Origin of the sequence: Sphingobium nicotianae (genome assembly GCF_018603885.1) — a bacterium.
In the GTDB taxonomy this organism is placed as follows: domain Bacteria; phylum Pseudomonadota; class Alphaproteobacteria; order Sphingomonadales; family Sphingomonadaceae; genus Sphingobium; species Sphingobium nicotianae.
Window position 1 is genome coordinate 1 of the sequence record NZ_JAHGAW010000017.1, and the last position, 57,380, is coordinate 57,380.

51 protein-coding genes (1 of these 51 running past the window's edge) are annotated in these 57,380 nt (G+C 66.1%); 30 read left to right on the top strand and 21 right to left on the bottom strand.

Features of this window, described 5'->3' with window-relative positions:
• From KK488_RS20365 to trxA, 8 genes are all read left to right on the top strand, one after another.
• On the top strand, positions 1-140 hold a 140-nt coding region (locus KK488_RS20365), incomplete at its 5' end, for an adenosylhomocysteinase (RefSeq protein ID WP_214624511.1).
• Between the two features lie 102 nt (positions 141-242).
• The gene (locus KK488_RS20370) at positions 243-2,594 is read left to right on the top strand and encodes a sensor histidine kinase (RefSeq protein ID WP_214625562.1); all 2,352 of its coding nucleotides are present in this window, start codon (positions 243-245) and stop codon (positions 2,592-2,594) included.
• 3 nt (positions 2,595-2,597) lie between these two features.
• Entirely contained in the window at positions 2,598-3,056 is a 459-nt protein-coding gene (tsaE, locus tag KK488_RS20375; protein WP_349356945.1) for a tRNA (adenosine(37)-N6)-threonylcarbamoyltransferase complex ATPase subunit type 1 TsaE, read from the top strand.
• Entirely contained in the window at positions 3,053-4,042 is a 990-nt protein-coding gene (locus KK488_RS20380) for an aminoglycoside phosphotransferase family protein (protein ID WP_214625627.1), read from the top strand. The genes tsaE and KK488_RS20380 overlap by 4 nt, the downstream gene beginning before the upstream one ends.
• A complete protein-coding gene (locus KK488_RS20385; protein ID WP_214625563.1) occupies positions 4,039-4,764 on the top strand; it encodes a nucleotidyltransferase family protein in 726 nt (241 codons plus the stop codon). The genes KK488_RS20380 and KK488_RS20385 overlap by 4 nt, the downstream gene beginning before the upstream one ends.
• A gap of 8 nt (positions 4,765-4,772) precedes the next feature.
• On the top strand, positions 4,773-7,769 hold the full coding sequence (addB, locus tag KK488_RS20390) for a double-strand break repair protein AddB (RefSeq protein ID WP_214625564.1): 2,997 nt from the start codon (positions 4,773-4,775) through the stop codon (positions 7,767-7,769).
• Complete coding sequence (addA, locus tag KK488_RS20395; RefSeq protein WP_214625565.1) at positions 7,753-11,250, top strand: double-strand break repair helicase AddA; 3,498 nt, start codon at positions 7,753-7,755, stop codon at positions 11,248-11,250. The genes addB and addA overlap by 17 nt, the downstream gene beginning before the upstream one ends.
• 30 nt (positions 11,251-11,280) lie before the next feature.
• The gene (gene trxA / locus KK488_RS20400; protein WP_214625566.1) at positions 11,281-11,601 is read left to right on the top strand and encodes a thioredoxin TrxA; all 321 of its coding nucleotides are present in this window, start codon (positions 11,281-11,283) and stop codon (positions 11,599-11,601) included.
• A 330-nt stretch (positions 11,602-11,931) separates the two neighbouring features.
• Here trxA and KK488_RS20405 read toward each other — a convergent pair whose 3' ends face one another.
• Both KK488_RS20405 and argJ read right to left on the bottom strand, forming a co-directional pair.
• Positions 11,932-12,726 carry an inositol monophosphatase family protein gene (locus tag KK488_RS20405; protein ID WP_214625567.1) on the bottom strand — a complete coding sequence of 265 codons (795 nt, stop codon included), beginning with the start codon at positions 12,724-12,726 and terminating at the stop codon, positions 11,932-11,934.
• Position 12,727: 1 nt separating this feature from the next.
• On the bottom strand, positions 12,728-13,951 hold the full coding sequence (gene argJ, locus KK488_RS20410; RefSeq protein ID WP_214625568.1) for a bifunctional glutamate N-acetyltransferase/amino-acid acetyltransferase ArgJ: 1,224 nt from the start codon (positions 13,949-13,951) through the stop codon (positions 12,728-12,730).
• A 201-nt stretch (positions 13,952-14,152) separates the two neighbouring features.
• Between argJ and KK488_RS20415 the strand changes: the two genes are divergently transcribed.
• The 3 genes from KK488_RS20415 (at position 14,153) to secA (ending at position 17,758) form a co-directional block, all read left to right on the top strand.
• Complete coding sequence (locus KK488_RS20415; protein ID WP_214625569.1) at positions 14,153-14,530, top strand: energy transducer TonB; 378 nt, start codon at positions 14,153-14,155, stop codon at positions 14,528-14,530.
• Positions 14,531-14,642: 112 nt separating this feature from the next.
• The gene (locus tag KK488_RS20420; RefSeq protein ID WP_214625570.1) at positions 14,643-14,906 is read left to right on the top strand and encodes a hypothetical protein; all 264 of its coding nucleotides are present in this window, start codon (positions 14,643-14,645) and stop codon (positions 14,904-14,906) included.
• Positions 14,907-15,019: 113 nt separating this feature from the next.
• A complete protein-coding gene (gene secA / locus KK488_RS20425) occupies positions 15,020-17,758 on the top strand; it encodes a preprotein translocase subunit SecA (RefSeq protein WP_214625571.1) in 2,739 nt (912 codons plus the stop codon).
• 135 nt (positions 17,759-17,893) lie between these two features.
• Here the strand turns inward: secA and KK488_RS20430 are convergent, their stop codons facing one another.
• From KK488_RS20430 to KK488_RS20465, 8 genes are all read right to left on the bottom strand, one after another.
• Positions 17,894-19,174 carry an MFS transporter gene (locus KK488_RS20430; RefSeq protein ID WP_250890842.1) on the bottom strand — a complete coding sequence of 427 codons (1,281 nt, stop codon included), beginning with the start codon at positions 19,172-19,174 and terminating at the stop codon, positions 17,894-17,896.
• A gap of 455 nt (positions 19,175-19,629) precedes the next feature.
• Positions 19,630-20,436 (bottom strand): TrmH family RNA methyltransferase, encoded by an 807-nt coding sequence (locus KK488_RS20435; RefSeq protein ID WP_214625572.1) that lies wholly within the window; start codon positions 20,434-20,436, stop codon positions 19,630-19,632.
• Between the two features lie 166 nt (positions 20,437-20,602).
• Positions 20,603-20,887, bottom strand: coding sequence for an HPr family phosphocarrier protein (locus KK488_RS20440; protein WP_214625573.1), 285 nt, complete (start codon positions 20,885-20,887; stop codon positions 20,603-20,605).
• Positions 20,884-21,288, bottom strand: a complete 405-nt coding sequence (locus tag KK488_RS20445) for a PTS sugar transporter subunit IIA (RefSeq protein ID WP_214625574.1) — start codon at positions 21,286-21,288, stop codon at positions 20,884-20,886. Before KK488_RS20445 ends, KK488_RS20440 begins: the two co-directional genes overlap by 4 nt.
• Before the next feature lie 5 nt (positions 21,289-21,293).
• The gene (gene rapZ / locus KK488_RS20450) at positions 21,294-22,241 is read right to left on the bottom strand and encodes an RNase adapter RapZ (RefSeq protein WP_214625575.1); all 948 of its coding nucleotides are present in this window, start codon (positions 22,239-22,241) and stop codon (positions 21,294-21,296) included.
• Positions 22,238-22,663: an HPr kinase/phosphorylase gene (locus tag KK488_RS20455; protein ID WP_214625576.1), complete on the bottom strand. Its 426-nt coding sequence runs from the start codon at positions 22,661-22,663 to the stop codon at positions 22,238-22,240. Before KK488_RS20455 ends, rapZ begins: the two co-directional genes overlap by 4 nt.
• Before the next feature lie 4 nt (positions 22,664-22,667).
• Positions 22,668-24,266, bottom strand: coding sequence for an ATP-binding protein (locus KK488_RS20460; protein ID WP_214625577.1), 1,599 nt, complete (start codon positions 24,264-24,266; stop codon positions 22,668-22,670).
• A complete protein-coding gene (locus KK488_RS20465) occupies positions 24,235-24,939 on the bottom strand; it encodes a response regulator transcription factor (RefSeq protein ID WP_214625578.1) in 705 nt (234 codons plus the stop codon). The genes KK488_RS20460 and KK488_RS20465 overlap by 32 nt, the downstream gene beginning before the upstream one ends.
• A 258-nt stretch (positions 24,940-25,197) precedes the next feature.
• On the opposite strand from KK488_RS20465, the gene KK488_RS20470 reads away from it, so the two are divergent.
• From KK488_RS20470 to KK488_RS20485, 4 genes are all read left to right on the top strand, one after another.
• Positions 25,198-26,802 carry a phosphoenolpyruvate carboxykinase gene (locus tag KK488_RS20470; RefSeq protein WP_214625579.1) on the top strand — a complete coding sequence of 535 codons (1,605 nt, stop codon included), beginning with the start codon at positions 25,198-25,200 and terminating at the stop codon, positions 26,800-26,802.
• Positions 26,803-27,033: 231 nt separating this feature from the next.
• The gene (locus KK488_RS20475) at positions 27,034-27,639 is read left to right on the top strand and encodes a PEPxxWA-CTERM sorting domain-containing protein (protein ID WP_250890846.1); all 606 of its coding nucleotides are present in this window, start codon (positions 27,034-27,036) and stop codon (positions 27,637-27,639) included.
• Positions 27,640-27,746: 107 nt separating this feature from the next.
• On the top strand, positions 27,747-28,064 hold the full coding sequence (locus tag KK488_RS20480) for a hypothetical protein (RefSeq protein ID WP_250890848.1): 318 nt from the start codon (positions 27,747-27,749) through the stop codon (positions 28,062-28,064).
• Between the two features lie 237 nt (positions 28,065-28,301).
• Complete coding sequence (locus KK488_RS20485) at positions 28,302-28,754, top strand: hypothetical protein (RefSeq protein WP_214625580.1); 453 nt, start codon at positions 28,302-28,304, stop codon at positions 28,752-28,754.
• On the opposite strand, the gene KK488_RS20490 is transcribed toward KK488_RS20485, so the two are convergent.
• Complete coding sequence (locus tag KK488_RS20490) at positions 28,740-30,050, bottom strand: UDP-N-acetylglucosamine 1-carboxyvinyltransferase (RefSeq protein WP_214625581.1); 1,311 nt, start codon at positions 30,048-30,050, stop codon at positions 28,740-28,742. The genes KK488_RS20485 and KK488_RS20490 overlap by 15 nt on opposite strands.
• 145 nt (positions 30,051-30,195) lie before the next feature.
• Between KK488_RS20490 and KK488_RS20495 the strand changes: the two genes are divergently transcribed.
• The gene (locus KK488_RS20495; protein WP_214625582.1) at positions 30,196-31,299 is read left to right on the top strand and encodes a mechanosensitive ion channel family protein; all 1,104 of its coding nucleotides are present in this window, start codon (positions 30,196-30,198) and stop codon (positions 31,297-31,299) included.
• On the opposite strand, the gene KK488_RS20500 is transcribed toward KK488_RS20495, so the two are convergent.
• Positions 31,271-31,729 (bottom strand): NfeD family protein, encoded by a 459-nt coding sequence (locus tag KK488_RS20500; RefSeq protein WP_214625631.1) that lies wholly within the window; start codon positions 31,727-31,729, stop codon positions 31,271-31,273. The genes KK488_RS20495 and KK488_RS20500 overlap by 29 nt on opposite strands.
• 2 nt (positions 31,730-31,731) lie before the next feature.
• On the bottom strand, positions 31,732-32,700 hold the full coding sequence (locus KK488_RS20505) for an SPFH domain-containing protein (RefSeq protein WP_214625583.1): 969 nt from the start codon (positions 32,698-32,700) through the stop codon (positions 31,732-31,734).
• Between the two features lie 93 nt (positions 32,701-32,793).
• Here KK488_RS20505 and KK488_RS20510 point away from each other — a divergent pair, with 93 nt between their 5' ends.
• Positions 32,794-33,672, top strand: coding sequence for an HpcH/HpaI aldolase/citrate lyase family protein (locus KK488_RS20510; RefSeq protein WP_250890849.1), 879 nt, complete (start codon positions 32,794-32,796; stop codon positions 33,670-33,672).
• An 18-nt stretch (positions 33,673-33,690) separates the two neighbouring features.
• Here the strand turns inward: KK488_RS20510 and KK488_RS20515 are convergent, their stop codons facing one another.
• Both KK488_RS20515 and KK488_RS20520 read right to left on the bottom strand, forming a co-directional pair.
• On the bottom strand, positions 33,691-34,110 hold the full coding sequence (locus tag KK488_RS20515; RefSeq protein WP_214625584.1) for a response regulator: 420 nt from the start codon (positions 34,108-34,110) through the stop codon (positions 33,691-33,693).
• Positions 34,056-35,279 carry a sensor histidine kinase gene (locus KK488_RS20520; RefSeq protein ID WP_214625585.1) on the bottom strand — a complete coding sequence of 408 codons (1,224 nt, stop codon included), beginning with the start codon at positions 35,277-35,279 and terminating at the stop codon, positions 34,056-34,058. Before KK488_RS20520 ends, KK488_RS20515 begins: the two co-directional genes overlap by 55 nt.
• 194 nt (positions 35,280-35,473) lie before the next feature.
• On the opposite strand from KK488_RS20520, the gene KK488_RS21630 reads away from it, so the two are divergent.
• From KK488_RS21630 to KK488_RS20540, 4 genes are all read left to right on the top strand, one after another.
• Positions 35,474-36,523 (top strand): cache domain-containing protein, encoded by a 1,050-nt coding sequence (locus KK488_RS21630; protein WP_349356947.1) that lies wholly within the window; start codon positions 35,474-35,476, stop codon positions 36,521-36,523.
• 123 nt (positions 36,524-36,646) lie between these two features.
• Entirely contained in the window at positions 36,647-38,104 is a 1,458-nt protein-coding gene (gene guaB, locus KK488_RS20530) for an IMP dehydrogenase (protein WP_214625586.1), read from the top strand.
• A gap of 144 nt (positions 38,105-38,248) precedes the next feature.
• Complete coding sequence (locus tag KK488_RS20535; RefSeq protein WP_214625587.1) at positions 38,249-39,433, top strand: RsmB/NOP family class I SAM-dependent RNA methyltransferase; 1,185 nt, start codon at positions 38,249-38,251, stop codon at positions 39,431-39,433.
• Between the two features lie 74 nt (positions 39,434-39,507).
• Positions 39,508-39,993: a tetratricopeptide repeat protein gene (locus tag KK488_RS20540; protein ID WP_214625588.1), complete on the top strand. Its 486-nt coding sequence runs from the start codon at positions 39,508-39,510 to the stop codon at positions 39,991-39,993.
• A 7-nt stretch (positions 39,994-40,000) separates the two neighbouring features.
• On the opposite strand, the gene rsmA is transcribed toward KK488_RS20540, so the two are convergent.
• The 4 genes from rsmA to KK488_RS20560 form a co-directional block, all read right to left on the bottom strand.
• The gene (gene rsmA, locus KK488_RS20545) at positions 40,001-40,831 is read right to left on the bottom strand and encodes a 16S rRNA (adenine(1518)-N(6)/adenine(1519)-N(6))-dimethyltransferase RsmA (protein ID WP_214625633.1); all 831 of its coding nucleotides are present in this window, start codon (positions 40,829-40,831) and stop codon (positions 40,001-40,003) included.
• A gap of 22 nt (positions 40,832-40,853) precedes the next feature.
• Positions 40,854-41,855: a 4-hydroxythreonine-4-phosphate dehydrogenase PdxA gene (gene pdxA / locus KK488_RS20550; RefSeq protein ID WP_214625635.1), complete on the bottom strand. Its 1,002-nt coding sequence runs from the start codon at positions 41,853-41,855 to the stop codon at positions 40,854-40,856.
• 13 nt (positions 41,856-41,868) lie between these two features.
• Positions 41,869-43,191, bottom strand: a complete 1,323-nt coding sequence (locus KK488_RS20555) for a peptidylprolyl isomerase (RefSeq protein ID WP_250890867.1) — start codon at positions 43,189-43,191, stop codon at positions 41,869-41,871.
• A gap of 180 nt (positions 43,192-43,371) precedes the next feature.
• Positions 43,372-45,696, bottom strand: a complete 2,325-nt coding sequence (locus tag KK488_RS20560) for an LPS-assembly protein LptD (RefSeq protein ID WP_250890851.1) — start codon at positions 45,694-45,696, stop codon at positions 43,372-43,374.
• Between the two features lie 216 nt (positions 45,697-45,912).
• On the opposite strand from KK488_RS20560, the gene KK488_RS20565 reads away from it, so the two are divergent.
• Positions 45,913-47,367 carry a leucyl aminopeptidase gene (locus KK488_RS20565; RefSeq protein WP_214625589.1) on the top strand — a complete coding sequence of 485 codons (1,455 nt, stop codon included), beginning with the start codon at positions 45,913-45,915 and terminating at the stop codon, positions 47,365-47,367.
• A gap of 124 nt (positions 47,368-47,491) precedes the next feature.
• Positions 47,492-47,929 carry a DNA polymerase III subunit chi gene (locus KK488_RS20570; RefSeq protein WP_214625637.1) on the top strand — a complete coding sequence of 146 codons (438 nt, stop codon included), beginning with the start codon at positions 47,492-47,494 and terminating at the stop codon, positions 47,927-47,929.
• Between the two features lie 63 nt (positions 47,930-47,992).
• On the opposite strand, the gene KK488_RS20575 is transcribed toward KK488_RS20570, so the two are convergent.
• Positions 47,993-48,907: an alpha/beta fold hydrolase gene (locus KK488_RS20575; RefSeq protein WP_214625590.1), complete on the bottom strand. Its 915-nt coding sequence runs from the start codon at positions 48,905-48,907 to the stop codon at positions 47,993-47,995.
• Between the two features lie 175 nt (positions 48,908-49,082).
• Between KK488_RS20575 and ndk the strand changes: the two genes are divergently transcribed.
• The 3 genes from ndk (at position 49,083) to KK488_RS20590 (ending at position 51,701) form a co-directional block, all read left to right on the top strand.
• The gene (gene ndk / locus KK488_RS20580) at positions 49,083-49,505 is read left to right on the top strand and encodes a nucleoside-diphosphate kinase (RefSeq protein WP_214625591.1); all 423 of its coding nucleotides are present in this window, start codon (positions 49,083-49,085) and stop codon (positions 49,503-49,505) included.
• 88 nt (positions 49,506-49,593) lie between these two features.
• Positions 49,594-51,117, top strand: coding sequence for a right-handed parallel beta-helix repeat-containing protein (locus tag KK488_RS20585; RefSeq protein WP_250890853.1), 1,524 nt, complete (start codon positions 49,594-49,596; stop codon positions 51,115-51,117).
• A gap of 77 nt (positions 51,118-51,194) precedes the next feature.
• Positions 51,195-51,701, top strand: a complete 507-nt coding sequence (locus tag KK488_RS20590; protein ID WP_214625592.1) for a nuclear transport factor 2 family protein — start codon at positions 51,195-51,197, stop codon at positions 51,699-51,701.
• Positions 51,702-51,774: 73 nt separating this feature from the next.
• Here the strand turns inward: KK488_RS20590 and KK488_RS20595 are convergent, their stop codons facing one another.
• The gene (locus KK488_RS20595) at positions 51,775-52,056 is read right to left on the bottom strand and encodes a chorismate mutase (RefSeq protein WP_214625593.1); all 282 of its coding nucleotides are present in this window, start codon (positions 52,054-52,056) and stop codon (positions 51,775-51,777) included.
• Between the two features lie 108 nt (positions 52,057-52,164).
• On the opposite strand from KK488_RS20595, the gene KK488_RS20600 reads away from it, so the two are divergent.
• The 4 genes from KK488_RS20600 to hrpB form a co-directional block, all read left to right on the top strand.
• Positions 52,165-53,178, top strand: coding sequence for a polyprenyl synthetase family protein (locus KK488_RS20600; RefSeq protein WP_214625594.1), 1,014 nt, complete (start codon positions 52,165-52,167; stop codon positions 53,176-53,178).
• A gap of 169 nt (positions 53,179-53,347) precedes the next feature.
• Positions 53,348-54,058, top strand: coding sequence for a glutathione S-transferase family protein (locus tag KK488_RS20605; protein ID WP_214625595.1), 711 nt, complete (start codon positions 53,348-53,350; stop codon positions 54,056-54,058).
• The gene (locus tag KK488_RS20610) at positions 54,055-54,861 is read left to right on the top strand and encodes an isocitrate lyase/PEP mutase family protein (protein WP_214625596.1); all 807 of its coding nucleotides are present in this window, start codon (positions 54,055-54,057) and stop codon (positions 54,859-54,861) included. Before KK488_RS20605 ends, KK488_RS20610 begins: the two co-directional genes overlap by 4 nt.
• A 212-nt stretch (positions 54,862-55,073) precedes the next feature.
• Positions 55,074-57,380 carry the 5' portion of an ATP-dependent helicase HrpB gene (gene hrpB / locus KK488_RS20615; RefSeq protein ID WP_214625597.1) on the top strand. It continues 162 nt past the right edge of the window, so the window shows 2,307 of its 2,469 coding nt (coding positions 1-2,307); it begins with the start codon at positions 55,074-55,076; its stop codon lies off the right edge, out of view.

Genomic DNA, 57,380 nt, shown 5'->3' on the forward strand with positions numbered 1-57,380 from the left:
CCAAGCATCTCGACGAGAAGGTCGCCGCCCTCCACCTCGACAAGCTCGGGGTCAAGCTCTCCACCCTCACCGAGAAGCAGGCCGCCTATATCGGCGTCTCCACCAAGGGCCCCTTCAAGCCCGATCACTATCGGTATTGAGGTCGAAAACAGACCGATAGGCTGCATGAGGGCAGCGGTGCGTCGCACCGCTGCCCTTTTCGCTGCCTTGTGTCCCGCCGCATTGCCTCGTAATCCAGCGCGGTGACATCGCTTCCGCCGTTTTCCTTCGCCTTGATCGGAGGCTTGCTCGCCATATGGCTGGCGCTGTCGGCTTGGGCGCTCGTTTCGGGCCTCGCCCTGCGCCGCAGCTCGCAGCAGGCGCGCGGGCAGGCGGGGCGCCTCGCTGATCTGCTCCAGTCCGCGCCGGCCATTCCCATGCTCGTACGCGCCGATGGCCGGGTCGAAGCACCCGATCGACTGGCAAGCTGGCTTGGCCGTACCACCGTTCCGGCCTTTCTTTCCGAGCTGGTTTCCGAGGAAGGCGGCTTGGAGCCTGACCATGCGCGCGCGCTCGCGGCAGAGATCAAGGCAGCCCAGCGCGGCAGCCGCTCCTTCGCCTTGCCGGTCAGCGCCCAGGGATCGAGCCGCACATTGCTGGTGCGCGGCGGCCCGGCAGGGCCCGACCTGGCCAGTCCCGGCACGATCGTGCTGTGGATCTTCGATGCGACCGAGAGCCAGTCCCAGATCGAGGATCTGCGCGAACAGGTGACGCGCTATCGCGATGCCCTGGAAGCGCTCTCGGGCGTCATCGAGGCGGCGCCGATGCCCGTCTGGCACCGCACGCCGGACCAACGCCTCAGCCTCGTCAACACCGCTTATGTCCAGGCGGTCGACGCCCAGTCAGCCAGCCAGGTGATCGAGCAGGGCATCGAGCTGATCGAGGCGATCGACGGCCTTTCGCCCGGCGCATCGGCCGCCCGCGCGGCCGATGCCCAGACGCCGACCGCGCGCATGCTTCCGGTCACGATCGATGGGGCGCGGCGGCTGATGCGCATCGTCGACGTGCCGCTCGGGCCAGTCGGCGTCGCGGGCTATGCGATCGACATGCAGGAGCTGGAGGAGGTGCGCGCCGAGCTGCGTCACCTCGTTCAGGCGAATCGCGACATGCTCGACCGGCTCTCGGCCGGCGTGGTCCAGTTCGGCTCCAACCAGCTGCTCGAATTCTGCAACCAGCCGTTCCTCAGCATTTTCGGTCTGACGCCGGAGACGGCTTCGGCCGAGACCCATTTCGACCGTGTGCTGGACGCGATGCGCGATGCCGGTCTCGTCCCCGAGACGGCAGATTTCCCGGCCTGGCGTGCAGAGCGGCGGCAATGGTTCCAGTCGCCCAACGCACAGGAGGAGCATTGGCGGCTGCGCGATGGGGTCCATATGCGCGTCTATGCACAGCCGCTCCCCGATGGCGGCCTGCTGCTGATCTTCGAGGATCGCACCGAGCATGTGCAGCTCTCCAGTGCGCGCGACACGCTGCTGCGCGTTCGCACCGCGACGCTCGACAATCTGTTCGAGGCGATCGCGGTGTTCTCCTCCGACGGTCGCCTGCATCTGTGGAACAGCCGGTTCCGACAGATCTGGGCTGTGCAGGAGGTGATGCTCGCCACGCATCCGCGCGTCGACGAGTTGATGGCGGCGCTGGCCGACCGGCTTGCCCGGCCGCAGCAATCCAGCCTGGTCCACCAGCTCATTCGTGCCGCGACGGTCGAGCGCCGCCAGCGGGGCGGTCGTATCGCCTTCGCGGATGGGCGCTATTTCGAGTTTGCGGCGATTCCGCTGCCGGACGGCAATGCCCTGTTCGTCATGCTCGATATCAGCGACAGCCGCCGCATCGAGCAGGCGCTGCGCGACCGCAACGAGGCGCTGGAGGATGCCGATCGGGTCAAGACCGCGTTCGTTTCCAACATGAGCTATGAGTTGCGCACGCCGCTGACCTCGATCGTCGGCTTCGCCGAGATGATGCAGTCCGGGTATGCCGGCGAGCTTAGCGACCAGGCGCGCGAATATGTCGATGCGATCATCAGCAGCACGACGCGGCTCGCGCGGCTGATCGACAATGTGCTGGACCTGACGCAGGGCGCGGCGGGCGGCCTGCCGATCGAGCGCAAGCCGGTCGCGATCGAGCCGCTCATCCGCGCGGTCGCGGAGAAGTTCGAGCCGCGGGTGGCGGAGAGGAAGATTACTCTAGCGCTCTCGCTGCGACCCAATATCGGCGAGGTGAAGGGCGATGGGCGGCGCATCGAGCAGGCGATCGAGCATGTCGTCGACAATGCGGTGCGTTTCGTCAACGCCGGTGGCCGGGTGCTCATCCATGCCGAAGGCAGCCAGAAGGGAGTGCGCATCGTCGTCTCGGATGACGGTCCGGGCATCGAAAGCAAGGTGCAGGCGCGCCTGTTCGACAGCTTTGCGCGCTTCGGCCACAATGAGGAGGGTCAGGCCTCGGGCCTGGGCCTGCCGCTCGTGCGCCAGTTCGTCGAGGCGCATGAGGGCAGTGTGAGTCTCGTCTCGCAGCCGGGCGAAGGGACGATCGTGACCATCGATCTGCCGCGGGGCGATTGAGCGGTGGACACCGCGACGATCGGCCTCGCCAGTGCTGAGGCGACGGAAGCCGTCGGGCGCCGGGTCGCGGAGGTTCTGCGCGCTGGGGACGTGCTGACGCTCGAAGGTGGGCTGGGTGCCGGCAAGACCACGCTGGCGCGGGGATTGCTGCGCGGTCTGGGATTCGCGGATGATGCGCCGAGCCCGACCTTTGCGATCCTGCAGGGCTATGAGCCGCCGGAGGTCCGTCTGCCGCTTGCTCATGTCGATCTCTACCGGATCGAGGAACCCGGCGAGATCGAGGAACTGGGGCTTGATGAGTGGCTGGAAGGCGGCGCGCTGGTCATCGAATGGCCTGATCGGCTCGACGGACGCTATGGGCAGATTGCCCTCGGAATAAGGCTCGATGTGATGGCGGATGGAACCCGTCACTTGACAGCGCGCCTGCCCAAGTCTTGGGAAGCGCGATGGCCCTTCACATGATCCCGCCCGATGGCGCTCCCGCATTTCTCGAGGCCGCTGGCTGGGGGAAGGCGCAGATCCTGCCGCTCGCTGGCGATGCCTCGTTCCGGCGCTATTTCCGCGTGGTCGACGGGGACCGGCGGGCGGTCCTCATGGATGCGCCGCCGCCCGAGGAGGATCCGCGTCCGTTCATCGCGGTCGGCGAGTGGCTCTGCGCGCATGGCTTCGCCGCGCCCGCGATCCTGGCGCGCGATCTGGCGCAGGGGCTGGTGCTGCTGGAGGATTTCGGCGATGAGCGGCTGCGCGAGCATGTCGATGCCGCGCCCGAAGAGGAAATGACGCTCTACCGGCGCGGTGTCGATCTGCTGGTGGATCTCCACGAGCTTCCGGCGCTGGACAGCCTGCCGCCCTATGATCGCGCCGTCTATGATCGCGAGACCGGCCTTCTGACCGAATGGTTCGCGCCGGCGGCCGGGCTTGATGTCGATGTCGCCGGCTATGCCGCAGCCTGGGAGAAGGTGTTGCCGATCGCCGAGCAGGATGCCGCGCCGATCGTCTCGGTGCTGCGCGACTATCATGCCGAGAACATCATGCTGCTGCCCGACAACACCCGCTCGCATGGCCTGGGGCTGCTTGATTTCCAGGACGCGCTGGCGGGCCATCCCGCCTATGATCTTGTCTCGTTCCTGCAGGACGCGCGGCGCGACGTGAGCCCATCCGTCGAGCAGGCGATGCTGGCTCACTACCAATCGCGCGCGCGCGTCTCGTCGGACTTCGAAGCCGCTTATGCCGTGCTCGGTGCTCAGCGAAACGCCAAGATCATCGGTATCTTCACCCGCCTGTGGAAGCGGGATGGCAAGCCGCGCTATCTCGATTTTCTACCGCGCATGTGGGGCCTGCTGGAGCGCGACCTCGCGCATCCGGCGCTCGCGCCCGTCGCGGACTGGTTCGCCGCCAATGTGCCGGACGAGGCGCGCGGACCGTTGCGAGTAGAAGGCGTCCAATGACTCTCCGGCTCGACATCGCGATGCTGATGGCTGCGGGGCTCGGCAAGCGTATGCGCCCGCTGACGGTGACGCGCCCCAAGCCGCTGGTCAGGGTGGCGGGGCAGGCGTTGATCGACCATGCGCTCGACAAGGTCGAGGCGGCCGGCATCCGGCGTTCGATCATCAACGTCCATTATCTCGCTGACTCGATCGAGGCTCATCTGCAGGCCCGCGCGCGCCAGACCGGGGCTGACTATGTGATCTCCGACGAGCGCGGCAAACTGCTCGAGACTGGCGGCGGCCTCGTGAAGGCCCTGCCGCTGATCGGCGACAAGCCCTTTCTCTGCGTCAATGCCGATGTGCTTTGGGTGGATGGGCCGACTGATGCGATCAGCGCGCTCTGCGCGCGCTGGAATCCGGCCATCATGGATGCGCTGTTGCTGCTGATCCCCTTCGCCCGGGCCAATGGCTATCCCGGTCGCGGCGACTTCCACATGGACCCGCAAGGACGCATAAGCCGCCGAAAGTCGGGGCGGGTGGCGCCATTCGTCTATTGCAGCGTGCAGATCCTGTCGCCCAGGCTCATCGTCGATCCGCCGTCGGACATCTTCTCGACGGGAGTTTTCTGGGATCGCGCCATCGCCGCCGGCCGCGCCTATGGGTTGGCGCACACCGGCATGTGGTTCGACGTCGGGACGCCGCAGGCCATCCCGCTCGTCGAGGCCGCCATTGCCAGTGAGTGACGGGGCCAGTGGCTGAGCGCGCCGCACCCAAGCTCTATACGATCCCCGCGCACCGGGCCTTTTCGGATGCGCTCGCAGCCGGGCTGCTGGCGCAGCATGGCCGCGCCGAGGGCGGTCTGGCGCTTGCGCGTGGCATCGTGCTGTTGCCCAATAATCGCGCGATCCGCGCCGTGCGCGATGCCTTCGTGCGCGCATCGGGGACGGGCCTGCTGCTGCCCCGCCTGGTGCCTGTCGGTGATGTGGATCTCGACGAGACGCTCGGCAGCGCGCTTTCCCCGCTCGGTGCCGATGCAGCCATTCCGCCGGCGATCGCGCCGGCCGAGCGGCTGATGATCCTGACCCGCATGGTGCGCGACCGGCGGGCGCTCGCGGGGGACCGTCTCGAAATTGGCGAGGCGTGGCGGCTGGCGAACGCTTTCGCCAAGACGCTCGACCAGCTCACGGTCGAGCGCAAGGGACCGCACGACCTCAAGGCGCTGCAGCCGGAGGATCTCTCGGGCCACTGGCAGTCCGCGTTCGGTGAGTTCGAGGCGCTGGTCGAGCAATGGCAGCGTGAGCTGGCGGTGCGCGGCGTCATCGACATGGCCGAGCGGCGCAATCGGCTGCTCGATCATGTCGCCCGGCTGTGGCGGGAGACCCCGCCCGATCGCTTCGTGGTCGCGGCGGGCATCGTCACCAATGCGCCGGCAGTGGCGGGCCTTCTCAAGACGGTCGCCGGCCTGCCGCAGGGCATGGTGGTGCTGCCCGACCTCGATCTAAACCTGACCGACGAGCAATGGGACGCGATCGGCCCGGTGACGCCCCCCGAACCGGGGCGCGATCTGCCGCCGCCCGCGCAGGAATCGCACCCGCAGTTCGCGCTCAAGCTGCTGTTGGAGCGAATGGATGCGCATCGCGACGAGGTCGCGCTGTGGCGCTGGGGAAGCGAGCATGATGCACGGGCTGTGCGGGGGAAGGCGATCAGCAATGCGCTTCTTCCGCCGCTGCTGACCGACATCTGGCCGGACGTGCCGACCGCGCAGCGCAGTCTGAAGGATGTGCGCGCGATCGAGGCCGCCAATCCCGCAGAGGAAGCGCAGGCCATCGCCATCGCGCTGCGCGAGGCGATCGAGACGCCGGGGCGCACCGCCGCTTTGGTGACGCCTGATCGCGACCTCGCCACCCGCGTCTCCGCGCACTTGCGGCGCTGGGGCATCGATGCGGACGATTCCGCTGGCCGGCCACTCGCGCAGCTTCCGCCTGGCACCCTGCTGATCGCGCTTGCACAGGCGGCGGCGGAGCAGTTCGCCCCCGTGGCGCTGCTCGCGCTGCTCAAGCATCCGCTGGTAATGGCAGGCGACGCTCGGCTGCCCTGGTTGGAGCAGGTCCGCGCTCTCGACCTGTTGCTGCGCGGCCCCCGCCCGGCCGCTGGTTTGGCCGGGATCGCCGGCCTGCTCCGCGAGGAGGGAGAGCGGAGCGAGGCTCTGCGCTCGATGGTGCGGTCCTGGTGGCCCAGTGTCGCCGCCATGTTGGCGCCGATCGAAGCCGCTTTCGCAGGCGAGCGCCCGCTGGCCGACCTTTTTGCGGCGTTGCGCCAGGCGGCCTCGACACTGACCAACGAGCGCGTCTGGTCCGGGCATCAGGGGCACGACGCCGCGCGAACTTTCGCCGATGCGGAGGCTGCCGCTGTCCATGGCCCGGTGACGGCCGAGCCATCAGGATTCGTCGGTATGCTCGGCCAAATACTGGGCGCGGTCGCCATCCGTCCGCCGCAGGGCGGTCATCCGCGCCTGCAGATCCTTGGTCTGCTCGAAGCGCGGTTGCAGCAGGCCGATCTCATGATCCTTGCCGGTCTGAACGAGGGAGTTTGGCCGGGCCTGCCGTCGCCCGATCCATGGCTGGCGCCGCGCATCCGCCGCGCGCTCGGGTTGCCGGGGCTGGACTATCGCATCGGCCTGTCCGCCCATGATTTCGCCAATGGGCTCGGCGCGCCACAGGTCATTCTGTCGCGCGCCCGGCGGGATCGCAGCGCGCCGACTGTCGCTTCGCGCTTCTGGCTGCGCCTCAAGGCCATGACTGGTGAGCGCTGGGTCGCCGATCGCCGCCTGATCACCCTGGCCGGTGCGATCGACCGACCGGCCCACTCTGCACCCGCCTATCAGCCGCCTGCGCCATCGCCGCCGCGAGGCCTGCGCCCGGTCGAGATTGCTGTCACCGATGTCGACCGGTTGCGCGCCGATCCTTACGCTTTCTATGCCGCCAAGATCCTGCGCCTGTCCGCGCTGGAGCCGGTCGATGCCGATCCCGGCCCGGCCTGGCGGGGCACACGCGCGCACGACGTTCTGCAACGCTGGATGGAGGAAGGAAGCAGCGATCCCGCGTCTCTCGCGGCACTGGCGAGTGAGATGATCGGGCAGGCCGCAGGGCATCCCTTGCTCAAGGCATTGTGGCAGCCGCGCCTGTTGGCCGCGCTCGACTGGGTGGCGGAGGAGGTCAGTACGCAAGCGAAGACGGGACGCAGCGTTGCGTTTGGCGAGCAATGGGGCAAGATCGTGCGCGGCGGCGTCACCTTGCGAGGCAAGCCGGATCGGGTCGACCGGCTGCTCGATGGGTCTGTCGCGATCATCGACTACAAGAGCGGCTCCACCGCGACCGTCAATCAGGTGCGGGCCGGCTACTCGCTCCAGCTCGGCCTGCTCGGCCTGATCGCGCGGGAGGGCGGCTTCGAGGCAGTGGCGCGGGGCACGGCGGTCAGCGCTTTCGAATATTGGAAACTCAACAAGGACAGCAAGGGACAGTTCGGCCACAAGCGTGTGCTGACCGATCCAAAAGGCAGCTACAAGCGGATCGTGACGGAGGAGTTTCTGCCGCTCGTCGAGCGGTTCTTCGATGAGGCGGCCGCCGCATGGCTCACCGGGACCGAACCCTTCGCCGCGCGCCCGCACAGCGACGCGCCGGTCTTCACCGATTATGATCAGCTGATGCGGCTCGACGAATGGTTCGGACGAGGTGGAAGCCGTGGCTGACGGTCCGCTCAAGCCACTGACGCAAGATCAGGAGCATGCCTCCCGGCCTGATACGCATGTGTGGCTGAGCGCGTCGGCGGGGACGGGCAAGACGGCGGTGCTGTCCTCGCGCGTGCTGCGGCTGCTCCTGAACGGCGTGCCGCCGGAGCGCATCCTCTGCCTTACCTTCACCAAGGCGGGCGCTGCCGAGATGGCCGAGCGGGTCCACAGCCGCCTCGCGCACTGGGTGCAGATCAACCCGGCGGATCTGCGCAAGGAACTGTTCGCGCTCGGCGAGGACAATAGCGATGCCGCGATTGGCCGCGCGCGCCTGCTCTTTGCGCAGGTGCTGGACGCGACCGGCGGCGGCCTGCGCATCCAGACGATCCACAGCTTCTGCCAGTCGTTGCTTGCCGCCTTCCCGCTGGAGGCGGGGCTGGTGCCGGGCTTCGAGCCGCTCGACGAGCGCGGTCAGTCCGAGCTGTCACGCCGCGCCCTGATCGCGATGATCGAGACGGCGGAACGAGAGAGCGACGAGGCGGTGATAGCAGCGATCGAAATGCTGGCGCTGCGACTCGGCGAGGCGGGGACGCAGGATTATCTGGCGAAATGCGTGCCGGCCGGATCGCTGCTGGAGATCATCGAGGATATTCCGGCCTTCCTGCTGAGCTTCCTCAAATTGCCCGAGGGCGACGTCGAGGACGCGATTGCGGACTGGTGCGCCGATGAGATCTTCCCCATCGGTTCGCTGCGCGCCGTCGCGGCGGCCAACCGCGCATGGGGCGCGGCCTCCGGCATCGATTGTGCCGCGCGCATCGCCGGCTGGCTGGAAAGATCCGGTGCGGGCCGCGCCGGAGCGCTCGACGATCTGCTCGGTGTCCTCATGACCAAGGATGGTGAGGTCAAGAACCGCTCGCGGGACAAACTGCTCGCCGCCGAGCCGGACTATGTCGCGCTGGCGAGCGAATGCGGCGAGGCGATCAAGGCGCTGCTCGATCTGCGCCGGCAGGTCGCGTTCGCAAACGTCGCGGCGCAGGCACTCGTCGCCGGCCGCGCTTATGCCAGCGCCTATGCCAAGGCCAAGCGGCAGGCGGGCGCCGTCGATTTCGACGATCTGATCCGCCGCGCGAGCGAACTCCTGACCCGTCCCGGGATGGCCGACTGGATTCGCTACAAGCTCGATCAGCAGGTCGACCATATCCTCGTCGACGAGGCGCAGGACACCAACAAGTCGCAATGGGACATCGTCTGGTCGATCGTTGCCGAGTTCCTGCAAGTCGAGGATGACGGGTGGAACAAGTTGCGAACCTTGTTCGTGGTCGGTGACACCAAGCAGGCTATCTTCGGTTTTCAGGGCACCAGCCCAACGGCTTTCCTGGATGCCTTGCGAGATTTCCGGGGGGCGGTAGACGAGGCGGGCCATCCATTTGCCGAACTGCCCTTGTCCCTCAGCTTCCGTTCCATGCCGGCCGTCTTGGAGGTGGTCGATGCGGTGCTGGACGAGGTCGGTCATGCGCAGTTTGGCCTTGCTGAGCGTTCTGCGAGACACGAGAGCGCCCGGCGCCATCCCGGCAGCGTGACGATCCTGCCGCCAACCTCGCTCATCGCCGCGGAGAGCGACGAGGAAGGCGAGGGGGGCGAGGCGCCCGAGGAAAGCCCGACCGAGGGCGAGGAGGACTGGCTCGCCGATCATCAGCGCCGTCATGCAGAGAAGATCGCCCAGCTGGTCAAGGAGCTGATCGGCAAGCCGCTCGCCACCAAGGGACGAGATGCCACGCCCGGTGACGTCCTCATCCTGCTGCGCAGCCGTGGCGCACTCTCGCGGCTGATCGTGGCGCGGCTTTATGAGGCGGGGGTGCCGGTGGCGGGCGTCGACCGGTTGCGGCTGCAGGCGCCGCTTGCAGTGCGCGATCTGCTGGCGGCGCTGCGCTTCGCGGTGCAGCCGGAGGATGACCTCAACCTTGCCAATCTGCTGGTTTCGCCCCTGATCGGCTGGAGCCAGGACGATCTCATGAACCGGGCGATCCCGCGCAAGGGTTCGCTCTGGGGCCATCTGCGCGAGACGCTGCCCGTTCCGGATCAGGCCCCCTTGCGCGCCTTGCTGGCCTCGGCCGATTTCACCACGCCCTATCGCTATCTGGAAGCGATCCTCTCCGGCCCGATGGATGGCCGTCGCAAGCTGATCGCGCGGCTTGGTGCGGAAGCGCGCGACGCGATCGACGAGCTGGTCAATGCCGCTCTGGCTTTCGAGGCGGACGATCACCCTTCGTTGCAGCGCTTCATCGACTGGTTCGACCGGGGCGATGCCGACATCAAGCGCGAGCTGGGCGAGGGCGGGGACATGGTGCGCGTGATGACCGTCCATGGTGCCAAGGGACTGGAAGCGCCGATCGTCATCCTTGCTGATGCCGCCGCCGACCCGGCGATGAAGCCGCGCGCCCAGGCGATCGACCTGCCGGTCAGTGGCGCCAGCCTGCCGCTGATGCGCCCTGGCAAGGGCGAGGCCGGTGCGCAGATCGAGGCGGCAATGGAAGCCGCGAAGACTGCCGAGATGGAGGAGCATTGGCGGCTTCTCTACGTGGCGCTGACCCGGGCCGAGGAGCAACTTATCGTCACCGGCGCGCTCGGCAGCCGCGCCAAGGGCGTGCCGCCCGAGCTCAGCTGGTATCAGGCGGTGGACCGGGCGATGCGCCGGATGGGCGCGGAGCCTGTGGCGGTGCCGAGTTGGGGCGATGCCGAGGGGCGTCGTTGGCTGGGGCCGCAGGGTCTGGCGTCGGTGAAGCAGACGGCGGTTCAGGCGATTGAGTCCGGACCGTCGGCGGAAGAGCTGCCCGCCTGGCTCCGCGCCCCTGCTCCGGCCGAAGCGCGCCCGCCACGTCCGCTCGCGCCCTCGGCATCGGTCGAGGATGATGTGCCCAATCCGCCGCCCGACGCCGCCATGCGGGCCGCCGCCGAGCGTGGGCGGCTGCTCCATATCCTCTTTGAACGCCTGCCCGACCTTGCGCCCGCCGCACGGGCCGAGGCAGCCGAGCATTGGCTCGCCGGCCCGGGTGGTGTCGGGGATCCCGCCTTGCGCCGCGACCTTATTGGACATGTGAGTGCGGTATTGGATGATCCCGCCAACGCCGCCCTGTTCGGCCCGGACGCTCTTGCCGAAGCGCCGATCGCGGCGGTGGTCGAAGGGCAGGTGATCGCCGGCACGGTTGACCGGCTGCTCGTCACCGAGGCGGCAATCCATGTCGTCGACTTCAAGACCGGCCGCGCGATCCCGACCGATGCCGATGGCCTGCCGCTCTCCCATGTCCGGCAGATGGCCGCCTATGCCGCCGCGCTGGGCGAGATCTTTCCGGGGCACCCGATCCGGGCGAGTCTGCTCTACACTGCAGGGCCGAGACTTATCGACGTGCCGACCACCCTGCTTGCGCTGCACAAGCCCCGCTTGGGGCAAGGTGAGCAGTTCTTGTCACCCGGCGGCCTTGAGACCGGCGCGCTCGTCCCCTAGATTGCGTTTCACGAACAAGGAGTTTGTACCATGAGCACCAAGGCGATTTCCGACGCGAGCTTTCACGAGGACGTGATTTCGTCCGATCAGCCGGTGCTGGTCGATTTCTGGGCAGAATGGTGCGGTCCCTGCAAGATGATTGGCCCGGCGCTGGAGGAAATCAGCGAGGAACTGGCGGGCAAGGTGACGATCGCGAAGCTCAACATTGACGATCATCCCGATGCCCCGGCCCGTTACGGCGTGCGTGGCATCCCCACGATGATCCTCTTCAAGAATGGCGAGCCGGCCGCGACCAAGGTCGGCGCCGCTCCCAAGAGCGCCCTCAAGGGCTGGCTGGAAAGCTCGCTCTGACGCGGATTTGACCGGCCGGGTTGCCGGGATGGCATGTGCAGTGAAGATACGGCCTCTCCGCGACCTGCGGGAGAGGCCGTTTTCCTTTGGTTTTGCCGCGAAACTTCTCGAACTTCACACATAGGACGCATAGCGATTCAGGCAAAAGTCAGGACGAGGGCCGAAACGGTCCTTCGAGATTTCCATAGATTTTGACGGGGAGACAGAGCCGCGCGCAACTGCGGCATGCGCCGGGCTGTGTAGGACAGAGCTGGAGTCTGTTGATATCGATCGGCGGGAAAGTGCTCCCGCGAAAGCAGGAGCACTTATTCCATCTGACCCGAACCAGTTCTAGCCGTAGAGGATCGCCGCGCCTACGTCCCACATGGCGGGGGAGGAGGCCGCGAGCATGCCCTTGCGGTCCTGATCGGGCCGATAGGCGCTCCCGTCCGGGCGGGCGACGCGGCCGCCCGCCTCGTTGACGAACAACACGCCTGGCGCATGATCCCAGGCCAGAGTGCGCTCGAACAAGGCAATGTCATGCTGGCCGAGGACGATGCGCGGATATTGCTCGGCGGCGCAGCGCGGGATCGGCGCCATCGTCAGCTTGCCTTCGGCGCGGTCGATCATGCCCTGCCGCCGGTCGGGATCGACGAACAGCAGCGAGAGTCCCGCAATCGGCAGCGGTGCTCCGCTCTCACGGGCATGCACGCGGTCACCGTCGATCGTCGCGCCCTTGCCGAGCGCGGCATGGCAGAGGCGCCCCGTGATCGGATCGAGCATCCAGCTCGCCTGCGTCTCGCCGCCGTCGACCAGCGCGATCATGATACCGAAAGGGGGATTTCCAGAGGCGAAATTGCTTGTTCCATCAATGGGATCGATCAGCCAGTTGAGGCCGCTGCTGAGCTTGTTGATCAGCCCCGGATCGGCCGCACAGGCTTCCTCGCCGATCAGACCAGCTTCGGGCAGCAGCCGCGCCAATCCCTCATTGAGCCGCGCCTCGCTCTCCTTGTCGGCGATGGTCACCTGCTCGCCGGCGCTCTTTTCCTCGACCTCGTGCGCGGCGAGGTTGCGGAAGCGCGGCATGATCACCTCGGCGGCGACCTGCCGCATGAGATCGGCGACGGATCGGGTGAGCGCGTCCATCTCAGCTGCGATAATCGGCGTTGATCGAGATGTAGCCATGCGTCAGGTCGCAGGTCCACACCGTGGCACGGCCCTCGCCAAGGCCGAGATCGACGCCGATGCGGATGTCCTGCCCCTTGAGGTGCGCTGTGATCGGCGCCTCGTCATAGCTGTCGACGGCAAGGCCTGCCTGCGCCACCCATTTGTCGGCGAAGCGGATGGCGAGCTTGTCGCGGTCGGCTGGCTCCCCGGCCTTGCCGACCGCCATGACGACGCGGCCCCAATTGGCATCCTCGCCGGCGATAGCGGTCTTGACGAGCGGCGAATTGGCGACCGAGAGGCCGATCTTGCGCGCGCTCGCGTCGCTGACCGCGCCTGTCACCTCGATCTCGATGAACTTCTGTGCGCCCTCGCCATCGCGCACGACGAGATGGGCGAGTTGCAGGCAGATGTCGTCAAGCGCGGCCTGGAAGGCGTCCGCGCCGGGGTCGTCCATGCTGACAAGAGGCACGTTGCCAGCCTTGCCGGTGGCGAAGACGAGAACGGTGTCGCTGGTCGATGTGTCGCTGTCGACGGTGATGCAGGAGAAGCTGCGCTTGTTGGCCGCGCTCAGCATTTGCTGGAGCAGGGCGGGGGCGATCGCCGCGTCGGTGAAGATATAGCCGAGCATGGTCGCCATGTCCGGCGCGATCATGCCGGAACCCTTGATGATGCCGGCGAGCTGGACTTTGGTGCCGCCGATCATCGCGCTGCTCGTCGCGCCCTTCGCAAAGGTGTCGGTCGTGCCGATCGTCTCCGCAGCCGTCTCCCAACTGCACGGCTCGGCGGCGAGCGCGGCGGCGACGCCCTCGCGCGCCTTGTCCTTGGGCAGCGGGACACCGATGACGCCCGTCGAGCTGACGAACACGTCGGACGGTGTGCAGCCCAGATGCGCGGCGACCTGATCACAGATCTGCTCGACCGCCTCGCGACCCCGGAAGCCGGTGAAGGCATTGCTGTTGCCGGCATTGACGACGAGCGCGCGCGCCTTACCCAGCGCCGCGCTCTCGCGGCCCATCTCGACCTCGGTCGAGCAGCAGACGTTGCGCGTGAAGACGCCCGCGACGGTCGTGCCTTCGCTCAGCTCCACATAGGTCAGATCGCAGCGGTCCCACGTCTTGTAATGCGCGCGCGCCACGCGCGGCGTCACGCCGGATATGGCCGGCAGGGCAGGGAAGGGGCGGGCGAGGGGCGAGACATCGGTCATGAGCGCGCGCTTAGCGCATCGCGCGCGGCGATCAAACAGGTTACGGCTTCCAGCGGTGGCAGGGCGGCCCAATTTGCGCGCCCGGGGGGAAGGGAAATGTCTCAAAAAGATGGCGATACCCTGCTTGCGCCGCTGGGGCTCATTTTCATCGGTATCGGTATCGCATTCGTCTTGGAGCGCGCCTGGGCCGGATTTCGCGACATGGAATCTTCGGCAAGATGGACCGAGCGCCAGCAGGAATCGGCCATCACGCCCGGAAAGCCACCCGTCTTGCCGACGCCGCCGGGCGGAACGCCGGCGAGCCCGGCCGACGCCGCGCTCTGGATCAGCAACGATGACTATCCCGAAGAGGCTCTTGAGAACGACTGGCAGGGCCGGGTGTCGATCGGCTGGGTCATCGGGCCCCATGGCAAGGTCGAGGATTGTTACGTCGTCGAGAGCAGTGGCCATTCGGTGCTGGACGAGGCCGCCTGCCGCGCCATCAAGCGGAAGGGCCATTATGAGCCGGCGCACGATGTCAATGGATTGGCGATCCGAGCCACGGATAGACGGCGTGTGATCTGGCGACTTCCGGACTGATCGGCGTCGCGCCCATTCCCGTCCCGTTAATAGTGAATGGCATAGACGAACCGCGCGGCGCATCTTATGGGATGCGCGTCTCATCGGCGAAGGTTCTCCGCGCTTGCAATTGATGATCCTCCTTTCCGCGCTTCTGGCGTCTCTGACCGGGCTGGTGTCCGGCGAGCGGCCGGCCGAGCGCGCGCAGGTGGAGCTCAGCGCCGTTGCCGCAGTCGTCGAGACGGGTCAGGCGGCGGCGATCGCGCGGGTTCGTCGCCCCGCATTGCCCGCGCCGGCGTTCGGCGCGGTGCTGCTGCTTGGCGTTTTGGCGCTCATCGTGGCGCCTGCCCGCAGCGGCCGCGCCCTGCTTTGCCTGAAGCAGAGCTGGCGCCACTGAGCCGCTGACCGGGCCGCGCTCGCGCGGTTCGATGCCCTTTCCAGCGCGCGGTTTCGTGTGCCCGCTTCCGGCCGCGATGCCGGCTCCAAGCCCCAGATTACAGGAACAGTCTCATGTTCAACGCTCTCGCCAAGACCATTTTCGGATCGTCGAACGATCGCTACGTCAAATCCCTCAAGAAGACCGTCGATCAGATCGCGGCGTTCGAGCCGACCATTTCGGCGATGAGTGACGAGGAGCTGGCCAACCAGACCGTCAAGTTCCGTGCGCGCCTCGCCGATGGCGCCAATCTCGACGATCTGCTGCCCGAGGCCTTTGCCACCGTGCGCGAGGCGGCCAAGCGCACGCTCGGCCAGCGCCACTATGACGTGCAGATGATCGGCGGTATCGTGCTCCATCGCGGCGAGATTGCCGAGATGCGCACCGGCGAGGGCAAGACGCTGGTCGCCACGCTCGCGACCTATCTGAACGCGCTGGAGGGCAAGGGTGTTCACGTCGTCACCGTGAACGACTATCTCGCCGCGCGCGACTGCGAGTGGATGGGGCGAGTCTATCGCTTCCTCGGCATGACGACCGGCACCATCGTGCCCAATCTCTCCGAGGAGGAGCGCCGCGCGGCCTATAATGCCGACATCACCTACGCGACCAACAACGAGCTCGGCTTCGACTATCTGCGCGACAACATGAAATATGAGCGCGAGCAGATGGTGCAGCGCCCCTTCAACTACGCGATCGTCGATGAGGTGGACTCGATCCTGATCGACGAGGCGCGCACGCCGCTGATCATTTCCGGCCCGACTGACGACAAGTCGGAGATGTACATGGCCGTCGACGTGCTGGTGAAGCAACTCGTCGAAGAGGATTACGAGAAGGACGAGAAGCAGCGCTCGATCGTGCTGACCGAGGACGGCACCGAACGCGTGGAGCGGATGCTGGAAGATGCGGGGCTGCTGCAGGGCAGCAATCTCTACGACTTCGAGAATACGCAGGTCGTGCACCACGTGAATCAGGCGCTGCGCGCCGTGTTCATGTTCCGTCGCGACATCGACTATATCGTCAAGGACGAGAAGGTCATCATCATCGACGAGTTCACCGGCCGCATGATGGATGGCCGCCGCTGGTCGGACGGCCTGCATCAGGCGGTCGAGGCCAAGGAAGGCGTCAACATCGAGCCGGAGAACCAGACGCTCGCCTCGATCACCTTCCAGAATTATTTCCGCATGTATCCCAAGATCTCGGGCATGACCGGCACGGCCTCGACCGAGGCGGCGGAATTCTACGACATCTACAAGATGAACGTGGTGACGATCCCGACCAACCTCCCGATCCAGCGGCAGGACGACGAGGATCTCTTCTACAAGAGCCTCGAGGATAAGTTCAAAGGCATTGCGAAGACGATCGCCGAGCATGCCGCCAAGGGCCAGCCGGTGCTGGTCGGTACGGTGTCGATCGAGAAGTCCGAGATGCTGTCCGAGTTCCTCAAGCAGGAGAAGGTGCCGCACAGCGTCCTCAACGCGCGCTTCCACGAGCAGGAAGCGCATATCGTGGCGCAGGCCGGGCGGCTCGGCCGCGTGACGATCGCGACCAACATGGCCGGCCGCGGCACCGACATTCAGCTGGGCGGCAATCTCGACTTCCGCATCAATGACGAGCTGTCGGGCATGGCGGAAGGGCCGGAGAAGGATGCGGCGATCGAGCGCATCCGCGCCGAGATCGCGGCCGAGCGGCAGGCGGTGCTGGACGCCGGCGGCCTGTTCGTGCTCGGCACCGAACGGCACGAGAGCCGCCGCATCGACAATCAGTTGCGCGGCCGTTCGGGTCGTCAGGGCGATCCCGGCCTCAGCCGCTTCTATCTCAGCCTCGACGACGACCTGCTGCGCATCTTCGGGCCGGACACGCTGTTTGCCCGCATGATGCGCTCCAGCCTGGAGGATGGCGAGGCGCTGCCTCCGTCCAAGTGGATGAGCAAGGCGATCGAGACCGCGCAGAAGAAGGTCGAGCAGCGCAACTACGACATCCGCAAGCAGGTCGTCGAATATGACGACGTGATGAACGATCAGCGCAAGGTCATCTACGAGCAGCGCAGCGAGATCATGGATTCGGAGACGGTCAACGATGTCGTCACCGACATGCGCCACGAGACGATCAACGCCATCGTCGGCGAGCATTGCCCGCCGGGCACCTATCCCGAGCAATGGAATGTCGCCGCGCTCAAGGAGGAGCTGGAGCGCGTCACCGGCCTGAAGCCGATGATCGATGCCTGGCTGCACGAGGATCATGTCGATCCGGAGATTTTCGTCGAGCGCATCGTCGCCCAGTCGGACGAGGCGCTGGCCGAGAAGATCGGCGATCTGAAGCCCGAGACCTGGACGCAGATCGAGAAGAGCATTCTCCTGCAGAATCTCGATCATCACTGGAAGGAGCATCTCTCGACGCTCGATGCGCTGCGCCAGGTCGTGCACCTGCGCGCCTATGCGCAGAAGACGCCGATCAACGAGTATAAGCAGGAGGCGTTCGCGTTGTTCCAGCGCATGCTGGACAGCGTCCGTGAGGACGTCACCAACACGATCAGCCATGTCCAGTTCCAGATGGATGCGGCCCCGCCGCCGCTGCCCGATCTGCCGAGCTTCCTCACCAGCCATGTCGATCCGTTCACCGGCGAGGACGACACCAACGATCGCGACTTCGGATCGGACGGCCTGATCAGCACGACCATCCCGCGTCTGGCGACGGCCCGGCCGGCGGCGGATGGCGCGGCCAATCCCTATGCGGACGAAACGATCAGCCGTAATGCGCCGTGCCCGTGCGGATCGGGCGAGAAGTACAAGCATTGCCACGGGGCTTTGGCCTGACGGAAGCCGTCATCCCAGCGCAAGCTGGGAGCTCGTCCGGCCGTTATGCTCGCTTCCGCACGAGACCCCAGCGTTGACCTTCGGTCGCCCTTCGGGTCGCTGGGGTGACGGAGAGGCATGGGATAACGGTCCTGCTCAGTCCCGCGCGATCCAGACCAGCCCGATCAGGCTGATCGCGCCGGCGGCCGAGAGGTAGAGCCCGACCGCGCCGATGCCGTAGCCCGTCACCAGGAACTGCGCGACGATCGGCGCCAGTGCGCCGCCGATAATGCCGCCGATGTTGAAGGCGAAGGAGGCCCCCGAATAGCGCACGCGCGGCGGGAACAGGGCGGTCAGCCACTCGCCGAGCGGGCCGTAGGTGAAGCCCATGATGAACAAAGAGACGGCGAGGACCATGAACAGCATGCCCGGCTCGGCGGGATCGAAGCCGGCGCCGAAGAGGAACCCGAGCGGGATGGTCGCAGCGCAGCCGGCAATCAGCATCTTGCGCGCCGATTGCCTGTCCGACGCCCATCCCGAGAGGATGATGCCGAGCGCCATCATCAAGATCGCGGCGAGCTGGATCTCCAGCACAAGGGTGCGCGGCATCTTGAGCGAGGCGGTCGCATAGCCGAGCGCAAAGGCGGTGCAGATGTAGAAGAGCGCGAAGCAGGTGACGGCGCCCAGCGTGCCGGCAATGGTGCCCCGCAGATGGCGGGACAGCAGCTCGGCGAGCGGCACGGCCGGCGGTGCCTCCGCTTCCAGCGCGGCGCGAAACTCCGGCGTTTCTCCTAGCTTCAGGCGCACCCAGAGACCCACGATGACCAGCAGCGCACTCGCCACGAACGGCAGGCGCCAGCCCCAGGCGACGAAATCCGCGTCCGACAGAAACAGGCCGAGCAGTAGGAACAGACCGTTGGCGGCGACGAAGCCCAGCGGTGCGCCGAGCTGCGGCATCATGCCGAACCGCGCGCGCCAGCCGGGCGGCGCATTCTCGACCGCCAGCAGCGCCGCGCCGCCCCACTCGCCGCCGAGGCCGAAGCCTTGGCCGAAGCGCAGGATGCAGAGCAGCAGCGGCGCCACCCAGCCGATCATCGCATAGGTGGGCAGGAAGGCGATGAGGAAGGTCGATCCGCCCATCAGCATCAGCGAGGCGACGAGGGTCGATTTGCGGCCGATGCGGTCGCCATAATGGCCGAACACTGCGGCGCCGAGCGGCCGCGCGACGAAGGCGAGGGCGATGGTCGCGAAGGAGGCGAGGAGCTGCGCGGTCGGGGAACTGCTCGGGAAGAACAGCGGCCCGAAGATCAAGCTCGCCGCCGTGGCGTAGATGTAGAAATCGTAGAACTCGATGGTGGTGCCCGCGAGGCTCGCGACGAGCACGCGGCGATGCTTCACCATTGTCGCAATGCCCCCCGGCATCGCGTTGTCACCCATGTTTGCACGCATCTTAACCCCGATCCTCCCCGCCCGCCCTTTGACACGTCAATAGGCTGGCGGGAAGTCCGGTTTGCGGCATCGATCAAAAAGAGCAGCTGATCGAATCCGTCGATCAGGGGTGTCAAAGGTCACCAAAGTCACACTATCGGCACAATGTTTCACTCGCGAAACCGCCATTCCCTGTATGGTCTGACCGAGTGGGTTGATTGATCACCGGTCCACTGCTCAGCCCGACGAGCCTGCATCAGAAGCGGTCGTGTAGGACAGGCTTTTCTGCCAGGCGCGCGGCATTTGACTGGGGGGTGGGGGGGGGGCGATATCGCCCCGGAGGTGAGGTTAAGCCCCGTAGAAGGAGAAGGGCGTCGGTCTTTAACGAGGGGAGAGGGGGAAGAGGGAGCATTCTCGGCCCCCACCAGATTGACTATCCGAGCGGCCAAACTTGTCCCGCCGCGCTAGCCGCCCCGCCGCATCTGGTTGAGCACCTCATAGGCCATGACCGCGCCGGCGACCGAGGCGTTGAGGCTGTCGGCCCGGCCCATCATCGGCATCTTGACGAGCAGGTCGCAGGCCGCCTCATAGTCTCCCGGCAATCCCCGCGCCTCGTTGCCGATCAACAGGAAGGTCGGCGCCGTGTAGCTCGGCGCCTGATAATCGAACTCGGTGTTGAGGCTGGTGCCGACGAGCTGGCCCGGCCCTGCGCGCAGCCAGGCGAGGAAATCCGGCCACTCCGCCTGCACGACATGCTGGGTGAACAGGGCGCCCATCGAGGCGCGCACCGTCTCCACCGAGAAGGGATCGACGCAATCGTCGACCAGGATCACGCCGCCCGCGCCGACTGCGTCGCCGATGCGCATGAGGGTGCCGAGATTGCCGGGATCGCGCATCGCCTGCGCCACGAACCAGATCGGCGCGGCGCTGCGGTCGAGATCGGCGAGGGGCGTGAGGCGGTCGCGATAGACGCCGACCACCGCCTGGGCATTGTCCTTGCCCGAGATCTTGCCGAGAATGTCCGGGCTGGTGAAGATCACGTCGCCGCCGGCCGCCTCGACCGCGTCGATCAGCACCTGCGCGAGGGGGTGGGGCGGGGTGCCGGTCGCCAGGAACAGCATTTCGGGCAGGATACCGCTGTCGCGCGCTTCGGTCAGGATGCGCAGGCCCTCGGCGAGGAACAGCCCCTCGCGCTTGCGCAGCTTCTTCTCGCGCAGGCCGCGCACGCGCTTGATGAGCGGATTGGAAAAGCCGGTGATCTCGCGTGGCATGGATCAGGAACCTATCGTCGGAAATAATCCCGTTCGTTTCGAGCTGAGGTTCGAGCTTGTCGAGAACCGGAGTCGAGAAAGCCGTTCTCGACAGCCGTCTCGACTTCGCTCGACAGCCGCTCGAACCGAACGGTTGTCGGAATTCCCGCAGAGGAGCACTTGAGCCCTATTCCTCGCCGAAGCGGTCTTCGACCAGCTCCGTCATGGCGTTCAGGGCGCTTTCGGCGCCATCGCCCGTGGCCGAGATGGTGATGTCGTCGCCCATCGCGGCGCCGAGCATCATCAGGCCCATGATCGAGGTGCCGACGACCTCCGTATCCTGGCCGTCCTTGCGCACGGTGATCGTGGCGGTGAGGCCGCTCGCCATCGTTACGAACTTGGCGCTGGCGCGGGCGTGGAGGCCGCGCTTGTTGGTGATGCGTACGGTCTTGCTGTGGATGGCCTCGCTCAAGGCGCATCTCCCAGCAGCTCGGAGGCGACGCTGATATATTTCTTGCCGGCCTCCCGCGCGGCGGCGACGGCCTGGGTCACGCTCATCGTGCGGCGCGCGCTCTCGAGGCGGATCAGCATCGGCAGGTTGATGCCGGCGATGACCTCGATGCGGCCGGCATCGAGCAGGGAAATAGCGAGATTCGAGGGCGTGCCGCCGAACAGATCGGTCAGCAGGATGACGCCGGAACCGTCATTCACGCGTTCGACCGCCGCGGCGATGTCCGCCCGGCGTGCTTCCATGTCGTCATCGGGACCGATGCAAACGGTCTCGATCGCTTCCTGCGGCCCGACGACATGTTCCATGGCGATTCGAAATTCGGTCGCCAGCCCGCCGTGAGTCACGAGCACCAGTCCAATCATGATGCCTAAACGCCCCGCCCTTCATTACCATTTCGATCGCTCTGGCGCCGGTTCTCATAGGCGTCTAGCTGCGTTGATTCCAGATTGCGGTGCGCGATGGTGGGCGAAAAGCCAGCCGCACGCAAGCGCATAGCAATCTCCTCCGTGACACAGACCGACCGATGCCGCCCGCCGGTGCATCCGAAGGCGATGGTCACATAGGCTTTGCCATCCTCGCTGTAGCGCGGCAGGATCGTGATCAGCAGTGCCTCGATCTGGCCGACCGCCTTGTCGAACAAGGGATCGGCCATGACATGGGCACGTACCTCGGGGTCAAGGCCGGTGAGGTCACGCAGCGATTCGTCCCAATAGGGATTCTGCAGGAAGCGCATGTCGAACATGAGATCGGCATCGCGCGGTACGCCGCGCGAAAAGCCGAAGCTCAGCAAGGTCAACGTCGATTCGAAGCTCTGGGCGAAGCGCTGGCGGATCGCCTGTTGCAGCGCATTGCTGGTAAGGTCGCTGCTGTCGATGACATGTTCGGCAGCGCGACGCAGCGGCTCCATCAGCTCGCGCTCGCGAGCGATGCCGTCCGCTGCGGGGCGGTCGAGCGCCAGCGGATGGCGGCGGCGCGTCTCGGCATAGCGTCGCTCGAGCACCGAGCCCGAGCAATCGAGAAACAGGATCTCGACGCGATATTCCTTGCGCTGGCGCAGCGTGGCGATCACCGCCAGGATCGCTTCGGCGTCGAACCCGCGCGTGCGGCTGTCGACGCCAAACGCGAGCGGGCGCTCCTCGCGGGCGTCGTGCCCTTCGGGCGCGGGCGCGGCCAGCAGGCGATCGAGCAGCATCAGCGGGAGATTGTCGACCGTCTCCCAGCCGGCATCCTCCAGGGTCTTGAGGCTGGTCGACTTGCCCGCGCCGGAAAGGCCGGTGACGATCAGGATCGACTTGGGCGAGCGCGCATTGCTCATCGATTGAGAACCTCGCGCAAGGCGCATTCCGCCTTGATCGGGGCGGATGCCTCGCGGCCGGCCAGCGCCACGAGCGGCACGGCAATGCCGGCGAGCATGATCGTGAGATGCGGGTCGGGCATGCGGGGCGGATCATCTTCCAGTCTGATCGCCAGCTTCGCCGGCACATCATCGACATGCGGCATGGCGACAATGCCTAGGTGACGGATTTCCATAGTCTGCGCAATATTCACAGGCGCGCTTAACAGGAGCTGGCCGTCCCGCTGCGTGACAATCGTATAGTCGTCGCTGATCAGGCGCGCGCCGCGATCGATCAGGCGCAGGGCGAGGTCGGACTTGCCCGATCCGCTCGGCCCCATGATCAGCACGCCGTGACCCTCGATCGCGACGCTGGTGGCGTGAACGGTTTCTCTGCCGGACATCGCGTCAGGTTCCGGGCGCATTGTCAGGACGCGGCATCGCGAGGGGCAGGGTGAAGACGAAGCGGCCGCCAGGTTTGCCATCCGGCCGGTCTTCCACCCACACGGTGCCGTGATGGCCGGCGAGAATGTCGCGCGCGATGGCGAGGCCGAGACCGCTATGCTTGCCGAACCCGTCCCGCTCTGGCCGGACGCTGTGGAAGCGACGGAAGATCGATTCGCGCTCGGCTTCAGGCACACCAGGCCCGTCATCCTCGATCGCCACCAGCGCCCGGTCGCTGCCCGCCTCGACCGTCAGGCGCACGCGCCCGCCTTCCGGCGAGAAGGAGCGGGCATTGTCGACCAGATTCTCCACGACCCGGGCGAGCTTCTGCGGATCGCCCATCACATGGACGGCGCCGCGCCCCGGGCCGGCATAAGAGAATTTGATGGTTGGCGCGCCTTCGCGCGGAGCCTGGCTGCGCGCGATCCGGCCGATCATGCGGCCAAGATCGATCGGCTCGAAAGGCGTGCGCGACAGCTGGGCATCGATGCGCGAGGCTTCGGCAATGTCGGTGACCAGCCGGTCGAGCCGGCGCACATCGTCCTGCGCGATGTCGAGCAGCCTGGCGCGCAGGCCCGCGTCCTCGATCTTGCCGAGGCCCTCCAGCGCGGAGCGCAGCGAGGCGATCGGATTCTTGAGCTCGTGGCTCACATCAGCGGCGAAGGCGTCGGTCGCGTCGATGCGCTGGCGCAGCGCCTGACTCATGTCGGAAATGGCGCGGGCGAGCATGCCGATCTCGTCGCGTCGCTCGGGCAGGCGCGGCACGATGACCTCGCGCGCCCGGCCCAGCCGCACGCGCACCGCCGCCCGCGCCAGCCGTCGCAAGGGCAGCACGATGGTCCGGGCGAGGAACAGCGAGAGCAGCACCGAAGCGATGATCGCCGCCGCCAGGACGAGGCCGATGCGGACCCGTTCGGCGCGCACGATCTCGGTGATGTCGCGCGCGTTGGCGGTGGCGAGCAGGACGCTGTGCGGACCGAGCGGCCGCGCGGCGCTCAGGAACGGCGTGCGATCCGGCGCGAAGCGATAGGTGACGGTGGGCGTGTGCCGTGCGATCGCCTCGCGCGCCTCCTGCCAATTGCCCAGCCGGTCATCCAGCGGTTCCTGCAGATAGGGCGGTGTATTGGCCAGGGCGATGGTCTCCACGACCTTGTCCAGGAAACGGGCGAGCTTGATATGGATCGGGTCCGCGTCGGGATCCCGCAATTCATAGGTCGGTTTGGCCAGCGCGAAGCTGTCCGCCACTTTGTGTCCCGCCACGTCATAGATGCGCAGGCGCAGACCGGTCGCCTCGGCCGAGCGCGCGAGCAGCCGCGGGCGATCCCGGTTCGGCGCGATCTCGATGGCGGTGGCGACCAGCGCTGCCTCGCGCTCGATGGTCGCGAGCCGCCCGTCGATCAGGCGCGCGCGATAGCTGTCGAGATAGAAGAAGCCGCCGGCCAGGATCGCGAGCGCGAAGATGTTGACCGCGAGGATGCGCCGGGTGAGCGAGATGCGGGTGGTCCACTCGCCGCTGCTCGCCTGGCGCTCCTCACTCCTCGTTGAAACGGTATCCGGCGCCATAGAGCGTGTCGATCGCGTTGAAATCCGGCGCCACGTCGCGGAACTTGCGGCGTAGGCGCTTGATGTGGCTGTCGATGGTGCGGTCATCGACATAGATGTCGTCCTGATAGGCGGCATCCATGAGCTGGTTGCGCGTCTTGACGATGCCGGGCCGCTGGGCGAGCGCTTCGAGGATCATGAACTCGGTGACGGTGAGAGCAACATCCCTGCCGTCCCACAGCACCCGATGGCGCGCCGGGTCCATGCTCAGGCGCCCGCGCGCGATCGTCTCGGGCAGCTCGTCGCTTGCCGCCTCGGGGGTCTCGGCCAGCGCCGCGCGGCGCAGCAGGGCGCGAATCCGCGCGATCAGCAGCCGCTGCGAGAAGGGCTTGGCGATATAGTCGTCGGCGCCCATCGCGAAGCCGAGCGCCTCGTCCAGCTCATCGGTCTTCGAGGTCAGGAAGATGAAGGGCAGGCTGCTCTTCTCGCGCAGGCGCCGCAGCAGTTCGACGCCGTCGAGATTGGGCATCTTGATGTCGCAGACGACGAGATCGGGCGGATTGTCGATCAAAGCGGGGAGAGCGGCGGCGCCGTCCGAATAGAGCCGCGTCACAAAACCTTCCGCAATCAGCGCGATGCTGAGCGACGAGAGAATGTTGCGGTCGTCGTCGACCAGGGCGATCGAGGCGCTCATCGAGCCTTTGCGTCAGCCTGTGTTGCGGGAACGTCCCGACTAGACGAAGCGCTTATGGTGCGCAACAATTGCCCGGTCGGTCGATGCCGCCTGATTGAGGCGGTGCGTACCCGGACTGTCCCAATGCGTGGCACTGCAACATGGTATCTGGTTTGACGCTGACCGGCCAAACGCTTATGCGCAGATGACTAGGACAATTTATGGACAGGCCCGGTCGCAGGACGATGCGGGTGATCGTCGATGATTTAGGAGACAAGTGTGCAGGCGCGATCTTCCTACGGCTTGGATAAACAGGGTATTTCGACTTCCGCAGAGGTGAAGTGGAACCTCCTCACGGCGCCTCTGGCCGAGGAAGCCGTGCGCAACGGCGAGGGCCTGTTGTCCAAGGACGGCCCGCTTGTCGTCGCAACCGGCAAGCACACCGGCCGCAGCGCCAAGGACAAGTTCATCGTTCTCGACGAGACCACGAAGGACACGATCGGCTGGGGCGAGACCAATGTCGCGATGACGCCTGCGCATTTCGCGGCGCTCAAAGCTGATTTCTTCGCGGCCCTGGCCGAGAAGAAGGCGCTCTATGTCGCCGACCTCTATGGCGGATCGCAAGCCGAGCACCGCGTGAATGTCCGCGTCATCAATGAACTGGCCTGGCACAATCTCTTCGTTCGCACGCTGCTCGTCCGTCCCGAGGCCTATGCGCTGGCTGATTTCGTGCCCGATTACACGATCATCGACCTGCCCAGCTTCCGTGCCGATCCAGCCAGGCACGGCTGCCGCTCGGAGACGATCATCGCAGTCAATTTCACCGAAAAGCTGATCCTGATCGGCGGCACGGCCTATGCGGGTGAGATGAAGAAGTCGGTCTTCTCCATTCTCAACTATCTGCTGCCGGCCAAGGGCATCATGCCGATGCACTGCTCGGCCAATATCGGTCCCGATGGCGACACAGCCGTGTTCTTCGGCCTCTCCGGCACCGGCAAGACGACGCTCTCGGCCGACGCCAGCCGCACCCTGATCGGCGATGACGAGCATGGCTGGTCCGACACGGCCGTCTTCAACTTCGAGGGCGGCTGCTACGCCAAGATGATCCGACTCTCGGCCGAGGCCGAGCCGGAGATTCACGCAACGACCAAGCGCTTCGGCACCGTTCTGGAAAATGTCGTGATCGATCCGCATACGCGCGAGATCGACCTCGACGACGACAGCCTGGCCGAAAACAGCCGCGGCTCCTATCCGATCGACTTCATCCCCAATGCCTCGGAAAAGAATCTGGGCCCGGTGCCCCAGAATATCATCTTCCTGACGGCCGATGCCTATGGCGTGCTGCCGCCGATCGCACGTCTCTCGCCGGATCAGGCCATGTATCACTTCCTCTCGGGCTATACCGCGCGCGTCGCGGGCACCGAGATCGGCGTGACGGAACCGCAGGCGACCTTCTCCACCTGTTTCGGCGCGCCGTTCATGCCTCGTCCGCCCAGCGTCTACGGCAACCTGCTGAAGGAGCGTATCGCCAAGGGCGGCGTGAAATGCTGGCTGGTCAATACCGGCTGGACGGGTGGCAAGGCGACCGATCCGGGCATCAAGCGCATGCCGATCAAGGTGACGCGCGCGCTGCTCAACGCCGCGCTCGATGGAAGCCTCAACAATGCCGAGTTCCGCATCGATCCGAATTTCGGCTTCGAGGTTCCGGTGGCTGTCGAGGGCATCGATCCCAAGCTGCTGGATCCGCGTGAAGCATGGGTGGGCGACAAGGCCGGCTATGACGCAACGGCCGCCGAGCTGGTGCGCAAGTTCGTCACCAACTTCGCCCAGTTCGAGAAGGACGTGGATGCGTCCGTGCGCGAAGTGATGACCGTCGCGGCCTGATCGCGCACTCACGGAGTATCAAGAAACCGAAATGGCGGCCGCTCCAGATGGAGCGGCCGCCATTTGGTCGTGCGGGAGGCTCAGCTCCCGGCAGGCCGGGTCGGCAAGGCGCCGAGTTGTGGTTAATAATGCCCGGTTTTCTTTCGCAACTGCGGAATGAATGGTAAATTCCCGATAATCATAAAAACGGGAATGCCCGGATCGCATTAAGCACCCAGTGGGAGATTCGTTATGAAGAAGCTCGTTAGCGCGTGTCTAATGGCGGCCTTCGCCGGCTCGGCGCACGCCACCGTCATCACCTTCGAAGGCTATACCGACCCGACCACGTCCGGCGGCTTCACCGACTCCGGTGCTACGTTCAGCCCGCTTGCCGGCACCACCGAATTCGAGATCAGCACCTATGGTGTGCCCAACTGGGGAACTGGCGCGCCGATGATCCTGTGCCCCCGCACAACCAGCAATTATTGCGGCGGCGACTTCGCGGTCAGCTTCGCCAGCGTCGTCAATTCGCTGACCTTCCTCTTCACCGGCGACGACAGCGTTCAGAGCCTATCGGTCGAGGCGTTTCTCGGCGCGGCAACGCTGGGCACGCTCACCGTGTTTGGCGATGGCGTGACCGGCACGGCGCAACTGGTCAATCTCGCCGCCTTCGGTGATCTCGACCGGATCGTGGTGACCGGCGCATCGAAGGATCCGGCGGGCTATGGCTATGACGACTTCACCTTTCAGCTCGCGGGAACCATTCCCGAACCGTCGAGCTGGGCGCTGATGATCGGCGGCTTCGGTCTGGTTGGCATGGCCATGCGCCGCCGGTCGGCGCGCGTCGCCTTCAGCTGACATGGCTCACGCAGCGTTGGTTGCGTGATGCGAGTTTGCTTTCTGGCGGCGGCTCCCCGTGATAGGGTGGCCGCCGCCTGATTGTCAGGCCGTTGGAGGGACGTCCCATGAGCATGTTCGACAATATTCTCGGCAATCTTGATGATGTTGCGGGCAAGCTCGGGCTGCCGGCCGATAAGATCCAGGCCGCGGTCCAGGCGATCCAGGAAAAGGTCGCAGCCGGCGGTGATCATGTGACCGCGCTCCAGGATGTCGCCAGGGAGCATGGCATTTCGCTCGATGGCCTGCAGGGCATGCTCGGCAGCGTGGGCAGCGGTGCGCAGGATATGCTCGCCAAGGGCATGAGTGCGCTCGACAAGGATGGCGACGGCAATCCGCTCAACAATCTGGGCGGCCTCGCCAAGGGGCTGTTCGGCAAGGACTGACTTTCATTTTCGGCGCATTTCCGTAGAGATAGCGACGGCAACGTCGCGATTCGCTGCGCGACGTCCATCTGACCCTTCCTCAGGCGGGAGGGGTGACCTCATTCGGGAGTTGGTCATGAACTTGCAACGACAGGGCATCGCCTAGGCAAGTCGAGCGGGGGAGAGCGGTGCCCGCATCGGCACACGCTCGCGGATTGAGACGCCGCTCTCGCGACCAGATTTCGAACGGACTTCACAATGACTGATACATACGCGCCGCGCCTGTTCGCGCGGGCCGAGGATATTCGCGCGACCGGCGAGGCGATGCTCGCGCGGACGCTTCCCAAGGAGGCATGGACGCACGAGGCGCATCTCGCCACCTGTCTCTGGCTCCTTGTCGAGCGGCCGGACATCCGCGTCGATCGCGACATTGGCGATCTCATCCGGCGCTACAACGAGGCCGTCGGCGGCGTGAACGACGCGACGCAGGGCTATCATGAATCGATCACCCGCGCCTTTGTGGCCGGGGTGCGCTTCTATCTGGTCCGCACCGGCGAAACCGAGTTGCTGGCCGCCGTCAATGGCCTGCTCGGTGCGCCGGAGGGACAGCGGGACTGGCCGTTGCGCTTCTACTCGCGCGACAAGCTCTTCTCGGCCGAGGCGCGGCTGGGCTTCGTCGAACCCGATCTGGGCGCGCTACCCCGCATCTGACTGCCGCGTGCCGACCCATTCGACGTCCGCACCGAGCGCGCAGAGATTTTCTGCGAAGCGCGGATGCGCGCGGCGGATCGGGTCGGCATTGAGGATCGTCGAACGACCGGGCACGGCGCAGGCGACCATGAGCAGGGCGATCGCGACGCGGATGATGTAGGGGCTCTCCACCTCGGCGGGCGTGAGATGGTCGCTGCTGCCCAGCGTGATCAGCCGGTGCGGATCGCACAGCACGGTCTGCACGCCGAACTTGCTGAGCTCCGACGACCAGCCGAGCGCGCCTTCATAAACCTTGTTCCAATAGAGCATCGACCCGTTGGTGCAGGCGCCGAGCGCGATGAAGATGGGGAGCAGGTCGGCGGGAATATAGGGCCAGGGCGCTGCCTCGACCTTGGGCAGCATATGCGCCGTGAAGGGGCGCTGGACATGGGGATCACGCGCGGCGACGCGCGACCAGCCGTCCTTATGCTCGACGGTCACGCCGAACTTGGCGAAGGTCCGGTCGAGCAGCGGGAAGTGGTGCGGCACTCCGTTCCTGATCCGCATGTCGCCGCCGGTCATCGCCGAGAGGGCGAGGAAGGTCGCGACCTCGTGAAAATCCTCCTCGAAGCTGTGGTGGGCTTCCGCCAGCGGGATGCCGCCCTCGACGGTGATCGTTGAGGTGCCCGTCCCGGTCAGCTTCACGCCCATCGAGGTGAGAAAGGCGCAGAGCTCCTGCACATGCGGCTCGCAGGCGGCATTGATCAGCCGCGAGGTGCCCTGCGCGGAGAGCGCGCACATGATGAAATTCTCGGTGGTCGTGACCGAGGCATAATCGAGCCAGTGGTGGATCGCCTGCGCCTGACCGGCCATCTCGATCACGACGTTTCCGGCCGCGCCGTGCACGGTCGCGCCGAACGCCTTGAACAGGTCGATATGCGGATCGATCTCGCGCGAGCCCAAAGTGCAGCCCTTGGCGTCCGTCTCCAGGATCGCCTGGCCGAAGCGGTGCAGCATCGGCGGGATCAACATGACCGAGGAGCGCATGCCGACCGGCAGCACCGCGTCGGGCCGGATGCCGGGGCCGTGATGCAGCCGGACCTTGCCGGTGTCGAAGTCCACCGCGACCTCGCTGCCAAGCTTGCGGAAGAAATCGAGCATCAGGTGCACGTCGGTGATGTCCGGCACGTTCGAGAGCGTGACCGGCGCCTGCGTCAATAAAGTCGCGCAGAGGACCGGCAGCACCGCATTCTTGTTGGCCGAGGGGCTGAGGCTGCCATTGAGCGGCCGGCCGCCCTCGACGATGATATTGGACAAGCGAGGTCTCCGAGCGATTTCGACCCGCGTCGCAGAGTGCGAAAGGAGTCGCAAGGGGGAAGCGGAATGCCGCACCATCGCGGCGCGTCGACCCGTGTTTCCGTAAGGATGGGGAACCGCGCCGGTCCTTCGCAGTTGCGGAAGCATGCAGTTCAGCCTGCCCGACCATTGGGCCGTGCCGCCCTTGCTCGCCTCGCTCATCCTGATCGCGGTGACCGTGGCCGGCGCTCTCGCCCTTCACTGGATCGCGATGCGTCTGCTGTGCCGGCTCGTGACGCGCAGCCGGACCGCGCTGGACGATCCGTTCGTGATCCGCGCCCGCCGCCCGCTGCGCTGGCTGATCGTCGCGCTGGCGCTGGCTTTCCTGCGGCCGTCGCTGGTGCTGGGGGATCGCGGCCATGCGATCTGGGAGCAGGCCGCCGCCATTCTCGTGCCGGGTCTGATCGGCTGGCTGGCGATTGCGATGATCAGGGCGTTGCAGGACGTCGTCACGCTGCGCGCCGACATCAGCATGGAGGATAATCTGCACGCCCGGCGCAGGCGGACGCGGACCGCGATCCTGGGCCGGATCGCCATCCTGCTCGCAGTCTTCATCACGCTTTGCCTCATGCTCTTCAGCATTCCCGCCGTGCGAGCGGTGGGTGTCACCCTGATGGCTTCGGCGGGACTGGCGGCGCTGGCCGTGGGCGCGGCGGCGCAACCCTTGCTCAAGAACATCATCGCCGGGGTCCAGCTCGCGTTCACGGAGCCGATCCGCATCGACGATGTCGTCATCATGGATGGCGAGTGGGGCAAGGTCGAGGAAATCCACCTGACCTATGTCGTCGTCGCGATATGGGACGAGCGGCGTCTCGTCGTGCCGATCTCGAAATTCCTGGAGGAGAGCTTCCAGAACTGGACGCGCGCGACGAGCCGGCTACTCGGGTCGGTCTTCTTCTATCTTGATCCCGGCGCCGACGTGAGCCGGTTACGGGCGCGCTACGAGGAGATCGTCAAGGCATCCCGGCTGTGGGACGGGCGCGGGCAGGTGTTGCAGGTTACCGACATGAAGGCCGACGCAATCGAGGTGCGCGGTCTCGCGACGGCCCGCAACGCGTCCGAGGCGTTCGATCTGCGCTGCGAACTGCGCGAGAAGCTGCTCGCCTTCATCCGCGAGGAGATGCCCGAAGCCATGCCGCGCCGCCGCAACGTCGCGGTCGGCGGGGAGGAGAAGGACGCGGTCAGGCCGGTTCGGGCGGCAGGTGGGTGACGGTCAGGGTCGAGCCGGACACGCCGGTGACGAGCATATGCGCGCCAACTTCCGCATCCGGCCCATTCGCCCGCCAGCTTCCATCATCGACGCGCACCCGCCCTTCGCCTTTCACGATCGCCTCGATCACTTCGACTTTGCGGCCAATCATCCGCGCGGCGCGATCGTTGAGCAGGGGGTCTTCCGCCTCGACCGGCCGGGCGAGATACCAGAGGCGACCGCCCGAAACCGAGAGCGCGCTCAGGATGGCGAAGGCGAGCATCTGGAAGGACGGGTCGACCGGCAGCAGCAGGGTGACGCCCGCGGTGAGCGCGGCGGCCAGCGAGATCCAGATGAGGAAGGTGCCGGGTATCACCATCTCGGCGATGGCGAGGACGATGGCCAATATGCCCCAGAGCAAGGCCGGGGAAGCGCCGTCGAACCAGTGCATGATCACGGCGTCTTGGTCCTTGGCAGGCCGCTTCCAGTGCGGGGCGCGGTGCCGGTTTCGTCAAGGCCGAGCGCCTCCCGGGCAATCTGGCCGATCCCGCCGAGCGTGCCGATGAGCTGCGTCGCCTCGACCGGGAAGAGGATGGTCTTGGCATTGGGCGAGCTGGCGAACTGGCTGACCGCTTCGACATATTTCTGCGCGACGAAATAGTTGATCGCCTGCGCGTTCCCGCCCGCGATGGCCTCACTGACCAGCGTTGTCGCCTTCGCTTCGGCCTCAGCGGCGCGCTCGCGGGCCTCGGCCTCGCGGAAGGCAGCCTCGCGCTTGCCCTCGGCTTCCAGGATCTGCGCCTGCTTGGCGCCCTCGGCGCGCAGGATCTCGGCGCTCTTGAAGCCCTCGGCCTCCAGGATGTTGGCGCGTTTCTCGCGCTCCGCCTTCATCTGCCGGCCCATCGCATTGACGATGTCGGCGGGCGGGCGGATGTCCTTGAGCTCCACGCGTGTGATCTTGACGCCCCAGGCATTGGTCGCATGGTCGACCACCGAGAGCAGCCGCGCATTGATTTCGTCGCGCTTCGAGAGGGTCTCGTCGAGGTCCATCGACCCCATGACGGTGCGCAGGTTCGTCGTGGCGAGCTGGAGCAAGGCGACATTGAGCTGGCTCACCTCATAGGCGGCCTTGGCGGCATCGAGCACCTGGAAGAAGACGACGCCATCGACCGAGACCATCGCATTGTCCTTGGTGATGATCTCCTGGCTGGGCACATCGATGACCTGCTCCATCATGTTGATCTTGCGACCGACGCGGTAGAAGAAGGCGGGGTAAAGGTTGAAGCCCGGTGCTGCGACCTCGGTGAAACGCCCGAAGCGCTCGATCGTATAGCGATAGCCCTGGCGGACGATCTTCACGCTTGCGAAGAGATAGAAGACGACGAGAATGACGACGAACAAGGCGAGAGTGATCACGTCCATGGCCGATGGCCTCCTGCTCCGGGTGCCGCTACTATGGCTCTACGAAACGCCGCCGGAAAGCGGAATCGGCCGGACGACAGGGAGAGACGAAGGATGAAGAAGCCCCGGGACAACTCGGATACGGAATTGCCGCTGCGGCTTGTGCGCACCATGTTGTTCGTGCCTGCCTCACGTCCTCGCGCGATCGAGAAGGCGCGGACGGTCGATTGCGATTTCATCATTCTCGATCTTGAGGATTCGGTGCTTCCCGAGGACCGCGACCGCGCCCGGCAAACGGCGGTCGAGGCGGTGCGGGCCGGCTTTGGCGGCCGCCCCTGCGCGATCCGCATCAACGCCGAGGGGCGGGGCGATCATGGGCTGGACATGGTCGCGGTGCGCGCCGCGTCGCCGCCTTATGTCATTCTCCCCAAGGTGATCGAGCCGCGCCAGGCACATGACGCGCATCTCGTGACGCAGCGGCAGGTCATCGCGATGATCGAGAGCCCGGCCGGGATCGTCAATTGCCAGCGGATCGCACGGGAGCCGGGCGTCGTCGCGCTGATGGCGGGCACCAATGACCTGCGGCGCGGGCTCGCGATCCCGCCCGATGCGCCGCGCAGCGCCTTCTCGCTCGCGCTCCAGTCGATCGTGCTGGCGGCGCGGGCTTCCGGCGTCGCGGCGTTCGACGGGGTCTACAACAATCTGGAGGATCCCGAGGGTCTGGCACACGAATGCGAAGAGGGCCGCCAGATGGGCTTTGACGGCAAGTCGATCATCCATCCGAGCCATATCGAGATCGCCAACGCGGCTTTCTCGCCGAGCGGTCCTGCGGTTGAGCAGGCGCGTAGCCTCGTCGAGGCCTTTACCGGAGGTGCTCAGCGCTATGACGGCCGCATGATCGAGACCATGCATGTCGAGGAAGCCAAGGCGCTGATCGATCGCGCCGAGCGCCAGCGGCGCCAGCATGGCGGTGAGGAAAAACCGCTGGTCTGACCGGCCGCGGACGATCGGTCAGGCGACGACCTGCTCGATCGTCCGCCGCAGCTGAAAAGACGACACCGGCTTGAACAGGGTCGCCGCGGCATGGTCGAGCGCAATCCGGTCGATCGTGGCCTGTTCGCGCGATCCTGTGATGAAGATGACCTTGGAGCCGACCCGCGCGTGGATTGCGAGCGCGGCGTCGACGCCGTCGCCTTCGCCCTTGAGCCGCATGTCCATGAGCACGAGTCCGGGCGCATGCCGGGCGGCGAGATCGATCGCGTCGCCCGCACTTGCGGCAATACCGCATACCTCGATGCCCATGTCCTGGAGTTGCACCCGCAACCCCTCCGCGATGATGAACTCGTCCTCGACGACGAGCGCGCAATTGATCGATGTCAGACCAGTTTCGGCGTTGGCAGCGTGACCCTTGCCATCGTCCCTTTTTGCCATTGAATGTCCATCCGTCCCTGTAATTGTTGCACCAGCCCCTGAATCAACCGCTTGCCGAGCCCCGTCCGGGAGGCTTCGTCCGTCTTGTCGCCCTGGCCGTTGTCGGCGACCGTGACGTCGATCCGGTCATCCTCCGCGTGCCGGACGAGTGTCACCGATATCCTGCCGTTGCCGTCGGGGAAAGCATGCTTGATCGCATTCGTGACCAGCTCAGTGACAAGCAGGCCGAGCGGCACCGCATAATCGAGATTGACCGGCAGCTCGTCCGCCTCGACCTCCAGCGCGATATCGCCCATCGCGCCGGCCGCGACGACATTCTCGGCAAGCTCCTTGAGAAAGGGCGCGATGTCAAACGTCTGCAGATCGCGCGAGGTCATGAGCTGCTGGTGGACGAGGCCGAGCGCGTAGATCCGGCTGCGCAGCGACTGGAGCGCGGCACGGGCTCTCTCGTCGTTCAGCTCGCCTTCCTGCATGGTGATGATCGCGTCGACGATCTGGAGATTGTTCTTCACCCGGTGATACACCTCGCGCAGCAGCAGGTTGCGCTGCTGGAGCGCGTCCTCGCGCTCCTTCACCATCCCCACCAGCTCCTCGCGCGTCTCGCGCAGATCTTCCAGCGTTGCTTCCAGGCTGGCATTCGCGCTCGTCAGATCGGCGGTGCGCTGCACCACGCGTGCTTCCAGCTCGGCATTGGCGCTGCGCACCCGCTCTTCGCTGGCGATGAGAAGGTGATTGGTGCGCTCCTGCTCGTCGATCTTGTTCGACAAGGCGACATTCAGGGCGGTCATCTGGGTCGGCGAGGGGAGGGCGAGCAGGCGCGGGATGAGCGGCCAGAGCAGACCCGCGGTGATGACGGAGAGGATCGCGGTGACCAGCTTGAGGAGGCCCTCGACGCCGTAGGCGGCGACCCACAGGACATAGACGGACATGAAGTGCGTCATGCCGCAGGCCATGATGAAGCCCACGAACAGATAGACGATCCAGCGGAATTCCACGTCTTTGCGGCGCATCAGGAAGTAAGTGAGCGCGACGGGGATCGAGAAATAGGCAAGGCCGATCACGATGTCCGAAATCGCGTGGAGCCAGATGAGGCCGGGCGCCCAGGTCAGGCAGAAGCCATGCGGCGTCAGGCCCGTCGGATTGACCAGCCAGCTCCAGATATCGTTCATCGACCGTCCCCCTGTAGCGACATGCCTAGCATGACTTGAGTCGTGTTCGAAACTGCACACAGTGCATGTTAACGCCGGATTCCAGGGCATTTTCTTTATTTAACCGTGCCTTAGCCTATTCCCCCTATGGTCGGCGCATCAAACATAAAGTTTCAGGCGCGCCGCAGCGGGCCGGAACGATGAGGTCGCAAGCAGTGCCACAACGGATCATAGCGCTCTTTGAGCAGGTCAGGGATCACATCGACGCGTTTGGCGATGCCAATGGATCGATCGTCCGCCAGATTCGCCTGCTCGCGCTCAACGCCGCCATTGAGGCGGCCCGGTCCGGCGAAGCGGGGCGGGGTTTTTCCGTTGTCGCCCAGGAAGTGAAAGCGCTGGCCGAGCAGGCCAGCTGCGTATCCGGCACCTTTGGCGAGGGCATCAGCAGTAGCATCCGCGCCGGCGCCATGGTTGCAGGCCAGCTCACCGAGGAACTCGAAACGGGTCGACTGCTCGATCGGGCACACTCCCTGGCTCAGTCGGTCATCGGCCTGGTTGCGGGCCGCGCGGGCGAGGTCTGCACGCTCGCGACCGACAGCGATCTCCACAATGCGCTGGTGGCGCCCTCCAGCGAAACGATCGCGACGGCCGAGGCACGCCTGGCCCTGTTTACATCCTGCTCCCCTTTCTATCGCAATATCTTCATCGCCGATCGTGCCGGCAATGTCGTCGCCTCCGCTGATGCCTCGTCCGCTGCGCAAGCCGGCAACATCTCGGACAGGACGAGCTTCAGCAGGGCGCTGATGCTTTCCTCGGCCACGCAATGGCAGGTGGGCGAGGTCTGGCAGACGCCCTGGCAGAAGGACCGTGTCTCGCTGATGCTGAGCGGCGGCGTGCGGCACTGCACGGATCCGCACGGCTCGCCGGCCGGCGTCGTGGTCCTCGAGTTCGACTGGGGCACCCAGATCGGCGCCATGCTCGCGGCCGCCGCCAGTTCGAGCAGCGAAGCGGATCGCACGCGCCTGACGCTGATCGATGCGGACCGCCGCATCGTCGCCTCGTCGTGGGGCGCTCCGTTCGGCGAGAAGGTCGCCCTGCATTGCGGCGACCGGCGCGGCATCGAGCGGGATGCGGACGCCGTGACGGCCTATGCCAAGGCGCTCCCCCACAAGGGCCTCGACGGGCTCGGCCTGACCTGCCTCGTCGAGAAACGCCGGCTCACCCATGACGAAGTCCGCTCGAGCCTGAGCCGCGCCGCTGCCTGACGGCATCCGAAAATTGCCCCCTCAGCTTTAATCGCGCCGCCCCCTAGCCCTTCCCGGGGGAAATGGTTACATGGGCCGCCACTGATTCCCCGGCGGGATACTCAAAGACCAGGTGGCGCACCCATGGATATTAGGCTCGGCCTCACTTTCGACGACGTTCTCCTGCAGCCGGGGGAGAGCGATGTCCTGCCGAGCCAGGCCGATGTCTCCACCCGGATCAGCCGCGACATTTCGCTGAATATCCCGATCCTCTCCTCGGCGATGGACACGGTGACCGAGGCGGACATGGCGATCGTCATGGCGCAGCTCGGCGGCATCGGTGTGCTGCATCGCAATCTGACGATCGAGGAACAATGTGCCGCCGTCCGCGCGGTCAAGCGCTTCGAGAGCGGCATGGTGGTCAATCCGATCACGATGCGCCCGGACCAGCCGCTGGCCGACGCGCAGGCGCTGATGACCCGCCACAAGATCAGCGGCATCCCGATCGTCGAGGCATCCGGCAAGCTGGTTGGCATCCTGACCAATCGCGACGTGCGCTTTGCCGAGAATCCGGCCCAGCCGGTGCGCGAGCTGATGACGCACGACAATCTGGCGACGGTCCGCATCGGTGTCGCGCAGGAGGAAGCGCGCCGCCTGCTGCATCAGCGCCGCATCGAGAAGCTGCTGGTGGTCGACGAGGATTTCCGCTGCGTCGGGCTGATCACGGTCAAGGATATCGAAAAGGCGGTCAATTATCCGCAGGCGACCAAGGACGCGACCGGCCGCCTGCGCGTCGCCGCCGCGACGACGGTGGGCGACAAGGGGCAGGAGCGCACCGAGGCGCTGATCGATGCCGAATGCGACCTGATCGTCGTCGATACGGCTCATGGCCATTCGAAGATGGTCGCCGAGACGGTGGCGCGCATCCGCAAGCTCTCCAACAGCGTCCAGCTCGTCGCCGGCAATGTCGCGACGGCCGAAGCGACGCGCGCGCTGATCGATGCGGGTGCGGACGGGGTCAAGGTCGGCATCGGGCCGGGCTCGATCTGCACGACGCGCGTCGTGGCCGGCGTCGGCGTGCCGCAGCTCACGGCGATCATGGACGCGGCCGAGGAAGCGGCGAAGAACGATGTGCCGGTGATCGCCGATGGCGGTATCCGCACTTCGGGCGACGTTGCCAAGGCGCTGGCTGCGGGCGGATCGGCCGTGATGATCGGATCGATGCTGGCCGGCACGGAGGAAGCGCCGGGCGAGACCTTCCTGTATCAGGGCCGCGCCTATAAGAGCTATCGCGGCATGGGATCGGTCGGTGCGATGGCGCGCGGATCGGCGGATCGCTATTTCCAGCAGGACATCAAGGACCAGATGAAGCTGGTGCCGGAGGGCATCGAGGGGCAGGTGGCCTACAAGGGGCCGGCACGGGACGTAATCCACCAGCTGGTCGGCGGCGTGAAGGCGGCGATGGGCTATACCGGCAGTCGCACGCTCCGTGACCTCAAGGAGCGTGCGCGTTTCGTCCAGATCACCAACGCCGGACTCTCCGAGAGCCATGTGCACGATGTCACGATCACCCGCGAGGCACCCAATTATCCGACGCGGTGAGGCCCTCCATAAGCCCCTGCCTTTCAAGGGAGGGGTAGGGGGTGGGTGTCGCGAAGCGAACTGCGACGTCGCCAACCCCACCCCAACCCTTCAACAGAGTCACGCGCCCCTGTTGAACCTGAAGGGGAGGGGCTCAATGCTGCCATGACCCCCGCCGCTCGCCTCCAGGCCGCTATCGACCTGCTCGATCTCATCATTGCCGCGGCGCGGGACGATGGCCCGGCCGCCGACACGCTCATTGCGCGCTATTTCCGCGATCGCCGCTATGCCGGATCGAAGGATCGGCGCGCCGTCCGCGATCTCGTCTATCGGGCGATCCGGGCCTATGGTGACCGGCCGGAAAGCGGGCGCACAGCGCTGGTGGGCATCGCGCGGGAGGATGGCGAGCTTGCCGCCCTTTTTGACGGATCGACCCATGGTCCGGCGCCGATCCTGCCGGGTGAGGGCGCATCGGCGCGAAGCCTGCTGCCCCGCTGGATTGTCCCCGAACTTGCGGAGCTTATCAGCACCCAGGAGCAGGCGGCGCTGCTCGACCGGGCGCCGCTCCACATCCGGGTCAATCCGCTCAAGACGACGCGCCAGATCGTGTTGGCACGCTGGCCGGGTGCGCAACCGATCGCGGAAACGCGGCAGGGCGTCGCGCTGCCCTCTGGAACGGATGTCGAGAGCGATCAGCTTGCCCGCGATGGCGCACTCGAGATTCAGGATGCCGGTAGCCAGATCATTGCGCAGGTCTGTGCGGCGGGGCCGGGTATGACGGTGCTCGATCTATGCGCCGGCGGCGGCGGCAAGACGCTGGCGCTGGCGGCGGACATGGCCGGCGAAGGGCGTCTCATTGCCGCCGACACGGTGCGCGATCGCCTCGCGCGCCTTGTGCCGCGCGCCGAGCGGGCCGGTTGCGCCGGGCTGATCGAGACCCTGCTGCTTGATCCCGGCCGGGAGTCCGAGCGCCTCGCCCCGCTGGATAGCCAATGCGATGTCGTGCTCATCGATGCGCCCTGCAGCGGATCGGGCACATGGCGGCGCAATCCCGAAGCCCGTTGGCGCCTGACGCCCGACCGGCTGGCCCGCATCGCTGCCTTGCAGGCGCGGCTGCTCCAGGTCGCCGCACCGCTGGTCAAACCGGGCGGGCGGCTCGTCTATGCCGTCTGCTCGCTGATCGATCGCGAGGGGCACGATCAGGTTCAGCAATTTGTTAGCTCGAACTTCTTATGGTCGCCGCAACGCAGCACCGAAGCGGGAAGGCCGTGGGGTCTCGGCACATTGCTGAGCCCGCAACATGACGGAACGGACGGCTTTTTCTTTTCTGTGCTCGAAAAACCATGCTAGCCTCGACCGATATGGCGTCATTCGCACGCGGTTCTATTCTGGAGACGATTATGCGGTTTACTCCCGCTTCCATCATGCTTGCGGCCGCGCTTGCCCTGTCGGCGAGCAGCACCCTCGGCAAGAAGGCGGATGTGCCTGTGCCCAATGCACGGGCAGTGCAGTGGACGGTCAAGGCGCAGGAAGCGCTGGCGGCTGGCAACATCACCCAGGCGCGCGACGCCTATGAAACCGCGCTGCTGCTCGCTCCGCAGGATCCAGGCATCTACATGGCGCTCGGCAAGATCGCGCGGCTCCAGAAAATGCCTGGCAAGGCGATCCGTTATTTCGGCCGCGCGCTCGAGATCGATCCGGACAACCAGACCGCGCTGCAGGGCGAGGGCCTTGCGATGATGGACAAGGGCGCGACCGAAAGCGCGCGCGAGACGCTCGCCAAGCTGCGCACCATCTGCAAGCAGAGCTGCGCCAGCGCGGAGCCGCTGGTCGCCGCCATCGCGGCGGGTGCGCCCAAGGTCGCCGCGGCCGACAAGGTGCCGGCGCCGCGGATGCCTGAAGCTAACTGAGTCGGATTTAGGGCGCGGCGCCCAGCAGCCGCGCCACGGCCACGAAATCCTCGACCGTCAATGTCTCGGCGCGGCGACTTTCGTCGATGCCGAGCCGAGCCAGCGCGTCGAGCGCGCCCGGCAGACCCTTGAGGCTCTGACGCAGCATCTTGCGGCGCTGGCCGAATGCGGCGGCGGTGAGCTTGCCGAGCACCTTCACATCAACGCCCTCCGGCGCGACCGTCGGCACGAGATGCACGACGGCGGACATGATCTTGGGCGGCGGGGTGAAGGCGGAGCGGTGGACCTTCATCGCGATGCGCGCCTCGCAGCGCCATTGGGCGAGCACGGCGAGGCGGCCATAGGCATCGCTGCCGGGCTTCGCGACAATGCGCTCGGCGACCTCGGCCTGGAACATCAATGTCGCGGATTTCCACCACGGCGCCCAGGTCTCGCTCTCCAGCCAGCCGACGAGCAGGGCCGTGCCGACATTGTAGGGCAGGTTGGCGACGATATGGGCCGGACCGCCACAGGCTTCCAGCGGATCGACCTTGAGCGCATCGTCCGCGATCACGCGCAGCTTGCCGGGAAAGGCTGCGGCCAGCTCGGCGAGCGCAGGCAGGCACCGCTCGTCGCGTTCGACCGCCGTCACCTGCGCGCCGGCGCGCAGCAATGCGCGCGTCAGGCCGCCGGGGCCGGGACCGACCTCATAGGCGCGCTCGCCGGCCAGCGGACCCGGCACGGCGGCGATGCGGTCCAGCAATTGCTCGTCGAGCAGGAAGTTCTGCCCCAGCGCCTTGCTGGCGCGCAGGCCGTGAGCGGCGATCACGTCCCGAAGGGGTGGAAGATCGGGGCGCATGGGCGAGAGGCCGGTCATGGCGTCAGGCGGGTTCGGCCCAGGCGCGGCGGTTGATCTCGGCATCGCGCGCCATCTTGATCGCAGCAATCATCGCGCCGGGATGGGCGTGGCCGCGCCCGGCAATCTCGAAGGCGGTGCCATGATCGGGCGAGGTGCGCACGATCGGCAGGCCCAGCGTGATGTTGACGCCATCGTCGAAATGCAGCGTCTTGATCGGGATCAGCGCCTGATCATGATAGCAGCAGAGCGCGGCGTCATAGCGCGAGCGGGCGCGCTCGCTGAACATGGCGTCGGCGGCATGCGGGCCGGTAATATCGATGCCTTCCTCGCGCAATTGCTCGAGAACGGGGGCGATCAATATCTGCTCCTCGTCGCCCAGCAAACCATTCTCGCCGGCGTGGGGATTGAGTCCAGCCATGGCAAGGCGCGGATTTTCGATGCCGAACAGGCGCCGCAGCCCGCGCACCGTCGCCAGCGCACGGCTGCGGATCAGCGAGGCCGTCAATGTCTGCGGAACCTGCACGAAGGGCACATGGATGGTGATCGGCACGACGCGCAGGGTCGGGCCGGCGAGCATCATCACGATATTGTCGCGCCCGACGCCGCAGCGCTCGGCGACGAATTCGGTCTGGCCGGGATGCGTGAAACCGACCTGCGCGAGTTGCGCCTTGGAAACCGGGCCGGTGACGAGCGCGCTCGCGCTTTCCGCCCGGGCAAGGCCGGTCGCGACTTCCAGCGCCTGGAACGCGCAGCGCGCGCCGTCGAGGGTCGGCTGACCCGGAATGATCTCACCGGCATCGGCCACTTGCAGGCAGGGCAGGGCATGGTCGAAGACGCTGGCCGCGGCGCCAGGATCGTCGAGCCGCTCGACCGGCCCGTTCCAGACGGCCTTGATCGCCTCGACATCGCCCACGACGAAGAAGCTCGGCAGTTGCTCGCTCTGCCGCAGGTCCCAGGCCTTGGCGATGATCTCCGGACCGATTCCCGCCGGATCGCCCAGCGAGATCGCGATTGGCCGCGTCAGTCCTGGCCGCTGGTCAGTTATAGTCGATCACCGCATCGCGACGCAGGTCGCGCAGATAGGTGCGGGCACGCTTGTTCACGCGCTCCTCTTCCATCTGCGAGGCGATCTGCTCGGCATTGGGCGCGGTTGCGTCCTGCGGATCGTCCCGGCCGCACAGCACAAGGGCGCGCACGCCTTCCTGCGCGGATCCGAACGGTGGTGTCGATTCGCCGACCTGCATCTGGAGCAGGATGGTCTGCAGCTGCGGCGGCAGATTGCGTGCCTGGATGTCGTTCTCGACGACTGTCGCGCCGATCTTCGTCGCCATCTCATTGACCGGCCCACAGCCGTGAATCGACTTGATCGCCTCGCCGAATTCGTTGGCGCGCCTCTGTGCTTCAGCCGGCGTGGTTCCGGCCGGGAAGTCGACGGCGAGCTGCTTGAGGCTGAGCACCGCGTCGCGCGGATCGGCGGTCAGCACCTGCCGCTTGTCGATCAGATAGATGATCGAGTAGCCGCCCGGGATCGGGATCGGCCCCGCAACCTGGCCGACCTGCATCTGCTGCGCGGCGGAGGCCAGCTCGTCGGGAAGCTGCGCGGCGCGCACCCAGCCGAGCTCACCACCGACCGACGCCGTCGATGCCTCGGAATACTGCCGGGCATAGGCCTGGAAGGAGCCGCCCTTCTTGATCTGCTCGAGGATCTGCTCGCCATTCTTCTGGACCTGCAGCGTCGTCTCGGGCGTCGCGGAGAGATAGATCTCGCCGACCCGGAATTCTTCCTTGCCCTTGTCCGCCTTCAGGCGATTGACGATGGCGGTCACTTCCTCGGTCGAGACGTTGATGAACGGATTGACCTCACGGCGGAGCAGGCGGCTCCAGGCGACTTCACCCTCGATCTGACGCTTGATGCTGCGATCCGACGATCCTTGCGCCTTGAGATATTTGGCGAAGCCATCCGGCGAGAACTTGAAGTTGCTCGCCACGCGGGCGAAATTCTCGTCCAGCTCTTCCTTTGAGACCTTGATGTCCTTGGCAGCGGCGGCCTGGATCTGCAGCGTCTCGTCGATGAGATTGCGCAGCACCTGGAGACGCAGGCGGTTGCGCTCTTCATCGCTCACCTTGCCGCCATTGGCGAGGACGACGAGCGCGAGGCGCTGCTCGATGTCGGTCTCGGTAATGACTTCGCCGTTCACCAGCGCCAGCGCCTTGCGCACATTGGGGTCACGCTTGCCGAACAGGACGACATCCTCGGGAATGTCGAGTCCTGCGGACGGCGCGCTCAGATTGTCTTCCTGCACCGTTTGCGCCAGAGCAAAGGGACCCTGCAGACATGTCGTGACGCCCGCGATCGCCATGATGAAACGGGCTGTCATCTTCTTCACGTCACTCAAAATGCTCTCCATTCAGAAGCAGGCATATCTCCAACTGCGCGTTGACCTGCTCCGCCGATGCTCCGTTCATAGCCGTCGCGCATGAACCCCGGCTGAGCAGCGCGCAGCCGTTCAGGGTCGCGCGGCCATGCCGAGCGCCCGTCTTTATATGCCCAGATTCTTAAATACCAGCCGCAGCTGAAAGGAATTGCCCGCCTGCGCGTCGCCGACGGTCTGATAGTCGCGGCGCCAGGTCAGGCCCATCTCGACGCAATCATCCTCATAGGCGATGCCGAGGCGGTGGCGCACGGGCTCGAAGCCGGAGAGCTGACTGGTCGGATCGTCGCTCGCGCCGGTCAAATCGATGTTGGTCGATCCGAACACCGACCAGCGCTTCGCGAAGGCGATGCGCCCGGCAAGGCGGATTTCCTCGACGTCGCGCAGATCCTCGACGCCGGCGGTCACGTTGCGGTTGAGCCGGATATAGCCGACTTCCATATAGGTCTTGCGCGACCCGACCGTGGCCTCGATCTCGTTGCGGCGCACGGCGAGATTGTCCTTGTCGAGCCGGAAGCGGTGCGTGACCGTCACGAAATCCTTGAAGCGCAGCTGCTCGCGCCCGACGATGTCCGACAGGCGATCGGAGAGGCCGGTGCCGTTGGGCAGGACGCTGGCGCTCTCGTCGAGCCGATAGCTCTGGCCGATCGTGGCGTCGAAGGTGAAGTTGGGGATGTTGAGGGTATAGTCGAAGCCATAGGTGACACGGCTCGAATCCTCGTAGCGATCATAACCGGGGAAGCGGTTGAGCGCGAAGAGGTTGCTGTCCTCCAGGTCGATCGCGCGCGCATCCTCGTTCGGCACGTTGAGGTTGGCGAGATGAGGCGACAGCACGAGCTGCACGCGCGGCACGATCCGCTGCGCGCCGCCCAGCGCCTTGCCGATGAACGGCCAGCGCATGTCGAGCGCGAGCGCTGCGATCCCGCGCGTTTCCCAGCCGGGGTTGCCGCGATAGATGACGGTCGGCGAGAGCTCGTTCTGGTCGCTGTGATACACGTCGCCGCGCGCATAGCCGGTGACGCTGACTTCCTGGCCCAGCCCGGTCAGGAAGTTCTTGGTCCAGGTGAGGCCGGTGAAGGCGCGCTGGGTATCCTGCCCCGTTGTGCGCAGGATGGAGAGGCTGTTGGCCTGCAGCTGCACCGTGCCGCCGAGCAGCGGATCGGTCATCCGCAGCCGATAGTCGATCGCGGGGATGGCGATCGGCACCTGACCGGTAGGCTCGTTCGTGCGGAGCGACTGGAATGCCCAGCCGGCGATCGAGAGGTAGCTGCGCGTGTCGATGCGTTCGAGATTGAGCGTCGAGCGCAGCCGATCCTCATGGCTGATGTCGTAGCGGTTGAGGAAGGTACGGTCGGTCACGTAGCGCAGCGATCCCGACAGCGACCAGAGCGGATCGAACTGGAACTTGCCGCTCGCCGCGAAATAGCCGCGCAACTTCTCGTCGGTCGTCGCCGTCGTTCCCCCGATGTCGGTCTGCGAACTGAAGGTGGCGTAGCCAGTGACCTGAAAGGCGCCGGTGGACAGCAAGGCACGATAATTGCCTTCCACCATCGGGATGACGTTGCTGTAGACATGTGGCGTGATGGTGAGATCGCGATTGCTGGCGAGGCGCCAATAATAAGGCACCGCGATCTCGAAGCCGTTGCGCCGGTCATAGTTGATGTTCGGCACGAGCAGCCCGCTGCCGCCATTTTCGCCGATATTGTGGCGCAGGCCGGGCAGGGGAATGACCGGCAGGCCGAACAACTTCACCCGCGCGCCGTCATAGCGGACGAGTTCGCGCGCCCGGTCCAGCACGACACGATCGGCCTGGATCTGCCAGGTCGGCTCCTTGGGGCAGCCATTGTCGTCTTCCACGCGGCATGGCGTGTAGGCGGCATGGTTGAGGATATAGATCTCGCCCTTGCGCTCGCCCCGCTCGGCGGCGAGGCGATTCTCGTCATTGGTGACGATCAGCAGATTGTCGATAATGCCGTCCCGCAGGCTCTCGGTGACGTCCATCTCGTCGGCATAGGCCTTGTCGCCCTTCTCGTTGACGAGGGCGACATCGCCGCGGGCGATCACCGTGCCGGCCTTGCGGTCCCACACCACCTGATCGGCGGCGAGGCGCGATCCTTCGCGCGTGACATGGACATTGCCCGATGCCGTCACGACGTCGGCGCCATAATCATAGTCGATCTTGTCCGCCTCGAAGCCGATTTCCTCGGCCGAGATGGGCTGCCCCGGTGGCGCAACATCGCGCGTCTCGCGGTCCATAAGGCTCGGCGCGGCATTCTCGCTCGGCGGCGGGCTTTCCTGGGCATTGGCCCGCTCCGCCCCGGCGACGAGCAGCAGGGTCGCGAGTGCCGCTGGCCCGAAGATGCCGAGCCCGCTGCCGTCACGCCCCCGGATGCCGCTACGCGCCCAGATACCATCGTCGTCTTCGCGGCGCATCCTGGTCGCCAAACTCACAGTCTCCATCCCACGGGTCATAGCCCTTGGCGCCTAACGCATGAACTCGCCTATTGCACCGCACCGCGATGATCGCAATCTTCTTGCCACGCATGAAATCGCGGTAATCATGCCGTTTGCCGTGGCGAAGGCGCCGGCAAAGCGCTATTCCGCTTCGATCCAGTCGCCGTCCGGCGCATGTTGTCCCAGGAGTTTTCCATGAAGATCGCCCTCAGTGCTTCCCGTCCGGCGGAGGCGAGCTGCCTCATCTTTCCGATCGCCAAGGGCAGCCCCATCGCGCCTGCGATCGAGGCACAGGCGCTGGCGGCCGAGGCGGCGAGCGGCCTGCGCTTTGCTGGCGAGACCGGCGCACTGGTCGAGCTGTTCGCGAGCGAAGCCGGCACGACGCAGCGCATCCTGCTCGTCGGTACGGGCGAGGGAAAGCCGGTCGATTTCGAGAAGGCGGGCGCGGCAGTGACTGCGCGGCTCCACACGTCGGGCGTCGTCCATGCCGCCGTCGAAGGCGCGGGCGTCGCGGCCGCCGATCTTGCCCATCTCGGCTTCGGCGCGCTGCTGCGTGCCTGGCGGATCGACACGTATCGCACCAAGCTCGCCGAAAAATCCAAGCCGACGCTTGAGACGATCACGCTGGTCAGCGACGCCGCCGATCTGCCCGCGCTCTGGGCCGATCGCGAGGCGCTGGCGGGCGGCATCGCCTTCACGCGCGAGCTGGTCTCCGAGCCGGCGAACATCCTCTACCCCGAGACGTTCGTGGAGCGCTGCCGGCCCCTCGCCGATCTCGGCATCGAGATCACCGTGCTCGACGAGGCCGAGATGGCCGCTCTCGGCATGGGTGCGCTGCTCGGCGTGGCGCAAGGATCGGTCCGCAAGCCGCGCCTGCTCGCGATGCGCTGGGACGGCACCGGCGGCGTGCAGGAGACGCCCCTGGCCTTCGTCGGCAAGGGTGTGACCTTCGACACCGGCGGCATCTCGCTCAAGCCCGGCCCGGGCATGGAAGACATGAAATGGGACATGGGCGGCGCCGGCGCCGTCGCGGGCACGATGAAGGCACTGGCGCTGCGCAAGGCGAATGCACATGTCGTGGGCATTTGCGGCCTGGTCGAGAATATGCCGGACGGCGGCGCGATGCGGCCGGGCGACATAGTCACCACCATGTCCGGCCAGACTGTCGAAGTGCTGAACACCGATGCGGAAGGCCGCCTTGTCCTGTGCGACGCGGTCTGGTGGGCGCAGCAGACCTACAAGCCGCAGACGATCGTCGATCTCGCCACGCTGACCGGCGCGATGATCGTCGCGCTCGGCCATGAGCATGGCGGCTTGTTCAGCAATGACGAGGAACTTGCGGAGCGCTTGCTCGTGGCGGGCCAGCTGACCGGCGACAAATTGTGGCGCTTCCCGCTTTCGCCGGACTATGACAAGCTCATCGACAGCCCGATCGCCGACATGAAGAATATCGGCCCGCGCTTTGGTGGCTCGATCACGGCGGCACAGTTCATCAAGCGCTACATCCAGGACGGCGTCAAATGGGCGCATCTCGACATTGCCGGCATGGTCTGGGCCGACAAGCCAGGCGCGACCTGGGACAAGGGCGCGACGGGCTATGGCGTGCGCCTGCTCGACCAGCTCGTGCGGGACCATTATTCGGCGGTTTGACCTGATCCTATATCGTCACCCCAGCGAACGCTGGGGTCGCTTTCATAAGTGAAGTGCCTGACCGCATGAGACCCCGGCGTTCGCTGGGGTGACGGCCGTGGAGCAGCGCTGTATGGCCACATCCATGCAGGTCGATTTCTACCAGCTCAGCCGCGATCCCGCCGAGGCGGTGATCCCGGTGATCGCCCGCCGCATCCTTGAGGACGGCGGGCGGCTGCTCGTCGTGTCGAGCGAGCGGCCGCAGCTCGATCGCATCTCCCAGGGCCTGTGGAGCGCCGGCCCGGAGACATACCTGGCCAATGATCATGCCGATGCCGCAATGCCGGAGGTCCAGCCCATCTTGCTTGCGGACGCCTGCGCCGCCGCCAATGGCGCTCGCCACATCGCGCTGGCCGATGGTCGCTGGCGCGAGGAAGCGCTCGGCTTCGAGCGCGCTTTCTATTTCTTCGACGACGAGACGATCGACGAAGCGCGCGCGGCCTGGCGCGCGCTCAGCAAGGTCGAAGGCGTTTCACCGAGGTTCTGGAGGCAGGACGGCGGCAAATGGCGGCAAGGGCCTTAGACGACCCGAAGGCGTCACGTGGCTGCAAAACTTTGCGCGCGTTGTTGTGGGTGCCTCTTGTTTTTACCGCTTCTGGTCGAGAAAGGCTCTGACGGTCTTCACCGTAATCGCCGGCTGCTCCTCCATCACCCAATGACCCGCGCCGGGGATCACGGCGCCCTGCACATTCGATGCGGCAAACCCCATCACGGTTGCCATCGTCGTGCCGAAAGACTTCTCGCCGCCGATCGCCAGCACCGGCATGGCGAGCTTGCCCGCCGCAAGGAAGGCGTGATTGTCGATCGCGTCCTGATCGAATGCTGCGAACTGCGCGAAGCCGGCGTGCATGGCGCCGGGCAGGGCATACAAAGCCGCATAATGCTGGCGCGAGGCCTCGTCGAAATTCTTGGGGTCGGCCGAGAACTCGTTCCAGAAGCGGTCGAGATAAATGCGCTCGCGTCCGGCGACGAGCCGCTCCATGTCCGGCCCGCCGAAGCGGAAATGCCACAGTAGCGGGTTCTTGAGGATTTCCTCCCACGGGCCGACGCCCGGCAGCGGCGCGTCCATCAGCACCAGCCTGGTCGTGCGCTGCGGATATTGCGCGACGAAGGCATAGGCGACCATGTTGCCGATGTCGTGCCCGACAATGTCCGCCTTCTGCACCTTGAGCGCATCGAGGAGCGCGGCGATGTCCTGCCCCTGCGTCTTCTTGTCATAGCCGCCGGCGGGACGCTGCGAGAGGCCCATGCCGCGCAGATCGGGCACGATGACCAGATGATCGCGGGCCAGATCGGCCGCGAGCGGCGCCCACATGTCACCGGTCTCGCCATAGCCGTGGATCAGGACGACTGCCGGGCCGCTGCCGCCGACGCGGACATGCTGGGCGATGCCGTTGGCCTTGATGTCCTGAACCTTGAAACTGGACGGATAGGCCGGAACCTGCGCAAGCGCGGGTGCGGTGGCGATCATGGCGATCGCGATCAAGATGCGGCGGAACATTGGACGATCTCCCTGTCGGGCGAAGCCTGCAGGGCGCGGCCCTTTTCCCCCGCGCGGAACATGCCATTCCTTTGAATGGTTTGCGAGCCAAATCCACCGCACCCTTGATCCCGCAACGCTTCGCCGCTAGAGGGCGCGCGTCTTTCTTTTCAGCCGAAAATTCCGGAGATTTCCCATGGCGGTGACCCGCACCTTCTCGATCATCAAGCCCGACGCCACGCGCCGCAACCTGACCGGCGCCGTCACCAAGATGCTGGAGGAAGCCGGCCTGCGTGTCGTGGCTTCGAAGCGGATCCACATGACCCGCGAGCAGGCCGAGGGCTTCTATGCGGTCCACAAGGAGCGCCCCTTCTTCGGCGAGCTGGTCGAATTCATGATTTCCGGTCCGGTCGTGGTCCAGGTGCTCGAAGGCGAGAACGCCATGCAGCGCAATCGCGACGTCATGGGCGCCACCAACCCGGCCAATGCCGAGCCCGGCACGATCCGCAAGGAGCTGGCCGAATCGATCGAGGCGAACACGGTCCATGGTTCGGACAGCGATGAGAATGCCGCGATCGAGATCGCCTATTTCTTCAAGCCGGAAGAGATTGTCGGCTGAACATTATGCCATTGCCGGCGCGAGCCGGGATGACGAATGGAGGGGCTGCCGGCTATGCTAGCGGCCCCTTTCTTGTGTGGGGACCGGTTTGAAACGCCAATTCGCCATCCTTCTCGCCCTGCTGTGCGCCTCGGCCGCGCCTGCCGAGATATGGCACATCGATTCCGAACATGGCGACGACGCCTATACCGGCCTCGCGCCGGACCAGGCATGGCGGTCGTTTGCCCAGCTTCTGCGGGCCGACATCAAGCCCGGCGACACCGTCTTGCTCATGGCGGGATCGGCTTGGCGTGAACCGCTGCTCCTGACCCATTCCGGAACCGCCGAGGCGCCGATAACGATCACGCGGGGCGGGGAGGGGCCACGGCCGCGCATTGAGGTCGGCGGGGTAGCCGAAAACGCCGTCGAGATCCGCAATGCCGACAACATTGCCGTCAGCGGCCTTGAGCTCACCAACACCGGTCCCGGCACGGGCCTGCGCCGCGGCGTGTTCATCAATGCCATCGATTTTGGCGTGGCGACCAACATCGCGCTGCGTGATCTCTATATTCACGACATCAAAGGCACCAACGAGCGCAAGGATAATGGCGGCATCGTCTTCTCCGCGCTCGGGCCGGCGGTGCCTACGCGATTCGAGGGCATCACCATCGAGCGCAACCTGCTGTGGAAGGTGGATCGGTCGGGGATTGCCGGAATCAGCGATCAGGTGAGCGTGGCGCGCTGGTTTCCCAGCCGCTTCGTGGTGATCCGCGACAATGTCCTGGAGGACATCGGTGGCGATGGCATCGTCGCGCGCGGCGCGGACGGCACGCTGATCGAGCATAACATCGTGCGCCACGCCGCGTCGCGTGCGCCCGGTTACAATGTCGCCATCTGGCAATGGAGCACGGACAATACGCTGATCCAGCTAAACGAAGCGGCCTTCACTCACGGCATCTACGACGGGATGGGCTTCGATTCCGATTTCAATTCGCGCAACACGACCTTGCTGTCCAATTTCAGCCACGACAATGAGGGTGGCTTTCTCCTGATCTGCACGCCGGTGGTACGGGATCCGGTCGAGAATATCGGCAATAGCGGCACGCTCGTCCGGCAGAATGTGAGCTACAATGATCGCGAGCGGATCATCCAGCTCGGCGGCGCATCGGATGCGTTGATCGAAAAGAATGTGATCCACGCCGGGCCGGGCGAGGTCCAGATGGTCGTCGCGACCTGGTGGGATGGCTGGTCCGAGCGGATCACCCTGCGTGACAATCTGCTGGGGACGCGCGGGACGGCGCACTATGGCTATGAGACCGGTCGATCGGGTGGCCATTATGTGGCGAGCCCCGGCTTCCCGCCGCCGCTGAGCGTCGCCTTTGACGGCAATGTCTATGCCGGCGAGCATCTCGACCGGCCCGCCGACGCGACCGGCCGCGAGAAGAGCGCCAGGGAGCCGCGGCCGGAGCAATGGGCGGTGCCGGTGCTCGATCCCGCGCGGCCGGACGATCTGCCTGGGTTCCTGGCACGTCACAGGGCCTGGATGCTGGCCATGCTGCGCCGCGAGCTCGGCGAGCGGCCCGCGCTGGAGCAGCCCCGGCTGATGATGCCTGTCGACTATCGTCGGCGCTGAGCCGTCGCCGCATCGCCCTTGCCAGCCCAGTCATTCCTCTCTAAGAAATTACTACACATGATAAGGAAGAGGAAGTCATGAGCGACACATTGGAACAGACTGACGCCCTGAAGCTGGTTCAGGAAGTGCGCGATCGCATGGCAATCGAGGAATTGTTCGTCCGCTATTATTCGGGCCTGGGCAGCGGCGATCCCGATGCGTTCGGCGGCTTCTTCGCCGAAAATCCGGAGCTGGACGTGAACGGCATCGTCTGCCGTAGTACCGAAGAGATCCGCACCATGTATGCCGAGGTGGACGCCGACAAGCCGAACCTGATCGGCCAGTTCCGCATGATGCTCACCAACCTCATCATCGAGGTCGACGGCGACACGGCGCGTGCCCAGATGCTCTGGACGCAGACCCTCAACGAGACGATCAAGTCGGTGCCGCGCTTCATCGAGCAGGGTCGCGAATATGATCTGCTGGTGAAGCAAGGCGGGCGCTGGAAGATCAAGAAGCGCGTCGTCATCGCCGACTCCAACCTGCCGGACATGATGGACAAGACCTACACGCCGCGCGCCGACTATCAGATGTCTTCGCTCTGATCCGGCAATAACCGGTCATCTCGGGGGAAGAAGCCCCGCCGCAGCAGCATGCGGCGGGGCTTCGTCTATTCTGCTATTCTGCCGCCCGCGCTTTCTCGTGATGGCGGATCACTTCATCGATGATGAAGCGCAGGAATTTCTCGGTGAAGTCCGGGTCGAGATTGGCGTCCTCGGCCAGGCGCCGCAGCCGGGCGATCTGCTGGCCCTCGCGCGCCGGGTCGGCCGGGGGCAGGGCGGCGCCGGCCTTGTATTCGCCCACTGCCTTGGTGACCTTGAACCGCTCCGCCAGCATGAAGACGAGCGCCGCGTCGATATTGTCGATGCTTTCGCGATAGCGCCTGAGCGTTTCGTCCATGCCGCGGCCTTCTCCCTTTTTTGACGGGGCGCATCACTCGCCGCTCTTGTCGCACATGGCAAGCCTATTTGCTTGCCAAAGCGCCATCGGCTCGCCACAGGACCGGCCATGAGCGCCACGATCCATCGCATGCCGGGCCGCGCCGCCCCGTCTCTCCAGCCGATGATGAGCCTCGTCGCCGAGGACATGAACGCCGTCAATGCGGTGATCCTCGCGCGGATGCAGTCGCGCATCCCGTTGATCCCGGAACTGGCCGGCCACCTCATCGCGGGCGGCGGCAAACGCATGCGGCCCATGCTGACGCTCGCCTGCGCGCGGCTGCTCGATTATGCCGGCACGCGCCATCACAAGCTCTCGGCCGCGGTCGAGTTCATCCACACCGCGACCCTGCTGCACGACGATGTCGTTGACGGCAGCGGCATGCGCCGGGGTCGCCGCACCGCCAACATGATCTGGGGCAACAATGCCTCGGTCCTCGTCGGCGATTTCCTGTTCAGCCGCTCGTTCGAGCTGATGGTCGAGGATGGCTCCCTGAAGGTACTGCGCATCCTCTCCAATGCCTCGGCGGTGATCGCGGAGGGCGAGGTGAACCAGCTCACCGCCCAGCGCCGCATCGAGACGGACGAGGACCAGTATCTCGACATCATCGGCGCCAAGACCGCCGCGCTCTTCGCCGCCGCCTGCCGCATTTCCGCGGTCGTCGCCGAGCGGCCCGAGTCGGAGGAGCTGGCGCTCGATGCCTATGGCCGCAATCTCGGCATCGCCTTCCAGCTCGTCGACGACGCAATCGACTATGTCTCGGACGGCGCGACGATGGGCAAGGACACGGGTGACGATTTCCGCGACGGCAAGATCACCCTGCCGGTGATCCTGGCTTATGCGCGCGGCAGCGAAGCCGACCGCAAGTTCTGGAAGGACGCCATGTCCGGCCTGCTCGGCGAGACGGCCGATCTCGGCCATGCCCAGAGCCTGCTGGCCGCGAGCGGCGCCATCGACGATACACTCGCCCGCGCCCGTCACTATGGTCAGCGCGCGATCGACGCGATCGGCATGTTCGGCAACGGCGCGGCCAAGTCGGCATTGGTCGAGGCCGTCGAGTTCGCGATCGCGCGGGCCTATTAAGCTTGTACCGAAGGCGGGTTCGCGCCGGACGTCACCTTCGGGGCTGTCGATCGTCGGCCTGACAGATCTGTGGCGGCGGGCGGTTTGAGTTCTAGCCGGGCGATCGTGCTGCCATAAAGCGGTAATGCGACGGTATAAGGGATGCCGACGTCATCGAGAGGAACCGTTCATGAGCAAGCTGGATCAATTCCCCATCGCGCGCCGCTGGCCTGCCACCAATCCGGACGTCATCCAGCTTTACGGCCTGCCGACGCCCAATGGCGTCAAGGTGTCGATCGCGCTGGAGGAGATGGGGCTGCCGTACGAGCCACACCTTGTCGATATCATGAAGAATGAAAGCTGGACCGAGGAGTTTCTCGCGCTCAATCCCAACGGCAAGATCCCGGTGATCATCGATCCGGACGGGCCGGACGGTAAGCCGATCGGCCTCATCGAATCGAATGCCATCCTGCTCTATCTCGCCGAGAAATCCGGCAAGCTGATCCCGGCGGATCGCGCCGGCCAGCTCAAGGTGCGCGAGTGGTTGTTCCTGCAGGCCGCCCATATCGGCCCGATGTTCGGCCAGGTCGGCTTCTTCCATAAATTCGCCGGCAAGGACATCGAGGACAAGCGCCCGCGCGATCGTTTCGTGGGTGAGGCCAAGCGGATGCTGAAGCTGCTCGACGATGTGCTTGCCGATGGCCGATCCTGGCTGATGGGCGACGACTTTACGATCGTCGAGTGTGCCTGTCTCGGCTGGGTGCGCAATCTCATCGGTTTCTATGAAGCCGGCGAACTGGTCGACTATGCCTCGCTGAAGCATGTGCCGCGCTGGCTGGAGGCCGGCTTGGCGCGGCCCGCCGTCCAAAGGGGACTTGCGATTCCGGCGAGGGCGGCATGAGCGCGCAGGCCGAGCGCTACGAGCGCTTCCGTGCACTGCACGAGCGGCCCGGTGCCTTCATCATGCCCAATGCCTGGGATGCGCTCTCCGCAGCGCTGCTGGCGCGTGAGGGATTCGAGGCGCTGGGATCGACATCGGCCGCGATTGCGTTCGCTTTGGGCAGGCAGGACGGCGCACATGCTGTGAGCCGCGCGGAAGCGATCGACAACGCCGTTTTGCTCGGCGCCGCCAGCGGTCTGCCGATCAACGGCGATCTGGAGGATGGCTTCGGGCCGGATCCGGATGATTGCGTCGCGACGGTTGAAGCGGCGATCGCGGCGGGTCTTGCCGGGCTTGGCATAGAGGATACGACGGCCAATCGCGCCAATCCGATCCATGGCTTCGATACAGCCGTGGCGCGGATCGCCGCTGCTGCGAAGGCCGCAAACGGTCGCATCCTGCTCACCGCCCGTGCCGACAACTTCATCAACGGACGGCCTGACCTCGACGACACGATCCGTCGCCTCACCGCATTCGCCGAGGCCGGCGCGGACGTGCTCTATGCGCCCGGCCTGCCGTCGCTCGAGGCGATCGAGGCGGTGGTCAGGGCGGTTGCGCCGAAACCGGTCAATGTCCTGATCGGCCCGGGGGATCTCGCCACGCTGTCGGCGCTTGGCGTCAAGCGCATCAGCATGGGCGGCGCCCTCCAGCGCCGGGCTTATGATGGCCTCATCGACGCTGCGCAGGCCTTGCAAGCTGGAAACATGGCGGATGCGGGGGCCAGGCTCGGCCATGGCGAGGTGATGGCGCTGTTCGCAAAATAAACACCCCTCCCTTTCAAGGGAGGGGCGCACCAGGTCGGTCATGCCCCTGGCATGACCTAAACAGCGCGGGGCGCTGTTTACCTGATGCGGGGTGGGTGTCGCGCAGCGATCTGCAACGTCGAATTCCCCACCCCAACGCCTCCCCTGAAGGGGAGGGGCTTTTGAAATATCCACCCTTGCCCTCGTTATGAGCAAGCTGCACGGAGGCACCGATGAACCTCCCCATCCAAGCCGTCCTGCCTGATCTTCTTGCGGCCTTGCGCGAGCGCCCGAGCGCCGTGCTGGTCGCGCCGCCGGGGGCGGGCAAGACGACGATGGTCGCGCCGGCTCTGCTCCCCGAGCCCTGGGTTGCCGGGGGACAGATCTGGCTGCTCTCGCCCCGCCGGCTCGCCGCGCGGGCGGCTGCCGAGCGGATGGCAGATCTGGCGGGCGAGAAGGTGGGCGAGATGATCGGCTATGCAACCCGGCTGGAAAGCCGCAGTTCCGCTCGCACGCGCATCCTCGTCGTCACCGAAGGCATCTTCCGCCGCCGCATTCAGGCCGATCCGGAGCTGGCGGGCGTGGCCGCCGTCCTGTTCGACGAGGTGCATGAGCGTAGCCTGGAGGGCGATTTCGGCCTCGCACTCGCGCTGGATGCGCAGGCCGGACTGCGCGAGGATCTGCGTCTGCTCGCGATGTCCGCGACGCTCGATGGCGCCCGCTTCGCCGCGCTGATGGACGGCGCGCCGGTCATCGAAAGCCAGGGGCGCAGCTACCCTATCGACCTGCGCCATATCGGTCGTCCGGCCGACGCGCGCATCGAGGACGCCATGGCCGCCGCCATCCGCCGCGCACTGAGCGAGGAGAGCGAAGGTGATCTGCTCGCGTTCCTCCCTGGTGTCGGCGTGATCGAGCGGACGGCCGAGCGCCTGACCGGGCTGGCTCTCCACATTGCGCTGCACAAGCTGCACGGATCGCTCGATCCCGCCGAGCAACGCGCGGCACTGAGGCCGGCACCGCCCGGTACGCGTAAGATCATCCTGGCCACCAGCATCGCCGAGACCAGCCTCACCATCGACGGCGTGCGCATCGTTATCGATTCGGGTCTCGCGCGTCGCCCTCGCCACGATCTGGCCGCTGGACTCACGCGCCTCGTTACCGAACGCGCGAGCCAGGCCGCCGTGACCCAGCGCGCTGGTCGAGCGGGTCGACAGGCCCCCGGCGTCGCCTATCGCCTCTGGGAAGCTGCGGCGACTGCCGGCCTGCCGCCCTTCGATCCGCCGGAAATCCTGGAAAGCGACCTGACGGGTCTCACGCTCGACTGCGCCGTCTGGGGCGTAACGGATCCGGCCAGCCTGCGCTGGCTCGATCCGCCGCCTGCCGCCTCGATCAGCGAGGCGCGCCGCCGGCTGATCGCGATCGATGCGCTGGATGGCGAGGGCAGGGCGACCGCCCATGGCCGCGCCGTGGCGGAGCTTCCTCTGGAACCGCGCCTTGCTCACATGCTGCTCGTCTCCGCGACGGAGGGGGAAGCCGCCGCGGCCGCGGATGTCGCCGTGCTGCTCACAGAGCGCGGTCTGGGCGGCCCATCGGTCGATCTTGTGCGGCGGCATGCCAATTGGGCGCGCGAGCGCGGTCCTCGCGCCGAGGGCGCGCGGGGCCTTGCCCGGCGCTGGCTCGCTTTGGTCAAGGGCACCGGCCGTAGCGGACCGATCGACGACGCCCTCCTAGCCCGCTGCCTCATCCGCGCATTCCCGGACCGAATCGCCAAGCGCCGCGATTCCACCGGCGCGGACTGGATCAGCGTCGGCGGTCGCGGCTTCCGGCTCGATCCTGCCGATCCGCTGGCCCGGGCCGCGTGGCTTGCAGTCGGGGAGATCCAGGGCAGCGCCGTGGGCGCGCGTATCCTTTCGGCTGTCGCGATGGAGGAAGGGGAGGTTCTTGCCACCGCCGCCGCGCGCATCACGGACAAGCGTATCGTGCGCTGGCGCAAGGATCTGGCCGGCGTCGAGGCGTTGCGCGAGCGCTGGCTCGGAGCCATTCGCCTGAGCAGTGGCCCGGATGAGGCGCCCGAGCGTGCAGCGGTCATCGCGACGCTCGCGCGGGCGCTGCGGAGCGAAGGCCTCGGCCATCTCCCTTGGGGCAAAGCAGCCGAATCCCTGCGCACCCGCGCCGATTTTGCGGGCGTTGGCGCGCCGATCTCGGATGCCGCCCTGCTTGACGATGCGGAGGCATGGCTGGACCTGCTCCTGCCCGCCAGTGCCCGCCGCTTGACCGGCATCGATCCGGGTGCCCTGCACGGCCTGCTTACCCAGCGCCTCGGCTGGGACGCGACCCGGCAGATCGAAGCACTTGCACCGGCCGAGTTCCGCAGCCCGGCAGGCAGTCATCACGCCATCGATTATGCCGCGCCCGCCGGGCCGACCGTGGAACTGCGGGTTCAGGCGCTGTTCGGGCTGGCCGATCATCCCACCGTGGGCGTCGAGCGCATCCCGCTGGTCCTCTCGCTCACGTCGCCGGCCGGCCGGCCGATCCAGACC

Coding starts and splice junctions, on each gene's coding strand:
- KK488_RS20595 (WP_214625593.1), bottom strand. CDS start 52,056: ATGGACGAAACGCTCAGGCGCTATCGCGAAAGCATCGACAATATCGAC.
- guaB (WP_214625586.1), top strand. CDS start 36,647: ATGGATATTAGGCTCGGCCTCACTTTCGACGACGTTCTCCTGCAGCCG.
- KK488_RS20515 (WP_214625584.1), bottom strand. CDS start 34,110: ATGGCAAAAAGGGACGATGGCAAGGGTCACGCTGCCAACGCCGAAACT.
- trxA (WP_214625566.1), top strand. CDS start 11,281: ATGAGCACCAAGGCGATTTCCGACGCGAGCTTTCACGAGGACGTGATT.
- argJ (WP_214625568.1), bottom strand. CDS start 13,951: ATGACCGATGTCTCGCCCCTCGCCCGCCCCTTCCCTGCCCTGCCGGCC.
- KK488_RS20460 (WP_214625577.1), bottom strand. CDS start 24,266: ATGGCGCCGGATACCGTTTCAACGAGGAGTGAGGAGCGCCAGGCGAGC.
- KK488_RS20520 (WP_214625585.1), bottom strand. CDS start 35,279: ATGAACGATATCTGGAGCTGGCTGGTCAATCCGACGGGCCTGACGCCG.
- secA (WP_214625571.1), top strand. CDS start 15,020: ATGTTCAACGCTCTCGCCAAGACCATTTTCGGATCGTCGAACGATCGC.
- KK488_RS20405 (WP_214625567.1), bottom strand. CDS start 12,726: ATGGACGCGCTCACCCGATCCGTCGCCGATCTCATGCGGCAGGTCGCC.
- KK488_RS20430 (WP_250890842.1), bottom strand. CDS start 19,174: ATGGGTGACAACGCGATGCCGGGGGGCATTGCGACAATGGTGAAGCAT.
- KK488_RS20560 (WP_250890851.1), bottom strand. CDS start 45,696: ATGCGCCGCGAAGACGACGATGGTATCTGGGCGCGTAGCGGCATCCGG.
- rapZ (WP_214625575.1), bottom strand. CDS start 22,241: ATGAGCAATGCGCGCTCGCCCAAGTCGATCCTGATCGTCACCGGCCTT.
- ndk (WP_214625591.1), top strand. CDS start 49,083: ATGGCGGTGACCCGCACCTTCTCGATCATCAAGCCCGACGCCACGCGC.
- KK488_RS20535 (WP_214625587.1), top strand. CDS start 38,249: ATGACCCCCGCCGCTCGCCTCCAGGCCGCTATCGACCTGCTCGATCTC.
- KK488_RS20465 (WP_214625578.1), bottom strand. CDS start 24,939: ATGAGCGCCTCGATCGCCCTGGTCGACGACGACCGCAACATTCTCTCG.
- KK488_RS20475 (WP_250890846.1), top strand. CDS start 27,034: ATGAAGAAGCTCGTTAGCGCGTGTCTAATGGCGGCCTTCGCCGGCTCG.
- KK488_RS20610 (WP_214625596.1), top strand. CDS start 54,055: ATGAGCGCGCAGGCCGAGCGCTACGAGCGCTTCCGTGCACTGCACGAG.
- KK488_RS20600 (WP_214625594.1), top strand. CDS start 52,165: ATGAGCGCCACGATCCATCGCATGCCGGGCCGCGCCGCCCCGTCTCTC.
- KK488_RS20420 (WP_214625570.1), top strand. CDS start 14,643: ATGATCCTCCTTTCCGCGCTTCTGGCGTCTCTGACCGGGCTGGTGTCC.
- KK488_RS20485 (WP_214625580.1), top strand. CDS start 28,302: ATGACTGATACATACGCGCCGCGCCTGTTCGCGCGGGCCGAGGATATT.
- KK488_RS20565 (WP_214625589.1), top strand. CDS start 45,913: ATGAAGATCGCCCTCAGTGCTTCCCGTCCGGCGGAGGCGAGCTGCCTC.
- KK488_RS20570 (WP_214625637.1), top strand. CDS start 47,492: ATGCAGGTCGATTTCTACCAGCTCAGCCGCGATCCCGCCGAGGCGGTG.
- KK488_RS20605 (WP_214625595.1), top strand. CDS start 53,348: ATGAGCAAGCTGGATCAATTCCCCATCGCGCGCCGCTGGCCTGCCACC.
- KK488_RS20500 (WP_214625631.1), bottom strand. CDS start 31,729: ATGCACTGGTTCGACGGCGCTTCCCCGGCCTTGCTCTGGGGCATATTG.
- KK488_RS20480 (WP_250890848.1), top strand. CDS start 27,747: ATGAGCATGTTCGACAATATTCTCGGCAATCTTGATGATGTTGCGGGC.
- KK488_RS20590 (WP_214625592.1), top strand. CDS start 51,195: ATGAGCGACACATTGGAACAGACTGACGCCCTGAAGCTGGTTCAGGAA.
- KK488_RS20495 (WP_214625582.1), top strand. CDS start 30,196: ATGCAGTTCAGCCTGCCCGACCATTGGGCCGTGCCGCCCTTGCTCGCC.
- KK488_RS20510 (WP_250890849.1), top strand. CDS start 32,794: ATGAAGAAGCCCCGGGACAACTCGGATACGGAATTGCCGCTGCGGCTT.
- KK488_RS20435 (WP_214625572.1), bottom strand. CDS start 20,436: ATGCCACGCGAGATCACCGGCTTTTCCAATCCGCTCATCAAGCGCGTG.
- KK488_RS20540 (WP_214625588.1), top strand. CDS start 39,508: ATGCTTGCGGCCGCGCTTGCCCTGTCGGCGAGCAGCACCCTCGGCAAG.
- rsmA (WP_214625633.1), bottom strand. CDS start 40,831: ATGCGCCCCGATCTTCCACCCCTTCGGGACGTGATCGCCGCTCACGGC.
- KK488_RS20385 (WP_214625563.1), top strand. CDS start 4,039: ATGACTCTCCGGCTCGACATCGCGATGCTGATGGCTGCGGGGCTCGGC.
- KK488_RS20505 (WP_214625583.1), bottom strand. CDS start 32,700: ATGGACGTGATCACTCTCGCCTTGTTCGTCGTCATTCTCGTCGTCTTC.
- KK488_RS20445 (WP_214625574.1), bottom strand. CDS start 21,288: ATGATTGGACTGGTGCTCGTGACTCACGGCGGGCTGGCGACCGAATTT.
- KK488_RS20415 (WP_214625569.1), top strand. CDS start 14,153: ATGGAATCTTCGGCAAGATGGACCGAGCGCCAGCAGGAATCGGCCATC.
- KK488_RS20380 (WP_214625627.1), top strand. CDS start 3,053: ATGATCCCGCCCGATGGCGCTCCCGCATTTCTCGAGGCCGCTGGCTGG.
- KK488_RS20555 (WP_250890867.1), bottom strand. CDS start 43,191: ATGGCGATCGCGGGCGTCACGACATGTCTGCAGGGTCCCTTTGCTCTG.
- KK488_RS20575 (WP_214625590.1), bottom strand. CDS start 48,907: ATGTTCCGCCGCATCTTGATCGCGATCGCCATGATCGCCACCGCACCC.
- KK488_RS20455 (WP_214625576.1), bottom strand. CDS start 22,663: ATGTCCGGCAGAGAAACCGTTCACGCCACCAGCGTCGCGATCGAGGGT.